Annotated in this window: 51 protein-coding genes, 1 tRNA gene and 1 other RNA gene (1 of these 53 running past the window's edge); 31 read left to right on the forward strand and 22 right to left on the reverse strand. The window is 72.6% G+C overall.

Annotation, left to right across the window (positions count from 1 at the left end; all coding sequences use genetic code 11):
• The first annotated feature begins 304 nt into the window (after positions 1-304).
• The 8 genes from ONA70_RS04070 (at position 305) to efeB (ending at position 9,568) form a co-directional block, all read left to right on the forward strand.
• Positions 305-517, forward strand: a complete 213-nt coding sequence (locus tag ONA70_RS04070) for a Trm112 family protein (RefSeq protein WP_265004965.1) — start codon at positions 305-307, stop codon at positions 515-517.
• A complete protein-coding gene (locus ONA70_RS04075) occupies positions 514-1,710 on the forward strand; it encodes an SIS domain-containing protein (RefSeq protein ID WP_265004966.1) in 1,197 nt (398 codons plus the stop codon). Before ONA70_RS04070 ends, ONA70_RS04075 begins: the two co-directional genes overlap by 4 nt.
• 76 nt (positions 1,711-1,786) lie before the next feature.
• Positions 1,787-2,812, forward strand: coding sequence for a cation diffusion facilitator family transporter (locus ONA70_RS04080; RefSeq protein ID WP_265004967.1), 1,026 nt, complete (start codon positions 1,787-1,789; stop codon positions 2,810-2,812).
• A gap of 2 nt (positions 2,813-2,814) precedes the next feature.
• The gene (gene manA / locus ONA70_RS04085; RefSeq protein WP_265004968.1) at positions 2,815-4,020 is read left to right on the forward strand and encodes a mannose-6-phosphate isomerase, class I; all 1,206 of its coding nucleotides are present in this window, start codon (positions 2,815-2,817) and stop codon (positions 4,018-4,020) included.
• 298 nt (positions 4,021-4,318) lie between these two features.
• Positions 4,319-5,818, forward strand: coding sequence for an adenosylhomocysteinase (ahcY, locus tag ONA70_RS04090; protein WP_265004969.1), 1,500 nt, complete (start codon positions 4,319-4,321; stop codon positions 5,816-5,818).
• 295 nt (positions 5,819-6,113) lie between these two features.
• Positions 6,114-7,082, forward strand: a complete 969-nt coding sequence (gene efeU / locus ONA70_RS04095; protein WP_265004970.1) for an iron uptake transporter permease EfeU — start codon at positions 6,114-6,116, stop codon at positions 7,080-7,082.
• 30 nt (positions 7,083-7,112) lie between these two features.
• Positions 7,113-8,246 (forward strand): iron uptake system protein EfeO, encoded by a 1,134-nt coding sequence (gene efeO, locus ONA70_RS04100; protein WP_265004971.1) that lies wholly within the window; start codon positions 7,113-7,115, stop codon positions 8,244-8,246.
• The gene (gene efeB, locus ONA70_RS04105; RefSeq protein ID WP_265004972.1) at positions 8,243-9,568 is read left to right on the forward strand and encodes an iron uptake transporter deferrochelatase/peroxidase subunit; all 1,326 of its coding nucleotides are present in this window, start codon (positions 8,243-8,245) and stop codon (positions 9,566-9,568) included. Before efeO ends, efeB begins: the two co-directional genes overlap by 4 nt.
• A gap of 3 nt (positions 9,569-9,571) precedes the next feature.
• On the opposite strand, the gene ONA70_RS04110 is transcribed toward efeB, so the two are convergent.
• On the reverse strand, positions 9,572-10,540 hold the full coding sequence (locus tag ONA70_RS04110; protein ID WP_265004973.1) for an RDD family protein: 969 nt from the start codon (positions 10,538-10,540) through the stop codon (positions 9,572-9,574).
• Positions 10,541-10,582: 42 nt separating this feature from the next.
• Here ONA70_RS04110 and ONA70_RS04115 point away from each other — a divergent pair, with 42 nt between their 5' ends.
• On the forward strand, positions 10,583-11,587 hold the full coding sequence (locus tag ONA70_RS04115; RefSeq protein ID WP_265004974.1) for a stage II sporulation protein M: 1,005 nt from the start codon (positions 10,583-10,585) through the stop codon (positions 11,585-11,587).
• Here the strand turns inward: ONA70_RS04115 and ONA70_RS04120 are convergent.
• The 5 genes from ONA70_RS04120 to ONA70_RS04140 are packed head-to-tail and all read right to left on the reverse strand — an operon-like array spanning position 11,565 to position 16,606.
• Positions 11,565-12,875, reverse strand: coding sequence for a DUF58 domain-containing protein (locus ONA70_RS04120; protein WP_265004975.1), 1,311 nt, complete (start codon positions 12,873-12,875; stop codon positions 11,565-11,567). The genes ONA70_RS04115 and ONA70_RS04120 overlap by 23 nt on opposite strands.
• Positions 12,872-13,855, reverse strand: a complete 984-nt coding sequence (locus ONA70_RS04125) for an AAA family ATPase (RefSeq protein WP_265004976.1) — start codon at positions 13,853-13,855, stop codon at positions 12,872-12,874. Before ONA70_RS04125 ends, ONA70_RS04120 begins: the two co-directional genes overlap by 4 nt.
• Positions 13,852-15,162 (reverse strand): DUF4350 domain-containing protein, encoded by a 1,311-nt coding sequence (locus ONA70_RS04130; protein ID WP_265004977.1) that lies wholly within the window; start codon positions 15,160-15,162, stop codon positions 13,852-13,854. Before ONA70_RS04130 ends, ONA70_RS04125 begins: the two co-directional genes overlap by 4 nt.
• Positions 15,159-15,767 carry a DUF4129 domain-containing protein gene (locus ONA70_RS04135; RefSeq protein WP_265004978.1) on the reverse strand — a complete coding sequence of 203 codons (609 nt, stop codon included), beginning with the start codon at positions 15,765-15,767 and terminating at the stop codon, positions 15,159-15,161. Before ONA70_RS04135 ends, ONA70_RS04130 begins: the two co-directional genes overlap by 4 nt.
• Positions 15,764-16,606, reverse strand: coding sequence for a hypothetical protein (locus tag ONA70_RS04140; RefSeq protein ID WP_265004979.1), 843 nt, complete (start codon positions 16,604-16,606; stop codon positions 15,764-15,766). Before ONA70_RS04140 ends, ONA70_RS04135 begins: the two co-directional genes overlap by 4 nt.
• Positions 16,607-16,827: 221 nt before the next feature.
• On the opposite strand from ONA70_RS04140, the gene mtrA reads away from it, so the two are divergent.
• The 5 genes from mtrA (at position 16,828) to hpf (ending at position 22,699) form a co-directional block, all read left to right on the forward strand.
• Positions 16,828-17,517, forward strand: a complete 690-nt coding sequence (mtrA, locus tag ONA70_RS04145) for an MtrAB system response regulator MtrA (RefSeq protein ID WP_265004980.1) — start codon at positions 16,828-16,830, stop codon at positions 17,515-17,517.
• 58 nt (positions 17,518-17,575) lie between these two features.
• Positions 17,576-19,285, forward strand: a complete 1,710-nt coding sequence (gene mtrB / locus ONA70_RS04150) for an MtrAB system histidine kinase MtrB (protein ID WP_265005019.1) — start codon at positions 17,576-17,578, stop codon at positions 19,283-19,285.
• Complete coding sequence (locus ONA70_RS04155; RefSeq protein WP_265004981.1) at positions 19,282-21,090, forward strand: LpqB family beta-propeller domain-containing protein; 1,809 nt, start codon at positions 19,282-19,284, stop codon at positions 21,088-21,090. Before mtrB ends, ONA70_RS04155 begins: the two co-directional genes overlap by 4 nt.
• Positions 21,091-21,097: 7 nt before the next feature.
• Positions 21,098-21,799, forward strand: coding sequence for a ComF family protein (locus tag ONA70_RS04160; RefSeq protein ID WP_265004982.1), 702 nt, complete (start codon positions 21,098-21,100; stop codon positions 21,797-21,799).
• Positions 21,800-22,051: 252 nt separating this feature from the next.
• On the forward strand, positions 22,052-22,699 hold the full coding sequence (hpf, locus tag ONA70_RS04165) for a ribosome hibernation-promoting factor, HPF/YfiA family (RefSeq protein WP_265004983.1): 648 nt from the start codon (positions 22,052-22,054) through the stop codon (positions 22,697-22,699).
• A gap of 66 nt (positions 22,700-22,765) precedes the next feature.
• Here hpf and ONA70_RS04170 read toward each other — a convergent pair whose 3' ends face one another.
• Together ONA70_RS04170 and ONA70_RS04175 are read right to left on the reverse strand one after the other, a co-directional pair.
• The gene (locus ONA70_RS04170; protein WP_265004984.1) at positions 22,766-23,875 is read right to left on the reverse strand and encodes a GNAT family N-acetyltransferase; all 1,110 of its coding nucleotides are present in this window, start codon (positions 23,873-23,875) and stop codon (positions 22,766-22,768) included.
• Positions 23,872-25,029 (reverse strand): GNAT family N-acetyltransferase, encoded by a 1,158-nt coding sequence (locus tag ONA70_RS04175; RefSeq protein WP_265004985.1) that lies wholly within the window; start codon positions 25,027-25,029, stop codon positions 23,872-23,874. The genes ONA70_RS04170 and ONA70_RS04175 overlap by 4 nt, the downstream gene beginning before the upstream one ends.
• Positions 25,030-25,197: 168 nt before the next feature.
• Between ONA70_RS04175 and secA the strand changes: the two genes are divergently transcribed.
• Positions 25,198-28,095, forward strand: coding sequence for a preprotein translocase subunit SecA (secA, locus tag ONA70_RS04180; RefSeq protein WP_265004986.1), 2,898 nt, complete (start codon positions 25,198-25,200; stop codon positions 28,093-28,095).
• 328 nt (positions 28,096-28,423) lie between these two features.
• On the opposite strand, the gene ONA70_RS04185 is transcribed toward secA, so the two are convergent.
• Positions 28,424-29,011, reverse strand: a complete 588-nt coding sequence (locus ONA70_RS04185) for an Rv3235 family protein (RefSeq protein ID WP_265004987.1) — start codon at positions 29,009-29,011, stop codon at positions 28,424-28,426.
• 102 nt (positions 29,012-29,113) lie between these two features.
• A complete protein-coding gene (locus ONA70_RS04190; protein WP_007074927.1) occupies positions 29,114-29,341 on the reverse strand; it encodes a helix-turn-helix domain-containing protein in 228 nt (75 codons plus the stop codon).
• Positions 29,342-29,546: 205 nt separating this feature from the next.
• On the opposite strand from ONA70_RS04190, the gene ONA70_RS04195 reads away from it, so the two are divergent.
• Positions 29,547-30,056, forward strand: coding sequence for a DUF6912 family protein (locus tag ONA70_RS04195; protein ID WP_265004988.1), 510 nt, complete (start codon positions 29,547-29,549; stop codon positions 30,054-30,056).
• Positions 30,057-30,077: 21 nt separating this feature from the next.
• On the opposite strand, the gene ONA70_RS04200 is transcribed toward ONA70_RS04195, so the two are convergent.
• Entirely contained in the window at positions 30,078-31,211 is a 1,134-nt protein-coding gene (locus ONA70_RS04200) for a hypothetical protein (protein ID WP_265004989.1), read from the reverse strand.
• A 449-nt stretch (positions 31,212-31,660) separates the two neighbouring features.
• On the opposite strand from ONA70_RS04200, the gene pruA reads away from it, so the two are divergent.
• The 10 genes from pruA (at position 31,661) to ONA70_RS04250 (ending at position 40,345) form a co-directional block, all read left to right on the forward strand.
• Positions 31,661-33,289: an L-glutamate gamma-semialdehyde dehydrogenase gene (gene pruA, locus ONA70_RS04205; protein WP_265004990.1), complete on the forward strand. Its 1,629-nt coding sequence runs from the start codon at positions 31,661-31,663 to the stop codon at positions 33,287-33,289.
• A gap of 189 nt (positions 33,290-33,478) precedes the next feature.
• Positions 33,479-33,994, forward strand: a complete 516-nt coding sequence (locus ONA70_RS04210) for a PadR family transcriptional regulator (protein WP_265004991.1) — start codon at positions 33,479-33,481, stop codon at positions 33,992-33,994.
• Positions 33,995-34,039: 45 nt separating this feature from the next.
• Positions 34,040-35,161 (forward strand): peptide chain release factor 2, encoded by a 1,122-nt coding sequence (gene prfB / locus ONA70_RS04215; RefSeq protein ID WP_265004992.1) that lies wholly within the window; start codon positions 34,040-34,042, stop codon positions 35,159-35,161.
• A gap of 118 nt (positions 35,162-35,279) precedes the next feature.
• Complete coding sequence (ftsE, locus tag ONA70_RS04220) at positions 35,280-35,960, forward strand: cell division ATP-binding protein FtsE (protein ID WP_265004993.1); 681 nt, start codon at positions 35,280-35,282, stop codon at positions 35,958-35,960.
• 71 nt (positions 35,961-36,031) lie between these two features.
• Positions 36,032-36,907: a permease-like cell division protein FtsX gene (ftsX, locus tag ONA70_RS04225; protein WP_265004994.1), complete on the forward strand. Its 876-nt coding sequence runs from the start codon at positions 36,032-36,034 to the stop codon at positions 36,905-36,907.
• A gap of 130 nt (positions 36,908-37,037) precedes the next feature.
• Positions 37,038-37,517, forward strand: a complete 480-nt coding sequence (gene smpB, locus ONA70_RS04230; protein ID WP_265004995.1) for an SsrA-binding protein SmpB — start codon at positions 37,038-37,040, stop codon at positions 37,515-37,517.
• Between the two features lie 104 nt (positions 37,518-37,621).
• Positions 37,622-37,997, forward strand: a transfer-messenger RNA (tmRNA) gene (ssrA, locus tag ONA70_RS04235).
• Positions 37,998-38,083: 86 nt separating this feature from the next.
• Positions 38,084-38,743, forward strand: a complete 660-nt coding sequence (locus tag ONA70_RS04240) for a hypothetical protein (protein WP_265004996.1) — start codon at positions 38,084-38,086, stop codon at positions 38,741-38,743.
• 118 nt (positions 38,744-38,861) lie between these two features.
• Positions 38,862-39,332, forward strand: coding sequence for a hypothetical protein (locus ONA70_RS04245; RefSeq protein ID WP_265004997.1), 471 nt, complete (start codon positions 38,862-38,864; stop codon positions 39,330-39,332).
• A 38-nt stretch (positions 39,333-39,370) separates the two neighbouring features.
• Positions 39,371-40,345, forward strand: coding sequence for a hypothetical protein (locus ONA70_RS04250; protein ID WP_265004998.1), 975 nt, complete (start codon positions 39,371-39,373; stop codon positions 40,343-40,345).
• 26 nt (positions 40,346-40,371) lie between these two features.
• Here ONA70_RS04250 and mdlC read toward each other — a convergent pair whose 3' ends face one another.
• The gene (gene mdlC / locus ONA70_RS04255) at positions 40,372-41,967 is read right to left on the reverse strand and encodes a benzoylformate decarboxylase (RefSeq protein ID WP_265004999.1); all 1,596 of its coding nucleotides are present in this window, start codon (positions 41,965-41,967) and stop codon (positions 40,372-40,374) included.
• Between the two features lie 108 nt (positions 41,968-42,075).
• Positions 42,076-42,879, reverse strand: coding sequence for an S-methyl-5'-thioadenosine phosphorylase (locus ONA70_RS04260; protein ID WP_265005000.1), 804 nt, complete (start codon positions 42,877-42,879; stop codon positions 42,076-42,078).
• A 153-nt stretch (positions 42,880-43,032) separates the two neighbouring features.
• Between ONA70_RS04260 and ONA70_RS04265 the strand changes: the two genes are divergently transcribed.
• Together ONA70_RS04265 and ONA70_RS04270 are read left to right on the forward strand one after the other, a co-directional pair.
• Positions 43,033-43,623 carry a YqgE/AlgH family protein gene (locus ONA70_RS04265; protein ID WP_265005001.1) on the forward strand — a complete coding sequence of 197 codons (591 nt, stop codon included), beginning with the start codon at positions 43,033-43,035 and terminating at the stop codon, positions 43,621-43,623.
• A gap of 89 nt (positions 43,624-43,712) precedes the next feature.
• Positions 43,713-43,785, forward strand: a tRNA-Ala gene (locus ONA70_RS04270).
• 364 nt (positions 43,786-44,149) lie between these two features.
• On the opposite strand, the gene ONA70_RS04275 is transcribed toward ONA70_RS04270, so the two are convergent.
• The 7 genes from ONA70_RS04275 to ONA70_RS04305 all read right to left on the reverse strand — a co-directional run bounded on the left by ONA70_RS04275 (position 44,150) and on the right by ONA70_RS04305 (position 51,855).
• Positions 44,150-44,377 carry a hypothetical protein gene (locus tag ONA70_RS04275; protein WP_265005002.1) on the reverse strand — a complete coding sequence of 76 codons (228 nt, stop codon included), beginning with the start codon at positions 44,375-44,377 and terminating at the stop codon, positions 44,150-44,152.
• A 508-nt stretch (positions 44,378-44,885) separates the two neighbouring features.
• Entirely contained in the window at positions 44,886-45,800 is a 915-nt protein-coding gene (locus tag ONA70_RS04280) for a DNA-processing protein DprA (RefSeq protein WP_265005003.1), read from the reverse strand.
• Between the two features lie 667 nt (positions 45,801-46,467).
• Positions 46,468-47,046, reverse strand: coding sequence for a TetR/AcrR family transcriptional regulator (locus tag ONA70_RS04285; protein ID WP_265005004.1), 579 nt, complete (start codon positions 47,044-47,046; stop codon positions 46,468-46,470).
• A 53-nt stretch (positions 47,047-47,099) separates the two neighbouring features.
• The gene (locus tag ONA70_RS04290) at positions 47,100-47,756 is read right to left on the reverse strand and encodes a hypothetical protein (protein WP_265005005.1); all 657 of its coding nucleotides are present in this window, start codon (positions 47,754-47,756) and stop codon (positions 47,100-47,102) included.
• A 37-nt stretch (positions 47,757-47,793) separates the two neighbouring features.
• Positions 47,794-50,196 (reverse strand): PEP/pyruvate-binding domain-containing protein, encoded by a 2,403-nt coding sequence (locus ONA70_RS04295; RefSeq protein ID WP_265005006.1) that lies wholly within the window; start codon positions 50,194-50,196, stop codon positions 47,794-47,796.
• 77 nt (positions 50,197-50,273) lie between these two features.
• Positions 50,274-50,483, reverse strand: coding sequence for a hypothetical protein (locus ONA70_RS04300; RefSeq protein WP_265005007.1), 210 nt, complete (start codon positions 50,481-50,483; stop codon positions 50,274-50,276).
• 304 nt (positions 50,484-50,787) lie between these two features.
• Positions 50,788-51,855: a glycerophosphodiester phosphodiesterase family protein gene (locus ONA70_RS04305; RefSeq protein ID WP_265005008.1), complete on the reverse strand. Its 1,068-nt coding sequence runs from the start codon at positions 51,853-51,855 to the stop codon at positions 50,788-50,790.
• 191 nt (positions 51,856-52,046) lie between these two features.
• Here ONA70_RS04305 and ONA70_RS04310 point away from each other — a divergent pair, with 191 nt between their 5' ends.
• Complete coding sequence (locus ONA70_RS04310) at positions 52,047-52,664, forward strand: GNAT family N-acetyltransferase (protein ID WP_265005009.1); 618 nt, start codon at positions 52,047-52,049, stop codon at positions 52,662-52,664.
• A 63-nt stretch (positions 52,665-52,727) separates the two neighbouring features.
• Here ONA70_RS04310 and ONA70_RS04315 read toward each other — a convergent pair whose 3' ends face one another.
• Complete coding sequence (locus ONA70_RS04315; RefSeq protein WP_265005010.1) at positions 52,728-54,929, reverse strand: DUF4153 domain-containing protein; 2,202 nt, start codon at positions 54,927-54,929, stop codon at positions 52,728-52,730.
• Positions 54,930-55,219: 290 nt separating this feature from the next.
• On the reverse strand, positions 55,220-56,209 hold the full coding sequence (gene mgrA, locus ONA70_RS04320) for an L-glyceraldehyde 3-phosphate reductase (protein WP_265005011.1): 990 nt from the start codon (positions 56,207-56,209) through the stop codon (positions 55,220-55,222).
• Positions 56,210-56,315: 106 nt separating this feature from the next.
• On the opposite strand from mgrA, the gene ONA70_RS04325 reads away from it, so the two are divergent.
• Together ONA70_RS04325 and ONA70_RS04330 are read left to right on the forward strand one after the other, a co-directional pair.
• Positions 56,316-57,284 (forward strand): aldo/keto reductase, encoded by a 969-nt coding sequence (locus ONA70_RS04325; protein WP_265005012.1) that lies wholly within the window; start codon positions 56,316-56,318, stop codon positions 57,282-57,284.
• Positions 57,285-57,289: 5 nt separating this feature from the next.
• Positions 57,290-57,671 carry the 5' portion of a hemerythrin domain-containing protein gene (locus ONA70_RS04330; protein WP_265005013.1) on the forward strand. Its footprint extends 116 nt past the window's final position, so 382 of the gene's 498 nt are visible here — the first part of the coding sequence; it begins with the start codon at positions 57,290-57,292; its stop codon lies off the right edge, out of view.

The raw sequence follows: 57,671 nt of genomic DNA on the forward strand, positions 1-57,671 counted from the left end.
ACCGGCAACGTGTACGGGGCGCCCCCCGCCGCGGGCGGCCGCCCGGGTGGCGAGCCGCCGGCCGCCGGCCCGGACGCGACCAGCGTGTTGCCCCGCCCGCCTCGCTGAGCCCGGGTCCGGCCGCCCGCCGGGCGTTACGGTGACGGTGTGTGGCGGCGACCTGACCGGGTGACCACCACGCCGAGCGGCGGGTGCCGTTCGTGTCGAGACGTGGCACGGTGCCGGTGCCGGTTCGCCGATAAGATCGCGTGCGCCGGGCGGCACCGTCGACCGGTGAGACCGCCTTCGTGGAAGGAGCCGCGCCGTGGCCCTGGACCCGCAGTTGCTCGAGATCCTCGCCTGCCCGGACACACACCACGCCCCGCTCGACTACGACCCGCAGGCGCAGACGCTGACCTGCACCGAGTGTGGCCGGATCTTCGAGGTGCGTGACGACGTACCGGTGCTGCTGCTGGACGAGGCGCGCGGCGGGCCCGCGACGGACGACGCGCGCGGCGGCTCCGCGACGCAGCCGTGATGGAGGGTACGGCCGGGGTCAGCGGGCACCGGCACGCCGACGAGTCGCTGCTGGACGATCCCGATCGGCTGAACGAGCGGGATCCGGGCGGCATGCTGCGGTTCACCGCGTCCGCCGGCGCCCAGGTGCGCGAGTCGGCGGCGCTGGCCGCCGAGGCGAACCTGAGCGTGCTGGCCGACGAGGGTCGGCCCCGCGCGGTAGTCATCGCTGGCATCGGCACCGCCGGGCGTACCGGTGACGTGCTGGCCACGGTGGCCGGGCCGCGCTGCCCGGTGCCGGTGATCCCGCACCGCAGCGCGGGCGTGCCGGGCTGGGTGGGCGCGGCGGACGTGGTCATCGCGGTGAGCGCCTCCGGCCGCAGTCCTGAGGCACTGGGCGCCGCCGAGGCCGCGCACCGGCGGGGGGCCCGTCTGGTCGCGGTCGGCGCCCCGGACTCCCAGCTCCAGTCGGTGGCGGAGCGGGCCCGGGCGCCGTTCATCCCGGTGCCGCGGCGGGCTCCGGCCCGGGCCAGTCTCTGGGCGCTCACGGTGCCGGTCCTGCTGGCCGCCCGTACGCTCGGGCTGGTGAAGGTCAACGAGGCGGACCTGGCCGAGACGGCGGCCCGGCTGGACGCCGACGCCGACCGGTGCCGCCCGTCCGCCGAGTCCTTCGTCAACCCGGCGAAGTCCCTCGCGCTGGGCCTGGCTGGCTCGATCCCGATCGTCTGGGGCTCGTCCCCGCTGGCGACCGTGGCCGCCCGCCGGTTCGGTGACACGCTCTCCGCCAACGCCCGCTACCCGGTGGTCGCCGGGGCGCTGGGCGAGGCCGGCCGGGGCCGGGTCGGCCTGCTCGACGGCGTCTTCGGCGGCCTCGCCGAGGGGGAGCGGGACATCTTCGCCGACCCCGGCGAGGACGGTGACGACGGCACCCGGCTGCGGCTGGTGCTGCTGCGCGACGGCGGGCTCAACGCGGAGGACGACACCGACGAGCCGCTCGCGGTGGAGGAGCGCCGGGCCGACGCCGTGCAGACCCTCGCCGAGCGGCGCGGGGTGCGCTGCGACGTGGTGACCGCCGAGGGCGGTTCCGCGCTGGAGCGGCTCGCCTCGCTGGTGGCGGTCCCCGACTTCGCCTCGATCTATCTCGCCCTGGCACACGGGCTGGACCCGATGGCCGTTCCGGCCGTCACGGAGATGAAGGAGCTGGCGAACCAGTGAGCGAGCGGAGCGAGCGAGCCATTTGGCTCAGCAGCGCGGCGCCTCGCGCCGCCGCCGAGCGAAGCGAGGCGGTGGCGTGAGCGCCAACGGTGGGACGAGGGCGATCATCGCTGCCCTGGCGGCGAACATCGGCATCGCCGTCACCAAGTTCGTCGCGTTCCTGCTGACCGGCTCCTCGTCGATGCTGGCCGAGGCGATCCACTCGGTCGCCGACTCCGGCAACCAGGGTCTGCTGCTGCTCGGCGGCCGCCGGGCCAAGCGGGAGGCCACCCCGGAGCATCCCTTCGGGTACGGCCGAGAGCGCTACATCTACGCGTTCATCGTGTCGATCGTGCTGTTCAGCCTCGGTGGCCTGTTCGCGCTCTACGAGGCGTACCACAAGGCGAAGCACCCGGTGGCGATCACCAGCTGGCAGTGGGTGCCGGTGGGTGTCCTGGTGGTCGCGATCGGCATGGAGGGCTACTCGTTCCGTACCGCGATCAAGGAGTCGAACCTGATCCGGGGCAGCCAGTCCTGGGTGCGGTTCATCCGGCGGGCCAAGGCGCCCGAGCTGCCGGTGGTGCTGCTGGAGGACTTCGCCGCGCTGATCGGTCTGGTCTTCGCGCTGTTCGGCGTGGGGATGACGCTGGCCACCGGGAACGGCATGTGGGACGCCCTCGGCACCGCGATGATCGGTGTGCTGCTGGTGGTCATCGCGCTGACCCTGGCGATCGAGACCAAGAGCCTGCTGCTCGGCGAGGGCGCCGACCCGAAGGATCTGGCCGCGATCCAGCGGGCCGTCGCGGAGGGCCCCGAGGTGGAGCGGATCATCCACATGAAGACGCTCTACCTGGGCCCGGACGAGCTGATGGTGGCCGCGAAGATCGCCGTGCCGGCCTGCGAGACCGCCGAGGAACTGGCCCGGGACATCAACGCCGTCGAGGCGCGGATCCGCAGCGCGGTGCCGATCGCCCGGGTCATCTACCTGGAGCCGGACATCTACAGCGCGGCGGCGGAACGGGCCGGCACCGGACAGGCGTCGCACACCGCGGTGCCGCAGCCTGAGGCCACGTCCGACAAGCCGGCGGACGCCGACGAGGTGGCCGATCGACCCGGGAGCTGACCGTGGAGTTGCTGCAGGGACAGATCCGGGACTACGCCTGGGGCTCGCGTACCGCGATCGCCGAGTTGCAGGGGCGGCCGGTGCCGAGCGACGGGCCGGAGGCGGAGCTGTGGTTGGGTGCCCACCCGGGCGCGCCGGCCACGGTGGACCGGGAGGGCAGCCCGGTGAGCCTGACCGACCTGCTGCTCGCCGAGCCGGCGCACTGGCTGGGTGAGCGGCTGGTCGGCCGGTTCGGCACCCGGCTGCCGTTCCTGCTCAAGGTGCTGGCCGCGGACGCCCCGCTGAGCCTGCAGGCCCACCCGGACGCCGACCAGGCCCGGGCCGGGCACGCGGCCGACCCGGACCGGGTCAACTACGTCGACCCGTACCACAAGCCGGAGCTGCTGGTCGCGCTGAGCGAGTTCGAGGCGCTCTGCGGGTTCCGCGACCCGGCGGAGTCGGCGGCGGCGATCGCGGCGTTCGGCGTACCCGCGCTGGACCCGGTGGTGGCGGCGCTGCGCACCGGGCCGGCGGGGCTGCGGGAGGCCGTACGCCTGTTGCTGAGCTGGCCCGAGGCGGAGCGCGCCGGGCTGGTGGCGAGCGTGCTGACGGCGGAGGTCGCCAGCCCGGACGACGGCTCCGGGTCGCGGCGCGGCTCCAGACGCGCCGAGCCGGAGTCGTCGGACGCGGTGCTGGCCCGGGCTCTGGCGGTCGACTACCCGGCCGACCCGGGGGTGCTGGTGGCGCTGCTGCTGCACCACCTGCGGCTGGCGCCGGGCGAGGCGATCTGGATGCCGGCCGGCAACCTGCACGCCTACCTGCGCGGCACCGGCGTGGAGATCATGGCGGCCAGCGACAACGTGCTGCGTGGCGGGCTCACGCCGAAGCGGGTCGATGTGGACGAGCTGCTGCGGGTGCTGCGGTTCGAGGTGCTCGACGAGCCGGTGGTGCGCCCGGTGCCGGTGGCGCCGGGCGTGGTGACCTGGCCGGTGCCGGTGGAGGACTTCGCGCTGCACCGGGTCGAGGTGACGGCCGGCGAGGCGGGGGTGCGGCTGGCGCTGCCCGGCCCGCGCGTGGTGCTCTGCCGGGCCGGCAAGCTCGCGGTGGACGACGGGGTAGGCACGGTGGCCCTGGGGCCGGGGCAGGCGGCGGTGGGCACCGCGGCCGGCGGCCCGCTGGTCATCGGCGGCGAGGGTGAGGCGTACGTCGCCACCTGCGGTCTGCGCTGATCCCGGGAACCCGGAGGCGGCCCAGCGCTACGCCGACGGAACAAGTCCGACTTTCCCGAAATAGCTTGACGCACCCCTGCTGCGGTGTGACCCTATGGGTACGCAGCGTTGTCGCGACGAAGGTCCGGTGACGCGCGGGGAACCAAACCGGGGGGATGCACGGGGCGGCCGGGCCGTGGGCGGAGAGTTCCGTTCACCACCGACCGCCCCGTGCGCTGTCCCCCGTCCGGGCGCTGCCGCGGAAGCCCCCGCGCGTAAGGTGGAAGGCTGCGCACCACATCGTTCGACAGGAGCTTCCATGACCAGCACCCTCCCGGCGGCCCCCAGCGGCGCGTCGTCCGAGGCCCGGCCGAGCACCCTCGCCGAGGGCGACTACAAGGTGGCGGATCTGTCGCTCGCCGCGTTCGGGCGCAAGGAGATCCAGCTCGCCGAGCATGAGATGCCCGGCCTCATGGCGATCCGGCGTGAGTTCGCCGACGCGCAGCCGCTCGCCGGTGCCCGCATCACCGGCTCGCTGCACATGACCATCCAGACCGCCGTCCTGATCGAGACCCTGGTCGCGCTCGGCGCGCAGGTCCGCTGGGCGTCGTGCAACATCTTCTCCACCCAGGACCACGCCGCCGCCGCGATCGTCGTCGGCCCGAGCGGCACCCCCGAGGCCCCGGCCGGCGTCCCGGTCTACGCCTGGAAGGGCGAGAGCCTGGAGGAGTACTGGTGGTGCACCGAGCAGGTGCTCACCTGGCCGGACGGGCAGGCTCCGAACATGATCCTGGACGACGGCGGTGACGCCACCCTGCTCGTCCACAAGGGTGCCGAGTTCGAGAAGGCCGGGGTCGTCCCGCCGGTCGAGTCCGCCGACTCCGAGGAGTACGCGGTCATCCTCAAGCTCCTGCACCGCTCGCTCGCCGAGGACGGCCAGCGCTGGACCCGGATCGCCGCCGGCATCAAGGGCGTGACCGAGGAGACCACCACCGGCGTGCACCGGCTCTACGAGATGCACCGCAACGGCACCCTGCTCTTCCCGGCCATCAACGTCAACGACTCGGTGACCAAGAGCAAGTTCGACAACAAGTACGGCTGCCGCCACTCGCTCATCGACGGCATCAACCGGGCCACCGACGTGCTGATCGGCGGCAAGATGGCCGTCGTGCTCGGCTACGGCGACGTGGGCAAGGGCTGCGCCGAGTCGCTGCGCGGCCAGGGCGCCCGGGTCGTGGTGACCGAGGTCGACCCGATCTGCGCGCTCCAGGCGGCGATGGACGGCTACCAGGTCGCCACCCTGGACGACGTGGTCGAGCAGGCGGACATCTTCATCACCGCCACCGGCTGCTTCGACGTCATCACCAACGAGCACATGGCCCGGATGAAGCACCAGGCCATCGTCGGCAACATCGGCCACTTCGACAACGAGATCGACATGGCCGGCCTGGCGAAGCGCCCGGACGTCACCCGGGAGAACGTCAAGCCGCAGGTCGACGTGTGGCGCTTCGCCGACGGCCACGCCATCATCGTGCTCTCCGAGGGGCGCCTGCTGAACCTGGGCAACGCCACCGGTCACCCGAGCTTCGTGATGTCGAACTCGTTCGCCAACCAGACCATCGCGCAGATCGAGCTCTTCACCAAGACCGACGAGTACCCGATCGGCGTGTACGTGCTTCCCAAGCACCTGGACGAGAAGGTCGCCCGGCTGCACCTGGACGCGCTCGGCGCCAAGCTGACCACCCTGAGCAAGGAGCAGGCCGCGTACCTCGGCGTGCCGCAGGAGGGCCCGTTCAAGCCGGAGCACTACCGGTACTGAGTCCCGTCTGGAAGGGACCGGGGTCGGCCGCCGCGCGGCCGTCCCGGTCCCTTTTCGCGTACGCGGACACTCCGTCGGCCCCGGCGCGTCGCGCCGGCTCCCGGTGGCCAGGTGGGGCCGGATGGCCCTGGTGACCCTCGCCACCGGCGCGGAAAGTTGAGCTGACCAGCGCGTGTCCGGTTGCCGTCGGTCCGGGTGACGTTCTCCAGAACGACTTGACGGCGGCTCGGATCAGGAGCAAGGTATGGCTGCCCTAACTTAACTGAGGCGTGCCTAACCAACGACGGAGTGCTCGATGTTCGCCACGTACCTGATCGGCCTGCGGGAGGGCCTGGAGGCGGCCCTCGTGGTCAGCATCCTGGTCGCGTTCCTGGTCAAGTCGAACCGACGCAACCGGCTGCCGCACGTGTGGCTCGGCGTCGGCGCGGCCGTGGCCCTGTCGGTGCTCTTCGGTTGGCTGATCGAGTACACCTCGACCACGCTGCTGCGGACCTCGGAGTCGCGCGAACTCTTCGACGCGGTCACCTCCGTGGCCGCCGTGGTCTTCGTCACCTGGATGATCTTCTGGATGCGCAAGGCCGCCCGGAGCATCGCCGGTGAGCTGCGCGGCAAGCTGTCCGACGCGCTGGCCGTCGGCGCGGTCGCGGTGACGGGCATGGCCTTCCTCGCGGTCATCCGGGAGGGCCTGGAGACCGCGCTGATCTTCTACTCCGCCGCCGAGAGCGCGGCCGGCGGCGCCGGCCGGGGCCCGCTGCTCGCGCTGATCGGGGGCATCGCGACCGCCGTGGTGATCGGTTTCCTGCTCTACCGCAGCGCCCTGAAGCTCAACCTGAGCAAGTTCTTCACCTGGACCGGCGCGCTGCTGATCCTGGTCGCCGCCGGCATCTTCAAGTACGGCGTGCACGACTTCCAGGAGGCCGGCGTCCTGCCCGGGCTGAACAACCACGCCTTCGACATCTCCTCGGTGCTCGACCCGAGCACCTGGTACGCGGCCCTGCTGAGCGGCATGTTCAACATCACCGCCGCGCCGAGCGTGCTCGAGGTGGTCGCCTGGGTGGCGTACGGGGTGCCGGTGCTGGTGCTCTTCCTGCGCAAGCCGGGCAAGCCCGCTGCCCCCGCCAAGCCGGCCACCGCCCCGGCCGGGCCCGCCGCCGAGGCCGCGCCGACCGCCGAGGCCGCGCCCACCGACACTCCGGCCGACGCCGCGAAGGCCGCCGAGCCGGTCGCGACCGACGCCCCCGCCAGCCCGGCGCAGCGCGCCTGACCGCCCGTTTCCCGAGGAGACATCGCACCGATGCGTACCACTCGATTCGTCGTGCCCGCTGCCGCCGGGATGCTCGCCGTGGCCGGCCTGGCCGGGTGCGGGGGCGGCGACGACAAGCAGGAGGCGACGGCCGGCGGGCCGGTCGTGGTCAAGGCCACCGACAGCGCCTGCGAGGTCGGCAGGACCGAGGTCCAGGCCGGCCAGGTGAGCTTCAAGATCACCAACTCCGGCTCCAAGGTCAACGAGTTCTACGTCTACGCGGCCGGCGACCGGGTGATGGGCGAGGTGGAGAACATCGCCCCCGGCCTGAGCCGCGAGCTGCACGTCGAGCTGCCCGCCGGGACGTACGAGACGGCCTGCAAGCCGGGCATGAGCGGCCGGGGCATCCGGGGCGCGCTGAAGGTCAGCGGCACCGCCGCGAGCGTGGCGCCGGACGCCGCGCTCACCGAGGCCACCACCAGCTATCAGCGGTACGTGCAGAGCCAGACCGCCGCCCTGCTGACCAAGACCGAGGAGTTCGTCGCCGCGGTCAAGGCCAACGACGTGGCCAAGGCCAAGGCGCTCTACCCGGTGACCCGGACCTACTGGGAGCGGATCGAGCCGGTCGCGGAAAGCTTCGGCGACCTCGACCCGAAGATCGACGGCCGCGAGGAGGTCGTCGAGGAGGGCATGCAGTTCACCGGATTCCACCGGATCGAGAAGGACCTGTGGACCACCGGTGACGTCAGCAAGGACGGCGCCATCGCCGACCAGCTGCTCACCGACGTGAAGGCGATCGTCGCCAAGGCGAACGCCGAGAAGCTCACCCCGCTCCAGCTCGCCAACGGCGCGAAGGCCCTCCTCGACGAGGTCGCCAGCGGCAAGATCACCGGCGAGGAGGAGCGCTACTCGCACACCGACCTCTGGGACTTCAGCGCCAACCTGGAGGGCTCGAAGGCGGCCATCGCCGCGCTCCGCCCGGCCCTGGAGCAGCGGGCGCCCGAGCTGGTCAAGCAGCTCGACACCGAGTTCGCCAACGTCGAGGCCACCCTCGGCAAGCACCGCGCCGGCGACGGCTGGAAGCTGCACACCCAGCTCGGCAAGGCCGAGCTCAAGGAGCTGTCGGACAGCATCAACGCGCTCGCCGAGCCGATCAGCAAGGTCGCCGTGGTCGTCGCGCGATGACCACCGGAGCCGCTGGTGACGCGATGAGCGAGCCGAGCACCGCGACCCCAGCCACGACCGGGATGTCCCGGCGGCGGGCCATCACCCTGGCCGGGGTCGGCGTCGCCGGCGCGGCCGGGGTGGCGGCCGGCGTCACCGCGCTGGTCCGCGGCGGCGACCACGCCGCGGCGCACGAGGTGGCCGCCGGGTCGGTGCCGTTCCACGGCGAGCACCAGGCCGGCATCACCACCCCGGCCCAGGACCGGCTGCACTTCGTCGCGTTCGACGTGATCACCAAGGACCGGGCGAAGCTGGTCGCGCTGCTCCAGGAGTGGACCGCCGCCGCAGCCCGGATGACCGCCGGGAAGGACGCCGGCCTGATCGGCGCCGTCAACGGCGTGCCGGAGGCGCCGCCGGACGACACCGGCGAGGCGCTGGGCCTGCCGCCGTCTCAGCTCACCCTCACCGTCGGCTTCGGCCCGACGCTGTTCCGGGACGCCCAGGGCAATGACCGGTTCGGCATCGCCGGCAAGCGGCCGGCCGCCCTGGCCGACCTGCCGCACTTCGCCGGGGACGCACTCCAGCCGGAGATCTCCGGCGGCGACCTCTGCGTCCAGGCCTGCGCCAACGACCCGCAGGTGGCGGTGCACGCCATCCGCAACCTGGCCCGGATCGGCATGGGCGTGGTCAGCGTCCGCTGGTCGCAGCTCGGGTTCGGGCGTACCTCGTCGACCTCGCGGGACCAGGCCACCCCGCGCAACCTGTTCGGCTTCAAGGACGGCACCGCCAACCTCAAGGCCGAGGACGCCAACCTGCTCCGCGAGCAGCTCTGGGCGCAGCAGGGCGACGGGCCGGACTGGATGACCGGCGGGTCGTACCTGGTCACCCGCAAGATCCGGATGCAGATCGAGACCTGGGACCGCAGCTCCCTGGCCGAGCAGGAGCAGATCATCGGCCGGACCAAGGGCAGCGGCGCCCCGCTGGGCCGGCGCGACGAGTTCGACGAGCCGGACTTCGCCGCCAAGGGCGACGACGGCCAGCCCGTGATCGCCGAGACCTCGCACGTCCGGCTCGCCCATCCGAGCCAGAACAGCGGCGCGCACCTGCTGCGCCGCGGCTACAACTTCGTGGACGGCTCGGACGGGCTGGGCCGGCTCGACGCCGGGCTGTTCTTCATCGCGTACCAGCGGGACCCGCGCAAGCAGTTCGTGCCGATCCAGACCCGGCTCTCCCGGCACGACGCGATGAACGAGTACCTGCGGCACGTCTCCAGCGGGTTGTTCGCCTGCCCGCCCGGCGTCCGCGACGCCGCCGACTGGTGGGGGCGCGCGCTCTTCTCCTGACCGTCAGCGCTCCGCGTCGAGCGGGCTGGACTGTCCGCGTACCGGATGGGGCTGGGTGGGCACGGCGGGCCGCAACGCCATCGCGGGCGGTGCGGCGACCGGTGCCGGGACCGCGACCGGCGCGGGCGCCAGCTCCGGCCAGAGCGTGGCGGTCACCGCCCGGGTACGCCCCAGCCGGTGCGCCGCCCGGCGGTACCGCTCGGCCAGCACGGCGGCCAGGTAGGCCGGCTCGGGCGCGGCCCACGGGGGCGGCGGCGAGACGCGCGCGGCCAGCTCGGCCCACAGCTCGCGCCCCAGCAGGCCGCGCTCCGGCTCCGCCAACTGGTGCACCCGGCCCAGGTACTGCCGGACGGCCAGCGCCAATCCGTCGTCCAGCCGGGTCAGGTCCAGGGTGTGCGCCCAGGCCAGCAGCGGTGGCACCGCAGGTGGCAGCGGACGCCACACCCCGGCGCCCCGGGTGTGCACCACGAGCGTGCCGGCGACCAGGTCGCCCAACCGGCGACCGCGCGGGTCAGTCAGCATCACCGTCACGCTCGCCGCCCAGCTCAGCAGCGGCAGCACCAGCCCGGGCCACTCCACCGCGACGCCCACCAGGGCCCGGGTCAGCGACTGGCCCACGCCGACCGGTCCGCCGTCGGCGCGGACCACCCGCAGCCCCACCGCGAGCTTGCCCAGCGTCCGCCCGCCGACGAACCGCTCCATCAGCACCGGGTAACCGACCAGCACGAGGATGAGCAGCACGGTCTGCAACGCCCCCGCGAGAGCGCCGTCCACCACGTCCTGGAGCAGGAGCAGGACCACCGCCAGCACGGCCGACAGCAGCAGCGCGACCACCAGCTGGGCGAGCAGGTCGATCAGCAGGGCGAGCACCCGGGAGCCGAGCCGGGCCGCCCGGACGTCCAGCTCGACCGCCTCGCCGCTGACCAGACCGGCGTCGGCCCACCGGGCCGGTGGGGGAGGTTGCGCGCGCACCCCGACAGTGAACACTATTGGCGCCGAACGGGGGTGGCACGAGTGGATCTCGATGCGTACGTGGCGGAACACGGCGCCGAGTGGCGGCGGCTGGAGCAGCTGACCGGCCGGCGCAAGCTGGACGCGGCCGAGGTCGACGAGCTGGTCGCGCTCTACCAGCGCACCGCCACGCACCTCTCCGCGCTGCGCAGCCGCTCACCCGACCCGGCGCTGGTCAACCGGCTGTCGCACCTGGTGCTGGCGGCCCGGGCCCGGATCACCGGCCGGCCACGGCCGTCCTGGGCGGGGGTACGCCGGTTCCTCCTGGCCGACCTGCCGGCCGCCCTCTACCGCGCCTGGCCCTGGTGGTGCGCGGTGGCCACCGGGTTCAGCGCGCTCAGCGGCTTCCTGATCTGGTTCGTCGCCGGCCACCCGGACAGCGCCGCCGCGTTCATCGGCGAGGACGCCGCCGCGGATCTCGTCGACTCCGGCTTCGCCGGCTACTACACCGAGTTCGCCGCGCCGACCTTCGCGTTCCACCTGTGGACGCACAACGCCTGGCTCGCCGCGCAGTGCCTCGCCTCCGGGGTGCTGGTGGTGCCGGTGTTCTACCTGCTGTGGCAGAACGCGCTGAACATCGGCGTGGTCGGCGGCGTGATGATCTCGTACGGCCGGGCCGACGTCTTCTTCGGACTGATCACCCCGCACGGGCTGCTGGAGCTCACCGGCATCTTCGTGGCGGCCGGGGTGGGGCTGCGGACCGCGTGGGCGTGGATCGCGCCCCCGGCGCAGCTGAGCCGGGGCCGGGCGGTCGCCGAGGCGGGCCGCTCGGCGATCGTGGTGGCCGCCGGCCTGGTCGGACTCTTCGCGGTCTCCGCGCTGCTGGAGGCGTTCGTGACCCCGGCGCCGCTGCCGGTCGCCGTCCGGGTGGCCGCCGGGGCCACGGTCTGGCTCGCCTTCCTCGCGTACGCCCTGGTGCTCGGCCGCCGCGCCGCCACCCGGCCCGCGCCCTCGCCCGCAGGTGCGCTGAAGCTCTGCGCAACGGTCAGAGTTGGCCCAGGGACTTGAGGCGGAGGTAGGTGTCGGCGACCGTCGGGGCGAGACGGTCAGCGGGGGCGTCCACCACGGTCACCCCGTGCCGGGACAGGGCGGCTCGGACCCGGTCCCGTTCCGCCAGGGCGCGCCAGGCCGCCGCGGCGGCGTACGCGTCGTCCGGGCCGGTCGGCGGCGCGGCGGTGAGCCCGGTCAGCACCGGGTCGTGGGTCGCGGCGATCACCACCCGGTGCCGGGCGGCCAACCGGGGCAGCACCGGCAGCAGCCCCTCGCCGAGCGCGCCCGCCTCCAGCGCGGTGAAGAGCACCACCAGGCTGCGCTGCCGCTCCCGGCGTAACACCTCCCCGGCGATCAGCTCGAAGTCGGTCTCGACCAGGGCGGGCTGGAGCGGGGCGACCGCGTCCACCAGCCGGGCGAGCAGGGCCGGTCGGCCGCTGCCGGTCACCGTGGCCCGCAGCGTGGCGTCGGCGGCGAACAGGTCGACCCGGTCGCCGGCGCGGGCGGCCAGCGCGGTGAGCAGCAACGCCGCGTCGATCGCGGTGTCCAGCCGGGGTTCGTCGCCGACGCGTACCGCCGAGGTGCGCCCGGTGTCCAGGACGCAGACCAGCCGTCGGTCCCGTTCCGGCCGCCAGGTACGCACCAGCACGTCCGCGCGGCGCGCGCTGGCCCGCCAGTCGATCGAGCGCACGTCGTCGCCGACCACGTACTCGCGCAGGGTGTCGAACTCGGTGCCCTGGCCGCGCCCCCGGGTGACCTGCACGCCGTCGATGATCCGCAGCCGGGCCAGCTTCTCGGGCAGGTGCCGGCGGGAGTCGAAGCGGGGGAGCACCCGCAGGGTCCACGGTGGGGTGGCCGGCCGCCCGGCGCGCTGCCGGAAGGCCAGCCGCAGCGGGCCGAGCGAGCGTACGGCCAGCACTCCCGCCGGCCGGTCGCCGCGTCGGGTCGGGGTGAGCCGGACGGGCAGCGTGGCGGCCGCCCCCGGCTCGACGGTGAGCACCCGTCCGGGCGGTACGTCGGGCCGGGCGCCGGCCGAGGGCACCCACGCGTCGCGCACCTGGGCGCGCAGCGTACGGCCGGAGGCGTTGGCCAGGTGCAGGGTGACCGTGGCGGTGCCGCCGAGCCGGACCGTCCGGTCGCCGGTACGGGTGGCGGTGAGCGCGTGCAGCGGTGCCGCGAGGGCCCAGTCGAGGGCGACGAGCAGCAGCACCAGCCCGGCCATCACGGCGACGCCGAGGAACGGCGCCGGCCAGACCGGCAGGGTGGCCGCACCGGCGCCGAGCAGCAGCGCCGCCCGCCAGGTCATCGCGGGGTCGGCACGGTGGCCAGCACCGCGTCCAGCACCGCGTCGACGGTCACCCCTTCCAGCTCCACCTCTGGACGCAGGCGCAGCCGGTGCCGCAGGGTGGGCCGGGCGACCGCCTTCACGTCGTCCGGGGTGACGTGGTCGCGTCCGGCCAGCCAGGACCACGCCTTGGCGGTGGCGAGCAGCGCGGTGGCGCCTCGGGGCGAGGCGCCCAGCTCCAGCGCGGGGGCGACCCGGGTGGCCCGGCACAGGTCCACGATGTAGCCGAGGACCGGCTCGGCCACGTGCACCCCGCGGACCGCTTCCCGGGCGGCGGCCAGGTCGGCCGCGGTGGCCACCGGGCGTACGCCGACCGCCCGCAGGTCGCGCGGGTCGAAGCCGGCGTGGTGCGCGCGCAGCACGCCCAACTCCTCGTCCCGGCTGGGCAGCGGCACGGTCAGCTTGAGCAGGAACCGGTCGAGTTGCGCCTCGGGCAGCGGGTAGGTGCCCTCGTACTCGATCGGGTTCTGGGTGGCGGCGACGATGAACGGCTCGGGCAGCGGGCGGCGCTCGCCCTCGACGGACACCTGTCGCTCCTCCATCACCTCCAGCAACGCCGACTGGGTCTTCGGCGGGGTCCGGTTGATCTCGTCGGCGAGGAGCAGGTTGGTGAAGACCGGCCCCTCCCGGAAGGTGAACGCGGCGGTGTGCGGGTCGAAGATCAGCGAGCCGGTGACGTCGCCGGGCATCAGGTCCGGGGTGAACTGCACCCGCTTGGACTCCAGGTCCAGCGCGGTGGCCACGGTCCGGATGAGCAGGGTCTTGGCCACCCCGGGTACACCCTCCAGCAGCACGTGCCCCCGGCAGAGCAGGGCGAGCACGAGGCCGGTGACCACGGCGTCCTGCCCGACGACGGCCTTGGCCACCTCGGCCCGCAGCCGGTGCAGGGCGGCACGGGCGTCGGGCTGCGCGACGGCCGGCGCGATGACGGGTCCGGTCACCGGGGGTCTCCTTCGATCGGGTGGACGACGGTACGGGTCAGGGCGTCCAGGTCGCGAGCCAGCGCCAGCAGCTCCTGGTCGGTGGTCGGCTCGGCGCCGTGCAGCAGCTCCGCGACCTGCTCCGGATCGCGGCCGGTCTGGCCGGCGACCCGGGCCGCCACCTCGGCGGGCGGGGTGTCGGGCGGCAGGTTGAGCCGGGGCAGCAGGCGGGCCAGCGCGGCGGCGCGCAGGGTCTCGGCGACCGGCCCCCGGGCGCCGGCGCGCCGGTAGAGCCGGGCCCGGCCGAGCACCGTCTCGGCGGAGCGGACGGTCACCGGCAACGGCTCCGGTACGGGCGGGCCGAACCGGCGCGCCCGCCAGAGCACCACCAGCAGGCCGGCGAGCGCGAGTTGGACCAGCAGCGCCCAGAACCAGGCCGGGAAGGCGTCCCAGAGCGGGTTGTCCCACGGCGAATCGCCGCTCGCCCCGTCGTCGGAGCGCTCCTCATCGCCGGATCCCTCACCGAAGCCGTCGCCGGTGCCGTGGCCCCCGCCCGGAACCGGTGACCAGCTGGGACCCGTGGGCGCCGGGGCCGGGCCGGGCAGGTCGAGCCAGACCAGCGGGCGGGAACCGCCGAGCAGGCCGGTGGCGAGGGCCAGGTTGCCCCACTCGTCGATCCGGTCGTTGCGGAACGGGTCGCTGGCCCCGATCACCACCACCTCGGTGCTCCACGGCACCCGGACCAGGCCGCCGGCGTAGCAGGTGGGGGCGGTCCAGCCGCTCCGCCCGAGGTAGCGCTGGTGGTCGGCGGCGGCGCGGCCGGCGTGGGCGGCCTCGGCCAGCGGACAGGGGCGGCCGTCGGCGTCCGGGGAGGTGACCCGGGTGGCCCAGCGGCGCTCGCCGGGCACCACCGGCAGGCCCATGCCGGCCAGCACCCGGCGGGACGGGTCGACCAGCACCAGCCTGCTGCCGGGCGGCAGCGCGGTCAGGGCTTCGAGGGTGTCCGGGTGCACCAGCTCCGGCGCCGGTACGAAGAGCGTCGCCGGGCCGGGCTCGGTGGCCAGCAGCGCGCGCAGGGTGTCCGTCTCCCGGCGTACCGCCACGCCCTGCCCGCGCAGCGCCTCGGCCAGCCGGCTGCCCCCGTCGTCCCCGGTGGCGACCGGGGACAGGAAGCCCCGGTCGGCCGGGTCGGGCTGGTCCACGGCGTGGAACACCAGGGTGGCCACGATCAGCAGGACGGCCAGCCCGAGCGGGATCAGCAGCCGGTGCCGGCGGCGTCGGGGCCGTGCCGGCGCCTCCGGGCGGGTCGGGGCGAGGGTGGCGGTCACCGGTGCTCACCCTCCCCGGCGAGTTCGCGGTGCAGGTCGGCGGCGTGCTCGCGCATCCGGCGGTCGTGCTCGGGCGTGGCCGGGCGCTGCGCGTACCAGAGGTCGGAGAAGATCCTTCCGGCGGCGCGCAGGGCCGGCCGTGTCCCGGGCCGGACGTGCGCCGCCGCAGCGGTCAGTTCGGTGACGGTCATCCCGGCGCGCGGCTCGATCACCTGCCGTTCCACCAGCTCGCGGACCATCTCGCGGAGCCGTTCCCGGACGGCCTCGGCGTACCGGCCCTCGGCGGCGAGCCGGTCGGCGAGGCTGGCCTGGCCGGGGGCCACCGGCTTCGGAGCCCGGGGCTCGGGCACCAGGGGCGACTCGTCCGCCGGGCGCGCCTTCGGCCGGCGGCGCCGGCGGGGCAGCCTCGGGCGCCGCAACCGGGGGAGCCGCCAGCGGGGCAGCCGCAGCCGGGGCGGCCGGGGGAACCGGCGGGGCACCCAGGCCGGGAAGAAGTACCAGGCCAGCGCGGCCAGCAGCGCGGCGAGCAGCAGGAGCAGGGCGGCCAGCGGCAGCGGTACGGCGTCCCCGAGCGCGGCGACCGCCTCGGTCCACCACCGGCTCACCGCCGGACCGCCAGCAGGACGGGCTCCGGGGTGCCGGCCGGGGCGCGGGAGAGCCGGATGTCCAGCCCTTCGGTGCGCATCCGGGTCTCCAGGTGCAGCACCGCGTCGAGGCAGGCCAGCGCGGGGTAGGCGAGCGCGTTCACGCCGGCCCAGGCGACCGTGGCGATCGGCAGCGCCCACGCCTCGAGGTCGAAGAGGCCGAGCAGCCGGAGGCCGTACCAGAGGCCGAGGCCGATCCCGAGCCGGATCAACCACCAGCCCAGGTAGCCGAGGAGCCGGATGCCGGCGGCCCGTGCGCCGGCCCGGAACGCTAGCCGCAGCGCCCGCCCCGGCACGCGGTACGCCGGCACCTGGTCCACCGCCAGCACCGGCGCGATCGCGCCGAGCAGCCCGTACGCGACGAACCAGGCCGGCCCGGCCAGCCCGGCCAGGAACACGGTGAGCCCGACCGCCACCGCGAGCAGCAGGGTGGCTCCCCAGCGGGCGTGGCGGACCAGCTCACGCACCCCGGCCCCGCGACCCAGCAGGGCCGCCCCGGCACCCCGCGCGGCCGGGTTGCCCAGCACCGCGATGATCGCCGCCTCGGTCCCGGCCCCGACCGCGAGCAGCAGCCAGAGCCACCCGAGCCGGTCGTCGTCGGCGGGGAGCCACGCCGGCGGCCGCGCGCCGGCCGCCTCCCGCAGCGGGTGGAGCAGCAACTGCTCGCCGAGGGCCAGCAGCACGCCGAGCGGGACCAGCAGCCGGGCCTGGCCGCGCAGCAGCAGGACGGCCGAGTCCAGCAGCTCGCCCACCGTCAGCGGGCGGCGCGGGAGCACCGCGGTCGGGCCGACGTCGGGCACGCGTACTCCTGGCGGGCTTCTGCTTCTGTGGTGGCGGGCGAGGGCGCCCACGAGGGATCATGGTTGCACGGCCGGTCCGCTTCCGGCTGACCCGCACGCCCGCGGCGCGCCACGCCGGATGTCCGGGTCGTTCGGCTGTGGTGCGGGACCGCCCACCGCAGTACCGTGCCGTGATAACGCCGAACCCCTCCGAACCGAACGGGGATGGAACGATAAACCCCATGAGAGCCCGGGTACTGGTGGTCGACGACGACCCCGCGCTCGCCGAGATGCTCGGCATCGTCCTGCGCAGCGAGGGCTTCGTGCCCTCCTTCGTCGCGGACGGGGAACGGGCACTGGCCGCGTTCCGTGACAGTCGGCCCGACATCGTCCTGCTCGACCTGATGCTGCCCGGGATGAGCGGTATCGACGTGGCCCGGGCGATCCGGACCGAATCCGGCGTACCGATCGTCATGCTGACCGCCAAGAGCGACACGGTCGACGTGGTGCTGGGGTTGGAGTCCGGGGCCGACGACTACGTGGTCAAGCCGTTCAAGCCCAAGGAGCTGGTGGCCCGGATGCGGGCCCGGCTGCGCCGGGGCGAGGACGTGGCGCCCGAGCTGCTCACCATCGGGCCGCCCGGAAACCAGATCACCATCGACGTGCCGGCGCACACGGTCAGCCGGGACGGCGAGGAGGTGAAGCTGACCCCGCTGGAGTTCGACCTGCTGGTGGCGCTCGCCCGCAAGCCGCGTCAGGTCTTCACCCGTGAGGTGCTGCTGGAGCAGGTCTGGGGCTACCGGCACGCCGCCGACACCCGCCTGGTCAACGTGCACGTCCAGCGGCTGCGCGCCAAGATCGAGCCGGATCCGGAGCGACCGGAAATCATCCTCACCGTGCGGGGCGTGGGCTACAAGGCGGGTACCGGATAGCCTTGGTCACACTGTGGTGACCTCCCCGCCCCCCGACTCGCCGACCACCGCCCGCCGGCTGCGCGCCGCGCGGGCGCTGTGGCGCGCCCTCGCCGGCGGGACCGCCCGGCTCGCCTCCGGCGTGCACCAGACCTGGCGGCGCTCCCTCCAGCTCCGTGTGGTGACCATCACCCTGGTCGCGTCCAGCCTGCTGGTGGGCGGTTTCGCGTACCTGATCGCGGACAAGATCACCAACATCCTGGTGGAGAACGCCCAGACCGACGTCCTGCTGCGGCTGCAGAACGGCCGTGAATACGCCAGGAAGCAGTTCAACCCCTACAGTCAGGCGCAGGAGGCCCAGTTCCAGGACACCATCGACGGCACGGTGAACTACCTGGCCGGCGGTGATCCGGCGCAGACCAGCGGCGTGGTGGTGGCGATCACCGGGGACACCTTCACCCCCGGGACCATCGCGCCGCACGCCTCGCCGGACGTCCAGGTGCGCCCGCTGATCGGCCAGGAACTGCGGGCCTCCGTCGCGGCCGGCAACGTCGCCCACCAGATCCGCACCGGCACGCTCGGCGCAGAGCGCACCAAGTACCTCGTGTACGGCTCACCGGTGCCGACCCGGTTCGGGCAGGTGGAGCTCTACTACATCGTGCCGCTGGCCCGGCAGGACGCCACCGCCGCCGACGCCCGGGCCACCGTGGTGGCCACCGGCGCCGCCCTGGTGCTCCTGCTCGGTCTGCTCGCCGCCCTGGTCACCCGGCTGGTGGTGACGCCGGTCCGGGTGGCCGCCCGCACCGCCCAGCGGCTCTCCGCCGGCCTGCTCGACCAGCGGATGGTGGTCAACGGCGAGGACGATCTGGCCCTGCTGGCCGCCTCGTTCAACCAGATGGCGACCAACCTGCAACGGCAGATCCTCCGGCTGGAGGAGATGTCCCGGTTGCAGCGCCGGTTCACCTCGGACGTCTCGCACGAGCTGCGTACGCCGCTGACCACGGTCCGGATGGCGGCCGACCTGATCTTCGCCGAGCGGGACGAGTTCGACCCGGCCGTGGCCCGCAGCGCCGAGCTGCTCCAGGCCGAGCTGGACCGGTTCGAGGAACTGCTCACCGACCTGCTGGAGATCAGCCGCTTCGACGCCGGCTTCGCGGTGCTCGACTCCGAGCCGACCGACCTGGTGCCGGTGGTGCACCGGGTGGCCGAGCGGCTGGCGGGGCTGGCCGAGCGGGCCGGGGTGACCATCGAGCTGGACGTGCCGGACACTCCGGTGATCGCCGAGGTGGACCCCCGCCGGGTCGAGCGGGTGCTGCGCAACCTGGTCGGCAACGCGGTCGAGCACGGCGAGGCCAAGCCCGTGCTGATCACCCTCGGGATGGACCAGAGCGCGGTGGCGATCACCGTGCGGGACCACGGCGTCGGGCTCAAGCCGGGCGAGGAGAAGCTGGTCTTCAACCGGTTCTGGCGGGCCGACCCGTCCCGGGCCCGGCAGACCGGCGGCACCGGCCTGGGCCTGTCGATCAGCCTGGAGGACGCCCGGCTGCACGGCGGGTGGCTGGAGGCTTGGGGCGCACCCGGCCAGGGCGCCCAGTTCCGGTTGACCCTGCCGGCGCGGGCCGGCGACCGGCTGACCACCTCACCGCTGCGGCTGGTGCCGGCCGACGCCGCGCTGCCGTTCGGCGGCCCGCGCGACGGCGGCCTGCTCGCCATCGGGCCGGGTAGCGGGGCCGGGGCGCTGGCCATCGGACCGCCGGGGGAGAGCGACCGGGCCGAGGTGACCTCGTGAGACGACGGCTGCTGGGCGCGCTGCTGGCCGGCCTGCTGGTTTCGGCCGGGCTGACCGGTTGCGGCATCCCCGACCAGAGCGCGGTCCAGGTCGACGGCCGGCTGGGCCCGGCGGCCGGGTCCGGCTCGTCCAACGGCGGGGGCGCCCGGCCGCCCACCCCGAAGGACAGCGACGACCCCGTGCAGTTCATCCAGAACTACCTGCGGGCCGCCGCCGCCGGGGAGCGCGAGCAGGCGTACGCCCGGGCGAAGGAGTTCATCGCCCCGGAAGTGAAGAACACGTTGCGGGAGAAGCAGCAGAGCAGCGAGATCGAGCTGACCGTGGTCCGGCTTCGGGAGAAGCCGGAAAAGACGCCACCGAACGAGTACACCAGCACGGTCACGCTCAAGGTGCAGCAGGTCGGGGTGCTGCGCGCGGACGGAACTCTGGCGCCGCCGGCGGCGAGCGAGACCTCGTACACGTTTCAGCTCCGCCGGGTCGACCAGGCCAGCCCGTCTTTGGTGATCAACAAACTGCCGCCTGTGCTGCTGACCACTGACGAGGCCTTACGGGACTACTACCGGTCGCAGACCATCTATTTCTGGAACTCGGACCAGAGCCGGCTGGTGCCGGACCAGCGGTACCTGTCCACGACGCTGCCCGCCGAGCGGCGGGTCACCGAGGTGGCGAGGTGGCTGGCCGGCGGGCCGCCGGACTGGCTGGCCCCGAGCGTGACCCGGGTGCCGGACGGCACCACGCCGATCAACAACGCCACCGGCGCGGATGGACACTGGGAACTCAACCTGAGCATGAACGGCGCCAACGACGCCAAGCTCGCGAAGCTCGCCACCCAGCTCGCCTGGTCGTTGCCGACGGAGCTGAGCGGCCAGCTCGATCTGAAGATCCAGAACCAGAAGCGGCTGACCATCGACCTGAAGCAGGAGCGGGAAGCCAACCCCGCGTATCCGCCCGGCGAGCGGCCCCTCCGGTTCGCCATCTACGACGGAGGGATCCACCCACTCTCCTTGGCCGGCGAGCCGACCAGGAGGGTGCCGGTGGCGGCCGCCAAGAACCGGAACGTGGTGTCGGCGGCGCTCAGCCACTCCGGCGATCAGGTGCTGGCCGCGTTGGTGGTCACCCGGTCGGACCAGGAGCAGCGGCTCAGGGTCGGCTCCGGCCCGGACCCGGTCACCGTGTTCAACGACAGTCGGATCTCGTACCGCTCCATCGGGCGCCCGACCTGGATCCGTTCCCTCGACCCGGAGCATCCCGCCGGCCTGGTGGCGGCCGACGGCGGGCTCTACCGCTTCGACGGAGCGGCCGGGATGAGCCTGGTGCCGCTGGCCGTCTCCGGAAAGGTCACCGCGGTCGCCGGGTCGCCCGAAGGCCACCGGGTGGCCCTCGTCATCGGCGGTGGCCTCTACGTCGCGGCCGTGAGCATCGACGGTGGCACGGTCAGCGTCGGGCAGCCGCGCCGGCTGACCACCCAGCTCACCGGCGTCACCGCGGTCGACTGGATCGCGCCCAACGAACTGCTCTACGCCGGCAACCACGACGGCCGGCCGGCGATCTACCAGACCACGGTCGACGGCGCCCAGGAGACCCCGCTCGAGACGGACATCGGCGCCCAGGTGACCCAGCTGGCGGCGTACCCGGGTGGGGTCGTCGGCGCCCTGGCCGCCTTCTCCTACATGTACGAGGCGAACAAGGCGGCCTACAAGAACAATCCCTTCGGCATCATCAAGCGGGAACAGGTGCTGGACCTGCCCAGCCCTGCGCCGGGCGCCAAGCCCTCGAACCCGACGGCCCCCTTCTTCTCCTTCTGAGACGCCCGTGCGGGACCTGGGCGGGCTCTGGTCGGACCTGACCGATCTGGTGCTGCCGTCCGGGTGCGCCGGCTGCGCGGAGCGCACGCCGGGCCTGCGGCAGGGCTTCTGCCCATGCTGCGTCGGTGAGCTGGCGGCGCTGATCCCCGCGCCGACCCGCCCGGACCCGAGCCCGCCCGGCCTGCCGCCCTGCGTCGCCCTCGGCCCGTACGCGGGGGCGCTGCGCGCGGGGCTGCTGGCGTACAAGGAGCGCGGGCGGCACGGGTTGGCCCGGCCGCTGGGCGCGCTGCTCGCCGAGGTGGTCGCGGCGGCGGTGGGTACGGCCGGCCCGGTGACCCTGGTGCCGGTGCCGGACACCGCGCGGGCGGCCCGGGCCCGGTACGGCGACCACCTGGACCGGCTGACCCGGCACGCGGCGGCCCGGCTGCGCGCCGCCGGCTGGCCGGTACGCGTGCTGCACCCGCTGCGGGCGCTGCCCCGGCCGGACTCGGTCGCGCTGGACAGTGCCGGGCGGGCCGCCGCGGCCGACGCGGCGTTCCGGCTGCGCCGGCCAGGCCGGGCAGGAGTGGCGGGGTCGCTGGTGCTGCTCGACGACATCGTCACCACCGGCGCGACGCTTGCGGCGGTGAGCCGGGTCTTGCACGCGGCGGGAATGACGCCAAAGGCCGCGGCGGTGCTCGCCGCAACGCAAAAGCGGCGCCATCAGTGACGCTTCGTGTTTCCGTTTCACCCCATGGTGTATGAGCTGTTAAATTTCGCGGCCTCGTTCGGCAACCAGGGGTGACTGGTGCCCGAACACGCGTTAGCGTTTTCGTGTCGGGGGTAGGAGGTCTTCCTCAGCCTTCCCGACACTGGAAGGAGGCGTAGCCGTACCAACCGGTCGACGCCGAGCGAGGGCACTCCCAGGGCGCGTCGACCGGAGAAATCCGGACCGAACGACCGTCCGAACAAGGGAGGTCACGTGGACATCGTGGTCAAGGGCCGTAACGTCGAAGTGCCGGACCATTACCGGGTGCACGTAGCCGAAAAGCTCGCGAAGATCGAACGCTACGACCACAAGCTCATTCGCGTGGACGTCGAGTTGTTCCACGAGCGCAATCCGCGCCAGGCCGATCACTGCCAGCGGGTGGAAATCACCTGCGTGACGCGCGGTCCGGTGATCCGGGCCGAGGCCTGCACGAGTGATTTCTACAGCGCGCTGGACGCGGCCATCGCCAAGCTGGACACCCGGTTCCGCCGAGCGGCCGACCGGCGTCGGGTCCACCGGGGACGACACGCGCCGCTCTCCGTCGCCGCCGCCACCGCCGACCTGCCGGTGGCCGACCTCGACGGGCCGGGGCTGGCGGTGCTGAACGGTTCCCGTACGGCCACCGCGGTCGCCGACCGACCCGACGACGAGCACCTCACCGAGGAGCCCGCCGACCAGCCGTGGCACATCGCGCGGGAGAAGGTGCACCCCGCCGAGCCGATGACCGTCGACGACGCGCTGTTCCAGATGGAACTGGTCGGCCACGACTTCTACCTGTTCCAGGACAAGGAGTCCGGCCGCCCGAGCGTCGTCTACCGTCGGCACGCCTACGACTACGGGATCATCTCGCTCGACAGCTGACCCCTGATCACCCCTGCACGGAAACCGGCCGGGAGCCGTGGTGGACCACCACCACGGCTCCCGCCGTCAACCGGTACGGTCGCCCGCCAGCAGCCCGAAGATCAGCGAGTCGGTGCGGGTGCCGTCCGGGCCGGGGAGGCGGCCGCGCAGCAGTCCCTCCCGGCGGAAGCCCACCTTCTCCAGCACCCGCTGCGAGGCGACGTTCTCCGGTCGGGTGCCCGCCCAGAGCCGGGCCAACCCGACCTCGAACGCCCAGCCGGCCAGCAGTTGCACCGCCCGGGTGGCCAGTCCCCGGCCGCGTGCCTCGGGCAACAGGCTGTAGCCGAGCATGGCCTGACCGGTGGCGGGTTCGTCGTACATCAGCGCGCAGCCGCCGGCCACCGCGCCGGTGGCCGTGTCGACGACGGCGAGGTCGGCGGAGCGGCCGGCCAGCCAGTTGCTCTCCGCGCGGCGGCAGCGCAGCGCGATCGACTCCCGGGTGGGCGGGACCGGCGGCACCCGACTCGCCACCACCTCGGGCAGGGTGTGCAACCGGTGCAGCGGGTCGGCGTCGGCCGGACTCACCCGGCGCAGGGTGACCACGCCGTCGGTGAGCCGGCCCCCGGGCAGGTCCGGCAGCAGCCGGGAGGCCGGCCCGGGCGGGTCGTCGGCCAGCCGGGCCCAGGCGACAAGGTCGTACCGGCCGCCGTCCCGGGCGGTGCCGGCCGACCGGCGTACCCCCTCGTGGCGGAAGCCGGCGGCCAGCGCGACCCGCTGGCTGGCGGTGTTCTCCTCGTCGGTGAGCAGTTCCAGCCGGGCGGCTCCGGCGGCGAAGGCCCGCTCGGTCAGCGCGCGGGTGGCGGCGGTCGCGACGCCCCGGCCGCGGGCCCAGGGCGCCACCCAGTAGCCGATCTCCAGCTGCCGGCGTTCCGGCATCGGATGGCTGAGGCCGACCGCGCCGAGCAGCCGGTCGGTGGCAAGATCGGCGATCGCGTACGACGCGCCGCCGGCGGCCCAGGCCGCGGGCGAGCCTTCGGTGATCCACCACCGGGCGCTCTCCTCGGTGTACGGCTCCGGCAGGCCGGGCATGAACCGCTGGGTGAGCGGATCGGCGCAGGCCGCCGCCGTGTCCGCCACGTCGGCCAGGCGGGACAGTCGCAGCCGCACCCCGTACGCCTCGACGGTCTCGGGCGTCACGCCAGGTCCTGCGGGAGCAGCCCGGCCACCCAGACGTCCACCCGCTCGCCCCGGTGCTGGACGCCGCTGCGGGCGGTGCCCTCGAAGACGAAACCGGCCTTCTCGGCGGCCCGCTGGGAGGCGGTGTTGCCCACGTTGGCCCGCCACTCGATCCGGGCCAGGCCGAGCGTGGTGAACCCCCAGGCGCTCAGCGCGCCCAGCGCGGCCGGCATCCAGCCGCGCCCCCGGGCGTGCGGGGCGGTCATGAAGCCCACGTCGGCGACGAGCGGGGAGGCCGGGGAGATCCGCAGGTCGACGGAGCCGGCGTACCGGTCGTCGGCGTCGGCGATGGCAAAGGTGGCACCGGTGCCCCGGGCCCAGGCGGCCCGGGCGACGTCCCGCAGGAAGCCCTCGGCGTGCTCCGGCCGGTACGGGTCGGGAACGGTGGTCCAGCGCACGGTCTCCTCGTCCCGGCAGGTCTCGATCACCGCGTCGAGGTCGCGCTCCTCCAGCGGGCGCAGCCGCAGTTCGGTGCCCGCCGCGGTGGCGAACAGGACGGGTTGCGGCCGGCCGAACACCGCGGCCCGGCGGGCGAGCAGGGTGTCCGGGCCGTACGGGACAGGTTCGCCCGGCGCGGCCAGCTCGTGCGGGAAGAGGGAGCCGAGCCAGCCCTCCGGGCGGCCCTCGACGGCCGGCTGGGCCAGCCGCAGCTCACCCTCGATCCGGAAACCGGCTCGCAGCGCCACCAGCCGGGACGCCTGGTTGCCGATCTCGGCCTGCCAGATCAGCCGGCGCAGCTTGAGCGCGTCGAAGGCCCAGCGGGCGACCGCCCGGGTGGCGCGTACCGCGACGCCCCGGCCGCGGGCCCAGGGTGCCGTCCAGTAACCCACCTCGGCGGAGCCCAGGCCCTGGTCGAGCGTGACCAGGCCGCACGAGGCCAGCAGCTCGCCGGTGGCGGCGTCGCAGACCGCGAAGGGCGCTCCCGTGCCCTGCGCCCAGGCCCTCCCGCTGACCTCGGTGACGAAGCGGAGGGCGTGTTCGGGCAGATACGGGCGAGGTACGGTGGTCCAGCGCTGGATGTCCGGATCCTGGCAGGCGCGGTACACCGCGTCGGCGTCCTCCGCCCGCCAGGGTCGCAGCAGCAGGCCGTCCTCGACGATCTCCACGGGCTCCATCCGGCCATCGTGCCGGATCGTTCGCGCTGGGCGTAACCGGATAAGGGCCGCTCAGCGACCACCCGGGGCGTTATGTCGGGTTCCCTGCCCCGGACCGCCGCCACCAGTGACCATCGACGCGATGGAGCGCCTACGATGGTTCGAGACTGTCTAGGGGAGCGTTGATCCGTGTCGATTCTGGAAAAGGTCCTTAGCGCCGGCGAGGGCCGCATGCTGCGTCGGCTGAAGGCGATCGCGGCCGCCGTCAACTCGATCGAGGACGACTACGTCAACCTCACCGACGACGAGCTGCGGGCCATGACCGACCAGTTCAAGGAGCGGATCGCCGACGGGGAGACCCTCGACGACCTGCTGCCCGAGGCGTTCGCGGTGTGCCGGGAGGCCGCCTCGCGGGTGCTCGGCCAGCGGCCCTACGACGTCCAGGTGATGGGTGGCGCGGCGCTGCACTTCGGCAACATCGCCGAGATGAAGACCGGTGAGGGCAAGACCCTGACCTCGGTCATGCCGGTCTACCTCAACGCGCTCGCCGGCAAGGGCGTGCACGTGGTCACGGTGAACGACTACCTGGCCGAGCGCGACGCCGCCTGGATGGGCCGGGTGCACGAGTTCCTCGGCCTCACCGTCGGCGTGGTGCTGCCCAACCGGCCGGCCAGCGAGCACCGCGCCGCGTACGAGTGCGACATCACCTACGGCACCAACAACGAGTTCGGCTTCGACTACCTGCGCGACAACATGGCCTGGTCGCGGGACGAACTGGTGCAGCGCGGCCACTTCTTCGCGGTGGTCGACGAGGTCGACTCGATCCTCATCGACGAGGCCCGGACCCCGCTGATCATCTCCGGCCCGGCCGAGCACTCCGCCCGCTGGTACCAGGAGTTCGCCGCCGTGGTGGCCCGCCTCCAGCCGGGCACCGACGGTGAGGGCGACTACGAGGTCGACCACGCGAAGCGGACCATCGCCATCACCGAGCGCGGTGTCGCCAAGGTCGAGGACCGGCTCGGTATCGACAACCTCTACGAGTCGGTCAACACCCCGCTGGTCGGCTACCTGAACAACGCGATCAAGGCCAAGGAGCTCTACAAGCGCGACAAGGACTACATCGTCAGCGAAGGCGAGGTCCTGATCGTCGACGAGTTCACCGGCCGGATCCTGCACGGCCGCCGCTACAACGAGGGCATGCACCAGGCGATCGAGGCCAAGGAGGGGGTGGAGATCAAGCAGGAGAACCAGACCCTGGCCACCGTCACCCTCCAGAACTACTTCCGCCTCTACGAGAAGCTCTCCGGCATGACCGGTACCGCCCAGACCGAGGCGAGCGAGTTCAACAAGGTCTACAAGGTCGGCGTCGTGACCATCCCGACGCACCGGCCGATGGTCCGCCTCGACCGGGCGGACGTCATCTACAAGACCGAGAAGGCCAAGTTCAACGCCGTGGTCGAGGACATCGCCGAGCGGCACGAGCAGGGCCAGCCGGTGCTGGTCGGCACGGTCTCGGTGGAGAACTCCGAGATCCTGTCCCAGTTGCTGCGCCGCCGGGGCATCCCGCACTCCGTGCTGAACGCCAAGTTCCACGCCAAGGAGGCGGAGATCGTCGCCCAGGCCGGGCGCAAGGGCGCGGTCACCGTCGCCACCAACATGGCTGGCCGTGGTACGGACATCCTGCTCGGCGGCAATCCCGAGTTCCTCGCCGCCAACGAACTCCGCCAGCGCGGCCTCGATCCGGTCGAGCAGCCGGAGGAGTACGCCAAGGCGATGGAGGAGGTCCTGCCCACGTGGAAGCAGGCCTGCGACGTCGAGGCGGAGGAGGTCGCCGCCGCCGGTGGCCTCTACGTGCTGGGCACCGAGCGGCACGAGTCGCGCCGGATCGACAACCAGCTGCGCGGTCGCGCCGGCCGGCAGGGTGACCCGGGCGAGTCCCGGTTCTACCTCTCGCTGCAGGACGACCTGATGAAGCGCTTCCGGGCCGGCGCGGTCGAGGCGGTGATGGAGCGCTTCAACATCCCGGAGGACGTGCCCATCGAGTCGAAGATGGTCACCCGCCAGATCAAGAGCGCGCAGGCCCAGATCGAGGGCCAGAACGCCGAGATCCGGAAGAACGTCCTCAAGTACGACGAGGTGATGAACAAGCAGCGCCAGGTCGTCTACGCCGAGCGCCTCCGGGTGCTCAACGGCGAGGACCTCTCCGAGCAGGTCCGCAACATGATCGACGATGTGGTCGGCGCGTACGTGGTGGGTGCCACCAGCGAGGGCTACGCCGAGGACTGGGACCTTGAGCAGCTCTGGTCCAACCTCAAGCAGCTCTACCCGGTGGGCGTCACCATCGAGGAGTTGGAGGAGGAGGTCGGCTCCCGGGCCGGTCTCGACCAGGACTTCCTGGTCGCCCGCCTCAAGGAGGACGCGCACGCCGCGTACGACCGGCGTGAGGAGCAGCTCGGCGAGGACGCGGTACGCCAGCTCGAGCGGATGGTCCTGCTCCAGGTGATCGACCGCAAGTGGCGCGAGCACCTCTACGAGATGGACTACCTGCAGGAGGGCATCAGCCTGCGGGCGTACGCCCAGCGCGACCCGGTCATCGAGTACCAGCGCGAGGGCTTCGACATGTTCGCCACCATGATGGACGGCATCAGGGAGGAGACGGTCGGCTTCCTCTACAACCTGGAGGTGCAGGTCCAGGAGCCCGAGCCGGAGGCCGAGGAGGTGCAGCTGCTGGAGAAGCCGGTGGAGATCCGGGCCAAGGGCCTCAACCGTGCCCCGCAGCAGCAGGGCCTGCAGTACTCCGCTCCCGCCGTGGACGGCGAGGCCGGCCGGGGTGCCCCGGTAATCGAGCGCACCGAGCAGCAGGCGCCGGCCCTCGGCATCGGCGAGGAGCCGGAGCGCCCCGCCACCTCGGGGCCGCGCCGCGCCCCGGCCGGGATGAGCGGCCAGGCCGTCGCGGCCAGCACCGCCCGCCGGGCCGCCCCCGGGCAGGTGGACGGCGGGGAGGGTCCGTCCCGCAACGCGCCCTGCCCGTGCGGCTCGGGCCGGAAGTACAAGCGCTGCCACGGCGCCCCCAACGGCGGCAACTGACCCGCCTGACCCCAGCGACGACGGGCCCCGGCCACCAGGCCGGGGCTCGTCCGCGTCTCCGGCTCGTCCGGACGCCGTGGGCGCACCGTCCGGACGGCGTAGGCGCGCCGCTGGGCGCGGCTTGCGGCATGTCGTCGTTTCCCGTCATCCGGTTGCCCCGCCTTGCCGCATCCAGAGTCGATCATGCCGGCTCCGGGGCCAGCGACTGTGCCGACGTCGCGCCGCTCTGGGACGTGGATGCTCCAAGATCGCGCTCGATCCTGGATCGAGTGGTATCGGCCTCACTTCCATGCCACTACTTCCTGGATCGAGCGCGCGAGGGCGCGAGTCAGAGGACGTCGAGGACGGTGCAGAGCCAGGTGCCGCGGCGGTGCTCCAGGCGGAGGGCGACGGCCCAGCTCGCCCCGCCGGCCGCCGCGAACACGGCGGCCGCCTCGACCGCCCCCGTGCGGGGTTCGCAGACCCGTAGCCGGCGTAGCTGGAGGGCCGGTCGGGTGGTGCGACGGCGTACCGGGCCGAGTCGGCGGGACGCCCGGGCCAGCTCGTTGGCCACCCCGGTGGCGGCCTCGGGCAGGCAGAGCGGCCGGAGCTGGCCGGGCGGCCGGTAGCCGTTGACGATCTCCAGGAAGGTGCGGACGAACCGGTGCGCCGCTCGGGTGGCCTCCGGGGTGGCGGTGGCCAGGGCCGCGGCCGGGGGAGCGGTGGAGCGCCCCGGGCCGGTGGGCACCGGTCGTACCTCGATCGCGCGGCCCGCGGGTCGGCCCGGATCCCGCCGGCGCGGGTCGAACAGGTCGAGGGTGAGCTGGTCGGCGTCGGCCCAGGGGAAACCCTCGTCCATCAGCGGCGGGTCGATCGGTGGGGCCGGACGGAGGCGGACCGGGGGACGCGGTGCCAGCGGGCGGCGGGTGTCGACCATCCTGAACCCCTGTTCCTTACGTTTGCCTACGTTTGCCTCCGACAGGCTTTCATTTTCGGATACGGCGAGACCGGGCGTCAATGCCGGTGCGGAATCGCGCGATCACTCCGGGTCGCGGTCGGTGAGTGGGTTGCCGCGTACCCACTCGGCGGTCTCGGCGTACTTGCGCTGGATGTATTCCTCCAGGCGGGCCCGCTCGACCCGCCACTGGCCGCGGCCGCCGATCTTGATGGCGGGCAGCTCACCACTGCGCACCATGTGGTAGACCTGCGAGTCCGACACGTTCAGCTCGGCGGCCACGTCGGACAGCAGCAGGAACCTCGGTTCCACGGACCACTCCTGGGGTTGGTTTCGTTTGCCTCAGTTTGCCATTAGGAGGCGGCTGGTCCCAGTGCCCGGCGCGCCGAAGGATGGGGGACACACCGGCGCGGAACTTCTCCTCGACGGGTACGAGGTGTATGACGGTCACGGCGTACGGCATGATCGGCGCCCGGAGCCGGCACCCGCCGGCCTGGCCTGAGCTTGGGAGAGACCGGTGACCGACGAACTTGTCCGGGTGTACGTGCCGGCGACCGTTCCCATGCTGGCGCGGCTGCGCGATGAGGGCCTCGTCGCCGAGGAGGCGCACGCGGTCACCCCGGAGCTGCGTGAGTGGTACGCCGAGGGCGACGAGGAGGAGCTGGAGTACGTGGCCTTCACCCGGGCCGCCCAGGACGCGCTGCTGCTGCTCCGGGCCGACCCGACCGCGCCCCGGCGTCGGGTGGTGGTCTCGGTGGACCTGCCGGCTCGCGCGGTCGGCCGGGTCGGCGGCGAGCTGGGCTCCAGCGTGGTCCGGCCGGCCGGGCCGGTGCCGGTCAAGGTGGTCGCCGCGATCCACGTGGACGGCGCGGAGGCGGCGGACGACGTGGCGGCCGCCGCCGAGGTGGTCGTCGAGGCCCAGGCGGGTGACCCGGACGCCCAGTTCACCGTCGACGGCGCCGAGGACCACGAGCTGGAGTGGTACGACCCGACCGAACTGGACCTGCTGCTCCGCGAGGTCGGCTGAGGCCGGTGGCCGGGACGGCGGTCAGGCCTCCGCCGGCTCGTCCTCGTCGTCGACCGTCTGGCGCGGGCCGAGGGTGCGGCCGAACGCGATGAGCGCGGTGAGCGCCCCCACGAAGAGCACCCAGATGCCGTTGTCGACCCGCGAGGTGCCGAGGGCGGTCTGCGCCACCCGGTCCGCGTCGCTGAGGTCGGCGGCCAGTTCGAGCAGGCCGTGCCCGCCGACCCGGATGATCACTTCGGTGAGCAGCAGGAGCAGGCCCGCCCCGGCCCCGGCGAGCAGGTACGCCGGCCAGCGCAGCTGCGACAACTCAGGCTCGGCTGGCGGCCATAATTCGGCCTCCGCGCCGCTAGGCGGCGCTCCGGGCCGAATGAAGGCCGGTCTGACGCCGCGCCCCGACCTGGAGCCGTCGGGCGCGACCCCGTCCCGGCGGCCGGCCCGGCGGCGCGTCCAGCTGAGGTAGCCGAAGGCCACCAGGCCGGCGATCAGCCCGGCGAGCAGGGACTCGGTCCGGGACACCCACTTCGCCGCGTCGAGCACCGACTGCTGGGTGTCCCCTGCCCCGAACAGGTCCGAGAGCGGGTCCCGGGCACGGCTGAACAGCACCACGAAGACCTGGGCGGCCAGCGTCGCGGTGACCAGCGCGCCGATCACCCGGGCGTTGCGGGCGCCGGCCATCGCGCCGCCGATGATCGCCGCCGCAGCGGTGGTGCCGGCGATGGTGTTCGTGGTCGCGTTGTCGGCGTACGTCAGGTTGATCGCCACCGCGGCGGCGATCCCGACCAGCAGGCCGGTGCCGACGGCGGCGAGGAAGCGCACGGTGGCCCGGCCGATCGGGTTGGTCACCGCCAGCGCGACGGCGGCGCCGGCCACCAGCGCGGCGGTGATCACGCCGGGCAGCGCGTACGCGGAGAGGCTGATCGCGGTGACGCCGGCCGCCGCGGAGGTGATCGCGGCCCGGGTGGACCAGAGCATCGCGGCCAGCCAGGCGACCGCCACCAGGGCCGGCACCAGCGCCCTCGGGGCGTACGCCCGCCGGTCGGTCGCCGGGCCCGTCTCGCCGGCCGGAGCGGCCTCGGGCTGGTCCGCCACCTCGGCCGGGGCGACCTCGGGCTGGTCCGGTTCCGCGGCCGTGGAGCTGCCGGGCTGCTTGCTCATCGTCTCCCTTTCGACGGACGCCGGGTCGGCCGCGCCGGGCCGGGCAGGTCACCGGCCATCCAGGGTACGCGTCGCCCGGGGTCGGTCCCGCGCCCCTCGCCCGGCCCGGCCCACCATGGCCGCGGCGCGCCCGGGGTCGCCGCCGAGGCCGCCCGCCCCGATGAGGGTCGATCGGGTGGGCCGATGGATCGCAGGCATCAGGCGGGTTCGGCTGACGGTTGTTCGGGTGCGGGTGAGCTGTCGCCTACGGTCCGCTGCGTGAGGGTGCGACCCGAGTTCCTGTTGAGGACCCGCACCGGTGGGGGTGTCCCGGGGCGGCGCGTGAAAGAATTGGCCGAGGTCCCGCCGCCGCGACCGGTCCGCCGCGTGGTGCCCGGCAACCCGGCCGCCCGGTCGATGCCCGCGGGTCCGATTTCGCCACCGCCGTCGAGATCGCACAGGAGCCTGTGATGGACGCCGTGTTCTCCGTACCCGAGCCGCGCAACGAGCCGGTCCACAACTACGAGCCCGGCAGCGCCGACCGGGAGCGGCTCCAGCGGCGGCTGGCCGAGCTGGCCGCCGAGCGGATCGAGCTGCCCATGACCATCGCCGGCGAGCAGCGGATGGCCGGCGGCGAGTCGATCGACGTGGTCCAGCCGCACAAGCACGCGCACGTGCTCGGCGTCACCGGCCACGCCACCCACGACGACGCCCGCGCCGCGGTGAAGGCCGCCAAGGACGCCGCCTCGATGTGGCGGGCGCTGCCGTTCGAGGAGCGCGCCGCGATCTTCCTGCGTGCCGCCGACCTGCTCTCCGGCCCCTGGCGGGACACCCTCAACGCGGCCACCATGCTCGGCCAGTCGAAGACCGCCGTCCAGGCCGAGATCGACTCGGCCTGCGAGTTCATCGACTTCCTCCGGTTCAACGTGTCCTTCGCCCGCAGGCTGCTGGCCGAGCAGCCGATGTCCTCGCCCGGGGTGTGGAACCGGTTCGACCACCGCCCGCTGGAGGGCTTCGTCTACGCGGTCACCCCGTTCAACTTCACCGCGATCGCCGGCAACCTGCCCTCGGCGCCGGCCCTGCTGGGCAACACGGTGGTCTGGAAGCCGGGCCCGACGCAGCAGTTCGCGGCGCACTTCACCATGCGCCTCTTCGAGGCCGCCGGCCTGCCGCCCGGCGTGATCAACATGGTCACCGGGCGCGGCGAGGAGGTCTCCGACGTGGTGCTCGCCGACCCGGACCTGGCCGGCATCCACTTCACCGGCTCGACCAAGGTGTTCCAGCACCTGTGGCGGACGGTCGGCGAGAACATCGCCCGCTACCGGGGCTACCCGCGGCTGGTCGGCGAGACCGGCGGCAAGGACTTCGTGGTCGCGCACACCAGCGCCGACGTGGACGCCCTGCACACCGCGCTGATCCGTGGCGCGTACGAGTACCAGGGGCAGAAGTGCTCGGCGGCGTCCCGGGCGTACATCCCCCGGTCGATCTGGGAGGGTGGCCTGCGCGACCGGCTGGCCGCCACCGCCGACTCGCTGATCTACGGTGACGTGACCGACTTCAGCAACTTCGGCGGCGCGGTCATCGACGACAAGGCGTTCGGCCGGCACACCGCCGCGCTGGAGCTGATCAAGGGCGACGACAGCTGCAAGATCCTGGCCGGCGGCACCGCCGACGACTCGGTCGGCTACTTCGTCCGGCCGACCCTGTTCGAGTGCTCCGACGCCGCGCACGAGACCTTCACCACCGAGTACTTCGGTCCGATCCTCGGCGTGCACGTCTTCGACGACGCCCGCTTCGACGAGGTGGTCCACCAGGCGGAGTCGATCGCCCCGTACGCGCTGACCGGGTCGATCTTCGCGACCGACCGCCGGGTGGTCGACCAGGTGGCCGAGAAGATGCGGTACGCCGCCGGCAACTTCTACATCAACGACAAGCCGACCGGCGCGGTGGTCGGGCAGCAGCCGTTCGGCGGTGCCCGGGCCAGCGGCACCAATGACAAGGCGGGCTCCTGGCACAACCTGGTCCGCTGGATGTCGCCGCGGACGATCAAGGAGACCTTCGTCCCGCCGACCGACCACACCTACCCGCACATGGGCTGAGCGGTAAGGAGGGGCCCCCTTTTAACAGGCGCCTGTTAAAAGGGGGCCCCTCCTTACCGCCGATCGGTGGGCCGGGTCGGTGTCCCCGGCGGACAGTCGTCGGCCGACAGTGCACATCGGACGACCCGACAGGTGGCGAAAACAGCAAATCCTGGACGCCAGGTCCGACAAAGTGGCAGCTTAGAGGGCATGGCGGAATCCGGAGTCAATCCGACGGCGGCGGCCCTGCTGGGCCTGCTGCACGACGGCCCGATGACAGGCGGCCAACTGATGGCCGCCGCCGAGCGCCGGTTGGCGCCGTACTGGTCGATGACCCGCAGTCAGGTCTACCGGGAGCTCCCGGTGCTGGCCGAGAAGGGTCTGGTGCGGCTCGGTAAGCCCGGGCCGCGGATGAGCCAGCCGTACGCGATCACGGCGGCCGGGAAACGGACATTCTCCCGCTGGCTGGCGGAGAATCCGGGCAAGGACACCATCCGTAACCCGATCGCGCTACGGATCGCCTTCGGCAACCTGCACTCGGCGAGTCAGCTCAAGAACCTGTACTCCTCGGCGAACGAGTACCACACCGAGGCCCTGGCGGCGGTGCGCGAGCAGGTCAAGAACGCCAAGAAGGAAGGCGATGACTACGACGCCAGCGCGCTGGAGTTCGCCGTCGCCTACCACAAGGCGGCCCTGTCCTGGCTCAAGTCCGCTCCCGTCGGCTGACCACCTGCCACAGGTGGGGCGACGCAGGCAGTACGCTTGTCTGTCGTGACCGCTGCCGATTACGCCGAACAGCTCAAGGAACTCGACGCCACCCTGCGCAACATCGAGGCCGTGCTCGACCTCGACAAGCTGCGCGAGCAGAAGGCCCGCCTGGAGCAGGAGGCCTCCGCGCCCGACCTGTGGGACGACCAGGCCAAGGCGCAGCAGGTGACGTCGCAGCTGTCGTACGTCAACGGCGAGATCACCAAGCTCGGCAGCCTGCGCTCCCGGCTCGACGACGCGGGGGTGCTGCTGGAGCTCGCCCAGGACGAGTCCGACCCGGGCGCCCTCGCCGAGGTCGAGTCGGAGATCACCGGGCTGACCAAGGCCATCCAGGAGATGGAGGTCCGCACCCTGCTCTCCGGCGAGTACGACTCGCGGGAGGCGCTGGTCGCCATCCGGGCCGGCGCCGGTGGCGTGGACGCGGCGGACTTCGCCGAGATGCTGCTACGGATGTACCTGCGCTGGGCCGAGCGGCACGGCTACCCGACCGAGGTCTACGAGACCTCGTACGCCGAGGAGGCGGGCCTGAAGTCGGCCACCTTCACGGTCAAGGTCCCCTACGCGTACGGCACGCTCAGCGTGGAGTCCGGCACCCACCGGCTGGTCCGGATCAGCCCGTTCGACAACCAGGGCCGCCGGCAGACCAGCTTCGCCGGCGTCGAGGTGCTGCCGGTCGTCGAGCAGACCGACCACATCGAGATCCCCGAGAACGAGATGCGGATCGACGTCTACCGGTCCTCGGGCCCGGGTGGGCAGAGCGTGAACACCACCGACTCGGCCGTCCGGATCACCCACATTCCGACCGGCATCGTGGTGACCTGCCAGAACGAGAAGTCGCAGCTGCAGAACAAGGCCTCCGCGCTGCGGGTGCTCCAGGCCCGGCTGCTGGAGCGCAAGCGCCAGGAGGAGCAGGCCAAGCTCCAGGGCCTGAAGACCGAGGCCGCCGGCTCGTGGGGCGACCAGATGCGCTCGTACGTCCTGCACCCGTATCAGATGGTGAAGGATCTGCGTACCGAGCAGGAGACGGGCAATCCGTCCGCGGTCTTCGACGGTGAGCTGGACGGCTTCATCGAGGCCGGTATCCGCTGGCGGAAGCAGCAGCAGCTCACCGCTGACAGCGCGTGATCGGGGTCGGACGGAGCGCGTCGTCGATCTCTGCCTGACCGGCTGAATCGATGACGCGACTCGCAACGATGGGGCGGGGGGCTTGGCTCCTCGGTTACACCGCGTAGACTCTCGACCCGTGATTCAGCTTGAGCAAGTGACGAAGACGTACCCGAAGGCGTCCCGGCCTTCGCTCGACAGCGTGTCCGTCTCGATCGAGAAGGGCGAGTTCGTCTTCTTCATCGGTCCATCCGGCTCCGGCAAGTCCACGATCATCAAGATGCTGCTGCACGAGGTCACCCCCAACAAGGGGCGGATCATCGTGAACGGCAAGGACGTCACGTCGATGCGCTCCTGGAAGCGACCCGCCTTCCGGCGTTCCATCGGCTGCGTCTTCCAGGACTTCCGCCTCCTGCCGAACCGCACGGCGTACGAGAACGTGGCGTTCGCCCTGGAGGTGATCGGCAAGACCAAGGCGGTCGCCCGCCGGGTCGTGCCCGAAGTGCTGGAGCTGGTCGGCCTCGGTGGGAAGGAGCACCGCTACCCCCACGAGCTCTCCGGTGGTGAGCAGCAGCGGGTCGCGGTGGCGCGGGCGTTCGTGAACCGGCCGCTGATCCTGCTCGCCGACGAGCCCACCGGAAACCTGGACCCGGACACGTCGATCGAGATCATGCGCCTGCTGGACCGGATCAACCGCACCGGCACGACCGTCGTGATGGTCACGCACGACTCCAACATCGTGAACCAGATGCGCCGCCGCGTCGTTGAGATCGAGAGCGGCCGCATCGTGCGCGACCAGCACCGTGGCGTCTACGGCTGAGCCGTTCCGGCTGACGATCCGTAGACCTTGACGACGAACACCTCACGCCGGAGAGCCGGAGGAATTTCCCGATGCGGATGAAGTACGTCCTGTCCGAGGTACTGGTCGGACTGTGGCGCAACGTCACCATGACCATCGCGATGATCATCACGATGGCGGTGTCGCTGTTCATGCTGGGCGGCAGCGGCCTTCTCTTCCAGAAGGTCGGTGACATGAAGGATCTCTACTACGAGAACGTCCAGGTCTCGATCTTCCTCAAGACCGACGTCAGCGACCAGCAGCGCACCGACCTCGACACGAAGCTGAAGAGCGACCCGCTGGTCAAGGAAGTCACCTACGTCAACAAGGACGAGGCCTACAACCGCTTCAAGCAGATGTACGCCGATGCCCCCGACCTGGTGAACGCCGTCAAGCCGGACCAGCTGCCCGAGTCGTTCCGGCTCACCCTGAAGAACCCGGAGCAGTACAAGAGCATCTACGACCAGTACAAGGACAGCGAGGGGGTCGACGAGATCGTCGACCAGAGCAAGCTGCTCGACAAGGTCTTCGGCGTGCTCACCGGGATCCAGAACTTCGCGCTGGCCATCGCCATCGTGATGGCGGCCGCGGCCCTGCTGCTGGTTGCCAACACCATCCAGGTGGCCGCCTACAGCAAGCGGCGTGAGGTCGCGGTGATGAAGCTGGTCGGCGCCTCCAACTGGTTCATCCAGGCGCCGTTCGTGCTGGAGGCGGTGGTCGCCGGTCTGATCGGCTCGATCCTCGGCCTGATCGCGTTGATCGGCGTCAAGCTCGTCGCCGGCGGCGGCTCGCTGGCCGCCCTGGAGGGCCTGATCACCCCCATCTCCTGGTCGGACATCCTCCTGACGTTCCCGCTGATGGCCGCCGTCGGTGGTCTGGTCAGTGCCGTCACCGGCTGGGTCACGCTCCGCTTCTACCTGCGGGTCTAGTCTCGCGACGGCTCTCCGAGGGCCCTCCCGCGCCGGAATAAACGGCGCGGGAGGGCCCTTGTGCTTCGGGTAGCATGATCTCCGCTCCGCGGCCGGTGGCCGTGGACCGATCCGGAAGGAGGTGGCGCCGATGCCACGGGAAAAGGGCCGCAAGGTGGTCGCCTCCAACAAGAAGGCGCGCCACGACTACGCCATCCTCGACACGTACGAGGCGGGCATGGCGCTGACCGGCACCGAGGTCAAGTCGCTGCGGGCCGGGCGGGCGTCGCTGGTCGACGCGTTCGCCCAGGAGCGCAACGGCGAGCTCTATCTGCACGGCATGCACATCCCGGAGTACACCCAGGGCACCTGGACCAACCACGAGCCCCGGCGTACCCGGAAGCTGCTGCTCAAGCGACTGGAGATCGACCGGCTGATCGGCAAGACCAGGGAGAGCGGTCTCACCCTGGTGCCGCTGCAGGTCTACTTCTCGGACGGCTGGGCCAAGGTGGAGATCGGCCTGGCCAAGGGTAAGAAGACGTACGACAAGCGGCAGGACCTCGCCAAGCGGGACGCCGAGCGGGAGATTGCCCGCACGGCGGGCCGGCGCGGCAAGGGGATGGAAGACTGAAAAATCCGGTTTGTCCGGGTCGCCGGCCGGGGCCGGCCTCGGAATGAATCCGGTTGCGCCAGGCGTTAGGCTTGGTGGTGCTGCCGACAGGGGCAGCCCGTCGAGGGGGTGACTGGTTTCGACTTCGTACGTTGCGGCAGGGGAAGCGAGCCGAGGAAGCCGACGTCGTCTCGTGAATCGGTCGTCGGAAACCAATAAGCGCCAAGAACAATCGCGCTGACTTCGCTCTCGCCGCCTGAGGCGAGTAGCAAGTCTGTCGGCCTGGGAGCGCCTTCGACCCAGTTAGCCGGCATCAGCTAGAAGGCTGGCCAATCGGACCCGGTCGCGGGGTCCGTGCGGCGAGATCAATCAGCGACTGGGCCCGTCACACCGACTCGCTCGCGTGATCGGAGGGGCCGAGTAGAGGCACAGCGAGCTGCGCTCGGAGAAGCCCTGACAAGGCGGCGAAGGACCCGGGTTCGATTCCCGGCACCTCCACCACCTGACCTGTGCGCCCCGGTCCACCCGGACCGGGGCGCACAGTCGTCTTCCGGTCGCGTCGCCGGCGTGCTCTACGCTCCCCGACTGTGACGAACGAGAAGGTACGGCTCTCGGTGGGCGCGGCCGGCGGGCGCGTCTTCGCAGCGGTCGTGGGCGTCCTGTTCACCGCCTTCGGCGCCGTCTTCGTGCTGCTGCCGATCTTCGCCGACCGGCTGCTGGCCCGGCTCACCGGCGCCGGCGACCCCTTCCCGTCGTACGACGACGCACGGGACCTGCCGCCCGGCCTGCTCCCGCCGGAACTGAACGGCGGCGCCACCGACTCGCCGCTCGGGCCGGCGCGGTTCGTCGGGCTCTGCGGCCTGCCGGTCGTGCTGCTCGGGCTCTACCTGCTGCTGCGGGTGCTCCGCACCGCCGCCTGGCTGGACGGGACCCGTGCCTCGGTCCGCGGTGCCCTCGGCAGCCGTACGGTCGACCTGGCCACCGCCGAGGTGCAGGGTGGCGCGGTCGTCCACCGGGCCGGCGACGCGGGGGTGCGGGTGCCGAGCCTGGTTGCCCGGGACCGGGACAGCGGACGCCGGATCACCATCCCGTTGCAGGGGATGGGGCTCGCCACCCTGCCGCCGTACGAGCTGCGGGCCCTCGCCGACGCGATCACCGCCGGCCGACCGGCGGAGGGCCGGGACGCCGACGCGCACGCGCTCGCCCGGCAGCTACGCACCATGGCGGACAATCCGCTGGGACGGTAGGGACTTGTGGGGCTGGTGGGACCCATGGGGCAGATGAGGCGCCCCCCGGGCCTGGACAGGGCCGACCGTCGGGTCCACCATCGCTGTACGCGGTAGCACAGCAGCGCGGGAGGTGCCCATGGTCACCGGTCCGATCCAGCAGCCGTCCACCGTCGCCGGGGCGGCCCGACCGCCCGCCGCGCGCCAGCCCGGGCCCACCCTCCTCGGCGATGTGCCCGCCCTCACCCGGGCACTCGCCGTGCCGTTCGGGGAGCCGCGCTGGCGGGAGCGCCTGGTCCACCGCCTCGACCCGGTACGGCAGGGCTTCGCCGAGCATGTCCGGGTCACCGAGGGCCCCACCGGCCTCTACGCCGAGCTGCTCCTCCAGGCGCCCCGGCTCGACCGGGGCGTACGGCAGCTGACCCGGGAGCACGCCGTGATCGTGGCGGCGCTGGCCGCCCTCCAGCACGCCGCCGTGCTGCCCGAGGTGCCGGCCGAGGAGTTGCGCGGCCGGGTCGGTGAGCTGCTCCGGGCGCTGCACCGGCACCGGCAGCGCGGCGCCGACCTGCTCTGGGAGGCGTACCAAGCCGACCTGGGCGGGGAGGACTGACCGGGGAACCGGGACCCCGGGTGCGGCGTCCAACGGACATGCGTCGTTCGATGGCCCTGCTGGGATTGCCGCTCCTGCTCGTCGCCGGCTGCGCCTCGCCCGGCTCCGGCCCGGCCGCGCCGGCGGCCACCACCCCGGCCGACTCCCGCTGGCCGGCATTCGACCAGCGGGCCGCCGAGGTGGCCGACGCCTGGCAGCCCGGCGCGGCGTGGCGCAGCGGCTACGTGCCGCTCGAGGACGGCACCGTGCTGGCCGGCGACCCCGGCTTCACCGAGGACAGCAAGTGGGCGTTCGCCCAGGGCTGGTACCGCGACCAGGTCGACCTGCCGACCGCCGCGCCGGCCGACGGCACGGTCCGCTTCCCCGACGGCACGCTCCGGGTGCCGCTGGTCAGCGCCGCCGCGGCGTACGCCGAACTGGACAAGGGCGACCCGCCGCCGTGCGCGGGACGGCCGATGAAGCCCCCGGGCGGCTCCGGGCGGCCCGGCCCGGACGGCGGCCCGACCATCGAACCGGGGCCGGACGGCTGGGCGACCACCGCGGCGACCGAACCCTGCGTGCCGCTGACGGTCACCGGAGTGCGCCTGGGCAGCGCGACGGTACGGACCAGCCGCGGCCCGGCCGAGGTGCCGGCCTGGCTGTTCACCGTGGAAGGGCTGCGGGTGCCGGTGGCCCGGGTCGCGGTCGCGCCGAGCGCGGTCGGCGCCGTACCCGAGGGGAACGCCCCCACCGGGCCGCTCCCCGGCGTGGTGACCGTGCAGAGCCTCGACGCGGTGGACGGCGCGCGCGTCGACTACAAGGTCGGGACGGGCGCCTGCGACAGTGAACCCACCCCGCTGGTGCTGGAACGCGAGGACGTGGTGGTGATCGGCGCCGGGGTGACCTCGTCGAGCGGGCCCTGCACCATGCAACTGGTGCTGAAGCCGGTGACGGTCACCCTCAAGGCGCCGGTCGGCAGCCGGGCGGTGCTGGACGTGGGCAGCGGCCGCGCGCTCGTGGTCGGCCGGCGCTGACCGTCCGGCCTACGCGGCGGTGCGGGTCAGAGGATTCGCGGCACGTCGGTGCTGATCGGCACCGGCAGCACGGTCGGCCGGTCGGCGGCGAGTGCGGCGTCCAGCGCCGGACCGAGCGCGTCCAGCGACTCCAGCACCGTGGCCGCGCAGCCGTAGCCCCGCGCCACCGCGGTCACGTCCAGCCCGGGCAGGTCCAGCGCGGGCACGCCCGGGGTGTGCTTCAGCTCGGCGAACGCCTTGAGGATCGCGTACTGGTGGTTGACCGGGACCAGGACGGCGAGCGGCAGGCGCAGCTGCGCCGCCGTCCAGAGCGCCTGCACCGAGTAGTGGAGCGAGCCGTCCCCGATCACCGCCACCACCGGTCGGCCGCGCCCGGTGTCGCGCTCACCGAGCGCGATCCCCACCGCCGCCGGCAGGCCGAACCCCAGGCCGCCGCTGGCCATCGTGAAGTACGACCGGGGCCGGCTGATCCGGATCCGGCGGCGCAGCGCGGCCAGGTTGGACGGTGACTCCTGCACCAGCACCCCGTCCGCCGGCCAGTGCGCAGCCAGCGCCGCGAAGAGCGCGTCGGCGCTCGGCGGCTCGGTGACCTCGGGCGGGGCCGAGTCGGGGCGGGTGGCCGGTGGCGGCCGGTCCGCCGGCGGCACCAGCTCCAGCAGGCCGGCCAGGGCCAGCCCGGTGTCGCCGAGCAGGCTCTCCCCGACGGGGGCCCGTGCCGACTCGTCCGGGTCGTCCGTGACGTGCAGCAGCCGGGCGTCGGCCGGCAGGTACTCGCCTGGCACGTGCGGGTAGTAGCGGAACACCGGGGCGCCGACGACCAGCACCGTGTCGTGCCCGCGCAGCGCCTCGGCGAGCGGACCGATCGCGTACGGCAGGACGCCCCGGAAGTGCGGGTGGTCCTCGGGGAAGACAGCCCGCTCCGGCGCCGGGGCGGACCAGACCGGGGCGGCCAGCCGCTCGGCCAGCGCCACCGCCGCCGGCCAGGCGTCGGCCCGGTCCACCGCCGCCCCGAGCACCAGCGCGGGGGCACGGCTGCCCGCCAGCACCTCGGCGAAGCCGCGCAGCCGGTCCGGGTCCGGGGCGATCCGGGTGGCGACCGTCCGCACCTGTGGGGACGGGTCGGCGGGTCGGTCCCAGTCGTCCATCGGCAGGGAGAGGTAGACCGGCCCGGCCGGGGGCTGCACCGCGGTCGCGTACGCCCGCATGAAGGCCGCCGGGATGTCCTGTGCACGGGTCGGTTCGTGCGCCCACTTGACGTACGGCTGGGTCAGCTCCGCCGGCCGGCGACTGGCCAACCGCGGCTCGATCAGCAGCATCTCCCGGTTCTGCTGGCCGGCGGTGACGATCAGCGGCGTCTTGTTGTGCCAGGCGCTGACCAGGTTGCCCATGCCGTTGCCGGTGCCCGGGGCGGTGTGCAGGTTGACGTGCGCGGGACGGCCGGTGGCCTGGGCGTAGCCGTCCGCCATACCCACCGCGGACGCCTCGTGCAGCGCGTGCACGTAGGTGAAGTCGGCCGGGAAGCCCTGGAGGAAGGTCTCCTCCGTCGAGCCGGGGTTGCCGAAGACGGTGGTCAGTCCGAGGGCGCGGAGCAACTCGTACGTCGTGTCACGGACCGTTGCCATCGTCGGCTGCCTCTCGTCCCCCGCGTGGTGCCGGAGACGGCTCGCTGATCAGTCCCCCGACGAACCGAACTTATCCGTCCCGGGTTGACTTTTCGGGTGCTTCCCGGGTCAGGGCAGCGGGAAGGGCAGCGTGATCCCGTCGAGTGCGTGGGCGCACGGGCAGTCCCGCTCGGCCGGCAGCGTGGCGACGGCGTCCAGCAGCACCCCGCGCAGCCGGTCGGTGTTCTCGGCGAAGACCCGGAAGACTTCCTCCTGGGTCACCGTCTCGCCGGCCTCGACGCCCGCGTCCAGGTCGGTGACCAGCGCGATCGACGTGTAGCAGAGGGCCAGCTCGCGGGCGAGCACCGCCTCCGGGTGGCCGGTCATGTTGACCACAGTGCCGCCGAACGCGGCGAACCAGCGCGACTCGGCGCGGGTGGAGAAGCGCGGTCCCTCGACCACCACCACCGTCCCGCCGTCCACCGCCGGCACGTTCCGCCCGGCCGCCGCGTCCAGCAGCGTCCGCCGCCCGACGGGGCAGTACGGATCGGCGAACGGGACGTGCACCGCACCGCGGTCGTAATAGGTCTGCACCCGGCCGCGGGTGCGGTCGATGAGCTGATCCGGCACCACGAACGTGCCCGGGCCCAGCTCCGGCCGCAGCCCGCCGACCGCACACGGCGCGAGCACCTGACGTACGCCGAGGGAGCGCAGTGCCCACAGGTTCGCCCGGTAGGGGATCCGGTGCGGCGGGTAGCGGTGGTCACGCCCGTGGCGGGGCAGGAACGCCACCCGGCGCCCGCCCACCTCGGCGATCGTGATCGCGCCCGACGGCGGGCCGTACGGCGTGTCCACCTCGTGCTCGGTGGCGCCGTCGAGCAGGGCGTAGAGACCCGACCCGCCGATCACCGCCAGCTCGGCCGTTGGCCCCATGCGGCCCTCCCTCAATCCTGTCGCGATCACCCGCCCGACAGACCTTAACCAGCGGGCGAGGTGCAGGCTATGGTGCGTGACATGGCGTTGACAGGGTGGACGCCCGACGACGGCGGGTGCGCCACACCGGCGTACGGCTGACGGGTGTCGGACATGCAGAGTGAGGGACAGGCGATCGGTGGCCGGGCCATGGACTCGATGACCGGGCGGCTGCTGGTCGCGACTCCGACGCTCAAGGACCCCAACTTCGACCGTACGGTCGTGCTGCTGGTCGCCCACGAGCCCGGCGGCGCGCTCGGCGTGGTGCTGAACCGCGCCACCGAGGTCCCGGTGGCCGACGTCCTCGGCGACTGGAGCGACCTGGCCCGGCATCCCGCGGTGCTCTTCGAGGGCGGCCCGGTGCAGCCCGACTCGGCCATCTGCCTGGCCCGGATGCGGCACCCGATCAAGCCGGTGAAGGGCTTCCACCGGGTCTCCGGCGCGGTCGGCACCATCGACCTGTCGGTGGACCCGGAGCGGCTGCGGGACGCCATCGGCGGGATCCGGGTCTTCGCCGGCTACTCCGGCTGGGGAGCCGGCCAGCTCGAACGAGAGATCGAGGAGGGGTCCTGGTTCGTCCTCGACGCCCTGCCCGGGGACGCCTTCGTCGACCGGCCGGACGATCTCTGGCCGATGGTGCTGCGACGGCAGGGCGGCATGATGGCGGCGGTCGCCCACTTTCCCCCGGACGTGGCGCTGAACTGAGCCGCGCGGCGGGGTACCCCCGCGAGATGACCATGCCGACCGGCGTGTGTATAGTTCTCTCCGTGCCCGGGCGACCGGGACGACAGCAAGGGGCCGTGGCGCAGCTGGTAGCGCACCACACTGGCAGTGTGGGGGTCAGGGGTTCGAGTCCCCTCGGCTCCACTTGCGTTTTCGCAGGTAAACCGACATCAGTCATCGACTGATGTCGGTTTTTTGCGATCTTTGGTCACAATCGTGGTCACACGACCGCCCCACACTGGCCTCCTCAAAATGCCGAGAGAAGTGACGGCGAAAGCGGCCTCTACCTGCCGATTCGTGCCGTCAGCATCGTTTGGAGCGGCTTGAGGCGAAAATGTGGGGCGCATTTGGCGGTGTCGGGCGATGTCGCCGAGGCCACGGCTCGGGACAGGCTCTGGCCGGTTGAACAGGGTGGTTGGGTCGGCCAGGTGAGACGTGTATCGCCGTCAGAAGGTTGACTCGGGATCGGCGTGATAGCCGGCCAGCGGCGGAGGCCGTGTCGGTCCGGTCAGTGGTCCGCCGCGCAGCGTGCGATGTCGAAGACTGGGTCAGCGATGGCGTTGAGCAGTTGTCTGGCCGGCGGATAGTCCGGATCCACGTGGCGGCCGAGGGCGATCGCGGCCACGCTGCTGGCACCGGCGACCTTGAGCGCGTACGCCAGTGACTGCACGCGGGCGCCCGTCGTCCAGGTGTCCTCGATGATCAGTGCATGGACCGGCGTGCGCGATGAGGGCATGAACGGCGTGAACCAGTCGGCGTGGAAGTCGTGGTCGTCTGGGCCGTAGCTCGGGTTGACGGCGGTGGCGATCCAGGGTAGGCGGAGCCGGGTGCCGACAAGGTCGGCGAGTGGGTGTGTGCCGGGGCGGCTGCGGGTGCTGGCGACGGTGATGACGTGCGTTGGCTGCGCTCCGATGCGGGCCGTTATACAGGCGAGGTGGTCGTGCAGGAAGAGGAGCAGGAGGGCCAGCAGGCTCCATCGAGCCTGCTCGGACCGGGCTGTGCCCTTGTACGTCCGGAGGTTGTGGTGGTGCTGCCCGGTGCGTGGCGAGTAGGAGATCGGCAGGACGAGGTCCGCGAGGTTCCCGTCGGACCGGGTGAGATGGGACTGACAGCGGAAGCAGAGCGAGTAGCCCTCGCTGCGTACTCCACGGCACGTGGGACAGATTCAGGGGTACGCCGGTAGCGGGTTGCGTAGGTAGCCGCGCTGGACCTCGACGTACCTGCGGATGATGGTCCAGCGCTGGTCAGCGGAGGGCGAAGTCAGGGAAGTTCTCCAGGCCGGCTTCGGTGGGCTGGTAACTGAGAATCTCGTCGACGGCTTCCAGCAGCTGCGCGGTGCCGTGGACGACGTATACGCCGGGGTTCTCGGCGAACGCCTTGGCCCAGTCGCATTGCATGACCTGGCCTGTGAGAACAACCGGGCGGCCGTGCTGGAGGGCGAGTCGGGCCTGGACCCGCGCTCCGCTGGTTTCACCCGCCTCGACGACGACAGTCGCGACCGCGTACCCGCTCATGACGGCGTTGCGCATGGGGAAGCTCTGCCGGCTCGGCGGGGCATCTGGCCAGAACTGGGAAATCACGAGCCCGACCTCGGCGATGTGATCCTGCAGGCGCCGGTTGGCCGAGGGGTAGTACCGGCGGATCCCTGTGCCAATGACGGCAACCGTGCGCCCGCCCGCCTTGAGTGCGGCGGAGTGCGCAGCGGTGTCGATGCCGGCGGCGAGCCCGCTGACCACGGTAACCCCGCGGCCCGCCAGGGCAGTGGCGACGGCTCCGGCGATCCGTAACCCTTCGTCGCTTGCCTTGCGGCTGCCAACGACGGCCACCGCCCGGTCGTGAACCTGTAGATCACCTCGGCTGAACAGGAGCGGCGGCATCTCCCGGATGCCGAGCAGCTGGGCTGGGTAGGTGTCGTCGAAGAAGGCGTGGACGCCAACCCCCTCCGCCCGCCAGGCGGCGATCTCAGCGGCGGCAGCGCTGATCAGGCCGGCGGTTGAATCCGCATCGGGGAAGAGCGTGTCGGAATGGCCGACTGTGCGATCGAGGACCGCCTTGGCGCTGCCGGTCTCCTGGATGTCCAGGGCGGTCTCGGACCAGGGCGTGTGAGGCCGGCGAAGTAGCGCGACCAAGGCGGCCCGCTCGATCGTCGCCGTGTCCATGGGCACGATCGTAGGCCCCGGCCTGCCATCCTGGCGCAGCCATCCCCGCCGGTGTTGCTGCTGCGGACTCCGGGCGGACATCATTGTTCGAACATAGGTTCGATTGAGGCGGGAAGCAAACCGTCCCCACCGGCGGCAAGGACGTCGTCCGCCCCCACGCCGTCACCGGTGTGACCGTGGAAAAGCCCCGGCCAGTCACCGGTCACCACCGCCTACGCATACGACAACGCCGGCAACACCACCTGTCGGCCCGCCGGAACCACCACCAACACCTGCCCGCCCGACAGCAACTCGCAAAACCTGACCTGGGACTCCGAAAACCGCCTCACCACCATCTCCGGCGACGCGCCGACGGCCGGCAGCAACATCTACGACGCCGACGGCAACCGACTCGTCCGCCGCGACGCCACCGGCCGCACTCTCTACCTTCCCGGCACCGAAGTCCGCCGGAAAGGCGCCACCCGCACGGCCACCCGCTACTACACCTTCGCCGGCCGGCTCATTCGCCTCCCGCACCAGCACTGGCCTCACCTGGCTCTACACCGACGACCAAGGCACCCAACACACCCACCGTCAGTAACTCCCAAGCCGTCAAGCGCCGCTACCAAACCCCCTACGGCACCTCGCTATGAGACACGGCCTAGTAACGCAACCGGTCAACCGCTGGTCAGGCACCTGTCGATGAGCCGAAGAGCAGGTCGAGGTGGGCATCCAGCGCAGCCAACGCCTGCTCGGTGGTGTACTGCCCGCCGAGCAGATAGACGCCCAGCCCTTCCATCAGCGCCAGCAGGCCGGCCGCGGCGACGGCGTCTCGAGACGGGAGGACGCTGGCGATGAACCCGGTCAGCTGCACGGTGTCTTCGCGCAGGCTGGGCGCGGCCGCCGGACGCACCGCGATGTAGGCGAGGAACGCCAGCGCCACCCGCCCGTCGTCACGGGTCCGCTCGTCGAGCGGCAACAGCGCAGCGATCATCGTGCGCAGCAGCAGCCGAGGGGACGGGTTCTCGCCCAGTCGCGCCACCGCCTCGGTGACCCGGATCTGGCTGCGCTCGCGCACCACGGCCAACGCGAACGCCATCATCTCGTCCTTGGTGCGGAAGTAGTGCTGGACCATCCCGGCGGACACGCCGGCCTCGGCAGCCACGTGACGGAGGCTGACGGCCTCCAGGCCCTGCTCGGCGGCGACTCGCATCAACGCGTCCGTGATGAGGGTGCGTCGCTCCTGGTGATCGACCTTCTTGGGCATGACCTCGATCGTTTCACAGTGGGTGGCCCGGACACTCCGCCAGCGGCCGGCAGCTACCGGCTGACCTTTCCGGTCGCGGGGGTGCCCCGTGCGCTGCGCAGGAGGCCGTCGGGGTCGTCGGCGTACAGCCGCAACTCGTCCATCGGCTCGGACCGGCCCTTGGGCAGGTCGAAGGTCGTCGGCCGGCGCAGCAGGACGTCGATGCTCGTCTGGCTGCCGACCGAGATGTACAGCACCCGGCGTTCCCCCTCCTGCTCGACCTGCACCGATTTGCTGGAGGGCAGCGAGCGGTAACGCCTGCGCAGGGCCTCGATGTCCGTCCACGGGATCCAGATGTCGATGCCCGAACTCTGCCGGACCCGCAGGCCCGTGTCACCCACGACGTGGGGGTGGATCCGCATGCTCGCGTAGAGGCCGGCCATCCAGAGCAGACCCCAGATGCCGAGGACGAGCACGATCCAGCGGGCCGGCCCCCACGGCACCACGTTGGTGACGATCAGGTCGAAGATCGGAATCTCCACGATCGACAAGCCGATGAAGATGCCGAGGATCGGCTTGACCACGCCCAGGTAGCCGAACGGCTCATCGCCCGGCGCCAACGGCAGCGGCTTGCGCCGCGCCCACGCGTACAGGCTGCGCCACATCGCGGCCTCCATCGCGGCCACCCGGCCCAGCAGCGGGCCCACCTTCGCCCCGGTCGGGGCCTTCATGTCGGCCATGGTTGTCCTCGGGTTAGTGAGCTGGCGGTCAGTGGACGGTGACGGTCCCGGCGCCGCCGTCTACGGTGACGAGCTGACCGGTGGAGATCGTCCGCGTGGCATTGGGCACGCAAATGACGGCGGGGATGCCGTACTCCCGGGCCACGGTGGGGCCGTGCGCCATGATCGCGCCGGTCTCGGTGATCAGCGCCGAAGCGGTGAGGAACAGCGGGGTCCAGCCGGGATCGGTGGTCGCGGCGACCAAGATCTCGCCGGGCTCGATGTGGGCGGTGACCGGGTCGTGGATGACCCGGGCGGGGCCGGTCACCCGCCCCGCCGACGCACCCACGCCGGCGAGGGTGCCGTCGAGGGCGGGCGCCGCCGGCAGTACGGTCTCGACGTCGGTGCCGTCGGAGAGCAGCGCCACCGGCACAGCCCTGCGGCGCAGCTCCCTGCGGTGTACCGCCCTGCGGGTGGCGACCGTCGCCCGGTGATCGATGCTCCCGTGCACGGCGGCGTGCGCCTCGTCGAAGGTCAGGAACATGATGTCGTCGGGCTGCTCCAGCAGCCCAGCGCCGTGCAGGTCGGCGCCGATGAGCAGCAGTTGCCGGCGCTTCTCCCGCAGTGGGTACAGCCCGGCGAACTTGCCGGCCTCGCGCAGGCCGGCCAACGACCGGGCCCGGCGCAGCAGGAACCCGGCTATCGTGCCGCGTACCGGCCGTCGACGGCGGGCCCGCCTGACCAGCTCCTCGAGGGCGGCCTCGGCCGCGGCGGCGGCCCGTTGGAAGCGATGGTCGGGCCCCTGCTGCGGATCGGTGACCCGCAGGTAGTTGGCGATCGCCGCGAAGACCGGTGCCGGATCCTCCGCCCAGCGCGGTACGCCGAGGTCCACCTCGGCGACGCCGCGATGACCGTAAGCGTCCAGGAAGCCGTCCATCCCGACGTCGGGCAGCGTCCCGCGCAGATACCGCGCGGCCAACTCGTCCGGCCGGGTGTCGAGTAGGAGCTGACGGTGTTCGCCCGCGCCCTGAGCGAGCCGCCAGAGCGCCAGGTCCATCTCGATGGTGACGTTGTGCGGCATCCCGCCTAGCACGGCGTGGATCTCATCTGGGTTCGCGACGCCCTTGAGTAACGAAGCCGGCAACGCGGCGGCGAGCATCCCGGTGACGATCGGCCACATGATCGCGTCGGCGCTGTCCTTGGAGTCCAGCGCCTGCAGGAAGCGGAGCCGGTCGGCGGCGGTCCGCAGGTCGGCGGGGGCGGCCGACCCAACTCTCATCTCCTCGATCGCCTGGAACATTCGGATCCGCGCCGCGTCGGGACGGGCCAGCGCGCGCAGGATCCCCACCACCGCGCGGCCGGCCGTCCGCAGGGACGCGGCCCCCGGCGCCGCGCCGCGTTCGGTGCTGCCCTTGGTCGGCGCGAACCGCGGATCCGCCAGGACGTGCTGCATCACCGTCTGTGCCCGCGGGCCGAAGTCGACTGCCATCAGCTTCACCAGCCGCTTGCGGGACGACCTGCTCCGCGCCAGCTCGGTCAGGTCACCGTAGAGGCGACCGCCGATGTCGACGATCTCGACCCGGACGCCGAGCGAGGCGAGCATCGCCGCGACCTGGGACCGCAGGGTCGACATGCCCATCGGCGTGACCGGTTGCAGCATCCCCTGGACATGGCCGAACTCCAGGTAGACCCGGGGGAGGGGCTTTCCGGTTTCCGGAGGGAGGGGGAACAGGCTGGTGATCGGCCGCGATTGCAGCAACCAGAGCACGCCGTCTCCGTCGAACGCCCACTCCGCGTCCTGCGGGCAGCCGAAGTGACCCTGCAGCCGCTCACCCGTTGCCCGCAGCTCCGCCAGCTGCGCGGACGTCAGACATCCCGCGTCGGCTCGGGTCACACCGTCGAGGACGTAGTGATCTACCGCCGCCGCACCGTCGACCACCGTCGTGCCGAGACCCGGCGCGGCGTCGACCGCCATCTCGCCGCGGCGGCCGGTCAGCGGGTTCGCGGTGAACAACACCCCCGCCACCACAGGGGCGACCATGCGCTGCACGACGACGGCCATCCGCACCGCCTGATGATCGATCTCGCGGGCGTCTCGGTAGGCGGTCGCGCGGACGGTGTGCAGCGAGTCCCAGCACTTCCCGATCGCGGCGATCAGCTCGGCGGTGCCCGTGACGTTCAGAACGGTGTCCTGCTGCCCGGCGAAACTCGCTTCCGGCAGGTCCTCCGCGGTGGCACTGGAGCGCACCGCCACCGGGCCCGCACCGAGCCGCTCGTACGCGGCGACGATCTCCGCCTGCGGAATGACGCCGAGTCGGTGAGCCTCGGCGGTGACGCAGAACCCCTCGGGGACCCGCTCACCTCGCCGGATCAGCTCGCCCAGCCCGGCCGCCTTGCCGCCGACCAGGTCGACCATGTCGGCGGTTGCCTCGGACAGCGCGATCACGTGCATGTTGGCCTTCCCTCGATGCAATGCAGTTGCATTGCATCCCACGGTACCCCGTTGGCGATGCGACTGCAATGTCACCATCAGGGGGTGAGCCGGGGTGCCGGCGCCGCCCGGCGGTCGCCGGCACGGCTGCCCAGCACAGTGAACAGGCCGGTCAATGCCGCCAACGAGGCGGCTGCAATCGGCACCATCGTCGCGCCCACAACGCCGGATTGCGGTGCGCGTCCCGCCACGCCGCCCGGATGGCACCCGCCAGCTGCGCCCACCACCTGCTCGGCCGACGTCACCATCAGGTCTCGTCTCCATCGCCGTCGCACGGCGTGTTGATCTGTTGATTGTCCGGCCGAGCTTGACTGGACGGACTGGCCCTCGAATCGCCCTGGCCTGGGGTGGTCGTGACCTGCGGCCAGGCGGTCACTCTCCCCGCCAGTCCCCGTCAATCACCGTCCCCGCAGACGGTGTCGTGAGCCAGGCCGGCATCGGGGTTGGCTCGAATCGCGCCCGGCGGCCCAGACGGGGGTGCCGGGTACGCGTACCGGTGGGACGGCCGGAGCGGTCACCGGAGGGCGTCCGATGGACGCCCTCCGGTCGGGATCAGCGCGGCTCGTACGCCTTCGGCAGGCGCATGCCCCGCTCGGCCATGAGCTGCCGGACCCGGTTGGGATAGTTGGTGATGATCCCGTCCACGCCTAGGTCGATGAGCGCCGCCACGGTGGCCGGGTCGTCGCAGGTCCACGGGATGACCTTCAGGCCCCGGGCGTGCGCGTCGGCCATCATGGTGGCGTCCGGGTAGATGCGGAAGCCCGGGTCGGCGATCGTGCCGTTCTGCGGGAAGCCGTAGTTGGGGGAGAGGGCGGTCACGCCCGGGATGGCCGCGGCCGCCCGTACGAAGTCACCGCCGAAGTCGTCCGCGTCGAGGCCGCCGAGCCACGGCGAGGCGCCGGGCTTGCCGACCTGGAGGAAGTCGTAGTTGGTCAGCGCCACCAGCGGCCACCGGGGGGCGAGCCGGTGCATCACCCGCAGCGCGCCCCAGTCGAAGGACTGGATGGTGACCTGCTCCTCGATGCCCGAGGCGCGGATCTCCTCGAACACCCGGCGGACGAAGAGCTCGCGCGGCGCGGTCTGCTCGGGCGCCCCCGCCTCGACCTTGGTCTCGATGTTCAGCGTGACCTGGTTGGCGTGCCAGCTCCTCACCAGGTCCAGCACGTCCCGCAGTTCGGCCATCCGGGCACCGGCGATCTGCTCCTGCTCCGGGAAGCCCGGGAGCTGCTGGTAACCGCAGTCCATGGTCTTGATCTGGGCCAGGGTCAGGTCCTTGATGTACTTCCGCACGTACGGGTACATCGGGTCGCCCGGCGTCACCGGCGCGGTGTCCCGGCACTTCTGCGCGCTGACCTGCCGGTCGTGCGTGACCACGACCTTCTCGTCCTTGGTGACCTGGGTGTCCAGCTCCAGCGTGCTGACCCCGAGGCGCATCGCCTTGGCGAATCCCTCCAGAGTCTCCTCGGTGGTCAGGCCGATGCCGCCCCGGTGCGCCTGGAGGTCGAACTGGGTCTTCTGCGGCAGCACGCCGGGACCGGTGCCGGTGGCCGCGTGCGCGGCCGCCGGCGTGGCCAGCACCGCCCCGGCTGCCAGCACCGCCATGAGCTGACGGACGGACATGGATACCTCCCCTTGCTCGCGGATGACGCTGCCGAAGCTAGGGGCGGGGCCGGTGCCCGTCGTGGCGCGGACGTGAGAGGGCCGTGAACGTTCGCGGTCGAGGAGGGTACGCCGGACCGGGCCACACCGGTGCGGCCCGGCCGCGACAAATCGGATCGCACCGTCGGCGCTGTCATGCGATCGTGGCCCCCGTGCCCCAGCCGATCTTGCGTACCGACCGTCTGCTGCTGGTCCCCCTCGCCGACCGGCACCTCGAACTGGAGATCGAGCTCGACTCCGACCCGGAGGTGCTCCGCTATCTCTTCGGTCGGGCGCGGTCCAGGGACGAGGTGGTCGCCGCGCACGCACAGCGGATGGCGTTGGCGCGGAAGGTGGACGGCCTGGGCTACTGGATGGCGTTCGGGTCCGCCGGCGCGGCACCCGGCTCGACGTCACCGGCGCCTGCGAAGGAGGGGGAGTTCGTCGGGCTGCTGATGTTGCCCCCGGCGCACGGCCCCGACCAGCCGGATGACCCGACCGTCGCGGAGCTGGGTTATCGCCTCGTCCGGCGGTACTGGCGGAAGGGCCTGGCCAGCGAGGCGTCCCGGGCCCTGCTGCGGCATGCCTTCGACACCGTCGGGCAGCGTCGGGTGATCGCGCAGACGATGACCGTGAACACCGGCTCCCAGGGCGTGATGAAGGCCGTCGGCATGCGGTACGTGCGGACGTATCACCCGAGCTGGGACGACCCGCTGCCGGGCGCGGAGCTCGGCGAGGTCGAGTACGAGATGACCCGAGGGATGTGGGAGGAGCGCTGCGGCGCCCGCTGAGGGCGACCTGACCTCACGTCGGCCGGGGGGCCGCACGACGACCGGTCGTGCGGCCCGTCCGGATCACCTCCGGGTCTTGGGCAGATCGAACTGGTCGGCCTTCCGGCAGTCCTTCGGGCCGCCGATGGCGCCCGTGCCGAGCCGGTCGAGGGTCTGCCGGGCCCGGTACCGGCCCAGGTTCCAGGCGTACCAGGGGTCGGACTCATTCAGGTCCTTGGCGATCCAGCTCAGCGTGCAGCGGCGTACCGGATCGGGTAGCTCGCTCAGCGCCGGCGTGGCGTCGGCGGACAGGGCGCGCAGGTACCAGGCGTCGATCTTGCCGGTCTGCTCGTACCGGACGATGTTGCGCCGGGCCGCGTAGTCCTCGGGGTTGAGCACCGCGAGGCCGAGCAGCATCGCCACGGCGAGCGCCAGGGTGCTGCCCGGGATCCACCGCCCCTGCCACCGGACGCCGGCCGCCAGGATCATCAGGAAGACCGCCCCGAGCAGCAGCTCGAAGGCCATCACGAAGATCCGCTCACCGGTGAAGCTGTAGACCTTCTGGTAGGTCCACATCCGGGACAATGCCGATACGACGATCACCACGCTGAGCGCGCTGAGCAGACCCAGCAGGACGCGCAGCATCGTGCGCTCGGCCGCGCGCTCCCGGCTGGCCCAACGGCTCACCCCGGCCAGCACGGCCAGGGTCAGCAGGGTGACGAAGAGCAGCTGCCAGAAGCCGCTGCGGGCGTACTCGGAGTAGCTGAGTCCGGCGACCTTCTGGACGTGCCGCTGGCCGCCGAAGAGCACGGTGAACTGCACGAAGACGAAGCCGGCGAAGAGCAGCGTCAGCGCCCCGATGGCGGGGGCCCACTCCAACAGGCCGAAACGACGGTTGCTCGACCTGTCGAGCGTGGACAGGTCGGGCGGGGCGGCCAAGGTGTAGACCGCCGCGACCGCGGTCAGCCCACCGACGGCGGCCAGGAAGATCCCGCGGAACACCGCGCCGAAGTCGGTGGTCTCCGGACCGACCGCGCCGAGGATCTCGGAGAAGGCGGCGTCGGCCGAGGAGAGCAGCGTGCCGAACACCAGCAGCACCACCACGGTGGCGACCACCGAGCCGGCGATCCGGCGGACCATCCCGGCGTCCGGGGATGCGGTGATGTGTCGGCGTACCCAGGGCAGGCCACGGAACGCCGCGAAGGGCGTCGCGACCAGGCCGAACAGGATCGAGCGCACGAGTCGTCCGCCGACGATGGCCAGGGTCGCGCAGCCCAGCGCGCCGAGCACGCAGAAGGTCACCAGCCACCAGGCGTTGCGGAAGGCCAGCACGGCCAGCAGCGTCAGGGCCGCCGCCGCCCAGCCACCGCGGATCAGTCGCTCGGTGCGGGGCAGCTCGGCGGTCCGGCGTCGTACCGCCAGCACCACGCCGAGGGTCAGCGTGAGCCAGCCGAGGAACCAGCCGATGCCGACCCGGCCCAGCGGTACGAAGAACGCCGTGCCCAGCGCGCCGGCCAGTACCCCGAGCGGGACCGCCCGGCCGGCGGCCTGCTTCGGCCCGGGCCAGCGGGCGCCGAGGAACGACGTCCGGGGTACGGCCGGGCGGGGCGCCCAGGGCCTCTCGGGCTGCGGCGGGAAGGTCTGCCAGGGCGGCGGCGCGGGGTGCGGGTGGCCGGCGACCGGTGCGGTGCCGGGCGGCCGGGCGGCCGGGATCGGCGCGCCACCAGCAGGAACGCCCGTGGCGGCTGCCGCCGGCGCCGGCGGTTCGGCGGTCGTCCCGCGGGGACCGGCAGCGGAGGTGCCGGTGTGCTCCGGCTGACCGGCCGGCCCGCTTGCGGTGGCCGAGCCGGCGGATCCGGTGGCGGTCGGTCCGGCGCCGCCCGTGGCGGCGGGCAGGTGGGCCGCGGCGCCGGTGGCCGGCGCGGGGGTGCCGCCGGTCGAGGCCGGGCTGCCGGTGGCCGAAGCCGGACCGGTCGGCGCCGGTGCCCCGGTGGCCGGGGCCGGCGTGGTGCCGGCCGAGGTCGATGGCGGCCTGGTCGTCGGCGCGGTGGCTTCCACGGCCGGCGCGGCCGACTGGGCGGGAACGCCGGGCGGGGGCACCAGGACCCGGGGCGCGGTCGACGGCCCGGGGGCGGCGGCCGGCGCGGCCTCGTCCGCCGGCACCAGCGGCAGGAAGAGCGCGTAGCCGCGGGTGCCGGGCGGAACCGAGACCGGGATGGCCCAGGCGGGCTGGCCCTCCGGGCCGGGCCACACCAGGCCCGGCGGGGCACCGTCCACGGTGGGCATGACGAGCAGATACGGCGTGACGTCGGCGGGGACGTCAGCAGGCGCGGGACCGGCCGCCGGGGCGGTCCGCGGGGCGTCTGGGGCCGACGGCGGCTCGGACACAAGCACGCTCCTAGATCACAGGGTGCCCGTCACTGTAGGGGGCGACACCGGTCCGCCGCCGCCCCGACCGTCCGTTCGGCCAGCAGACCCGGGCGGCCCGGTGACCCGCCGGTGCCCCGGGCCGGCGGTGGCACCCGGACGTCCTGCCCGCCGTCGAACCCTTGCCGACCCGCGTATCCGCGACCGGCTCAGCCCAGGTGGCGGTCGATCTCGGCCAGTTCCTCGGCGGACAGGTCGAGGTTGGCCAGCGCGGCCACGTTCCCCTCCAGTTGGGCCACGCTGCTGGCCCCGATGATCAGGCTGGTCATCCGGGGGTCGCGCAGCGCCCAGACCAGGGCGAGCTGGGCCAGGCTCTGGCCGCGCCGATCGGCGATCTCGGCCAGCCCGCGGATGGTGGCCATCTTCTCCTCGGTCAGGTCGCTCTCGCTGAGGAAGACGCTGGTCCGCACCCGCGAGTCCGCCGGGATGCCGCCCAGGTAGCGGTCAGTGAGCAGGCCCTGCGCCAGCGGGCTGTAGGCGATGCAGCCCGCGCCGACCTCTTCGAGGGTGTCCAGCAGCCCGTCGGCCTCGGTCCAGCGGTTGAGCATCGAGTACGACGGCTGGTTGATCAGCAGCGGTGTGCCCAGGTCGCGCAGGATCGCGGCGGCCCGGGCGGTCTGCTCCGAGTTGTAGTTGGAGATGCCGACGTAGAGGGCCTTGCCGGAGCGGACGATGGCGTCCAGCGCGCCCATCGTCTCCTCCAGCGGGGTGTCCGGGTCGAACCGGTGCGAGTAGAAGATGTCCACGTAGTCCAGCCCCATCCGGCGCAGCGACTGGTCCAGCGAGGAGATCAGGTACTTGCGGGAGCCCCACTCCCCGTACGGTCCGGGCCACATGAGGTAGCCCGCCTTACTGGAGATGACCAGCTCGTCCCGGTACGGCTTCAGGTCGGTGGCGAGCATCCGGCCGAAGTTCTCCTCCGCCGCCCCGGGCGGCGGGCCGTAGTTGTTGGCCAGGTCGAAGTGGGTGATGCCGAGGTCGAAGGCGCGCCGGACGATGTCCCGCTGCCGCTCGTACGGCCGGTCCGGACCGAAGTTGTGCCAGAGGCCGAGCGAGATCGGGGGCAGGCGCAGCCCGCTGCGTCCGGTGCGCCGGTACGGCATCGAGTCGTAACGCTGATCAGCGGCGAGGTAGGTCACGCCCCGACCCTAGTCGGCCCCGAGATCACCGCGGACCCACCCGGCCAGTGTGCCTACGCACCCGGAACGGGCGTGCCGGACCCCCGTCTTGGGTAGCTTCGAGGCCATGCGCTTCGTCCAGCTCGACACCGCCAAGCCCATCTCCAAGATCGGCCTGGGCACCTGGCAGTTCGGGTCCCGGGAGTGGGGGTACGGCCGCGACTACGAGCGCAGCGCGGCGGACATCGTCCGGCGGGCGCTCGATCTCGGCGTCACCCTCTTCGACACCGCCGAGATCTACGGCTTCGGGCGCAGCGAGCGAATCCTCGGCGCGGCGCTCGGCGAGGACAAGGCCAAGGTGGTGGTGGCCAGCAAGATCTTCCCGGTGCTGCCGGTCGCCTCGGTGGTGCAGCAGCGGGCGGTCGCCTCCGCGGCCCGGCTCGGCGTCAGCAGCATCGACCTCTACCAGGTCCACCAGCCCAACCCGGTGGTTTCCGACACCACCACCATGCGCGGCATGCGCGCCCTGCAGGACGTCGGGCTGGTCGGCGAGGTCGGGGTCAGCAACTACAGCCTGCGCCGGTGGCGGTTCGCCGAGGCCGCCCTCGGTCGCCGGGTGCTGAGCAACCAGGTCCGCTACAGCATGATCGACCGGGGCCCCGAGGAGGACCTGATTCCGTACGCGGAGCAGGCCAGCCGGATCGTCATCGCGTACAGCCCGCTCGGGCAGGGCTTCCTCTCCGGCCGCTACGACGCGAACAATCTGCCGAGCGGGGCGATCCGCCGGGCCAACCCGTACTTCCTGCCGGAGAACCTGGCCCGCGCCACCGAGCTGATCGGCACCCTGCGCGAGGTGGCCGCCGCGCACGACGCCACGCCCAGCCAGATCGCCCTGGCGTACCTGCTGCGCCACCCCAACGTGGTGGCCATCCCCGGCGCGTCGAGCGTGGCGCAGCTGGAGCGCAACGCGGCCGCCGCCGAGATCGACCTGGCCGATGACGAGTACGCCACCCTGCGTACCGCGGCTCGCGGATTCCGCCCGGTCACCGGGCTGGCCGCCGTACCCAAGCTGATCCGTGCCCGAACCGGAAGGTGACCGCGATGGACGACATCACCGCACTGATCCTCGACGACCACGCCGCCTTCCGGCGTGGCTTCGCCCGGCTCGACGACGCCCGCGACCCGACCGAGCTGCTCGCCGTCTGGGAGGCGCTCGCCCTGCACCTGGACATCCACGCCGAGGCGGAGGAGGCGATCCTCTACCCGCACCTGGTCAAGCACGGCGACGACGGCGAAGACGAGACCGAGGACGCGATCGGCGACCACAACAAGATCCGGGACGCGATCGCCGAGTCGAAGGAGCACGAGGTCGGCTCGGATGCCTGGTGGGCGGCGGTGTGGCGGGCTCGCCGGGAGAACAGCGAGCACCTGGCCGAGGAGGAGGACGAGGCGCTGCCCGACTTCCGCCGGCACGCCAGCGTCG

The organism is Micromonospora yasonensis (assembly GCF_026013475.1).
Lineage (GTDB): Bacteria > Actinomycetota > Actinomycetes > Mycobacteriales > Micromonosporaceae > Micromonospora > Micromonospora yasonensis.

Bases quoted from the DNA above. Each gene is read 5' to 3' on its own strand.
- ahcY (WP_265004969.1), top strand. From the start codon at position 4,319: ATGACCAGCACCCTCCCGGCGGCCCCCAGCGGCGCGTCGTCCGAGGCC.
- efeU (WP_265004970.1), top strand. From the start codon at position 6,114: ATGTTCGCCACGTACCTGATCGGCCTGCGGGAGGGCCTGGAGGCGGCC.
- efeO (WP_265004971.1), top strand. From the start codon at position 7,113: ATGCGTACCACTCGATTCGTCGTGCCCGCTGCCGCCGGGATGCTCGCC.
- efeB (WP_265004972.1), top strand. From the start codon at position 8,243: ATGACCACCGGAGCCGCTGGTGACGCGATGAGCGAGCCGAGCACCGCG.
- ONA70_RS04120 (WP_265004975.1), bottom strand. From the start codon at position 12,875: ATGACCTGGCGGGCGGCGCTGCTGCTCGGCGCCGGTGCGGCCACCCTG.
- mtrA (WP_265004980.1), top strand. From the start codon at position 16,828: ATGAGAGCCCGGGTACTGGTGGTCGACGACGACCCCGCGCTCGCCGAG.
- ONA70_RS04175 (WP_265004985.1), bottom strand. From the start codon at position 25,029: ATGGAGCCCGTGGAGATCGTCGAGGACGGCCTGCTGCTGCGACCCTGG.
- ONA70_RS04185 (WP_265004987.1), bottom strand. From the start codon at position 29,011: ATGGTCGACACCCGCCGCCCGCTGGCACCGCGTCCCCCGGTCCGCCTC.
- ONA70_RS04200 (WP_265004989.1), bottom strand. From the start codon at position 31,211: ATGAGCAAGCAGCCCGGCAGCTCCACGGCCGCGGAACCGGACCAGCCC.
- pruA (WP_265004990.1), top strand. From the start codon at position 31,661: ATGGACGCCGTGTTCTCCGTACCCGAGCCGCGCAACGAGCCGGTCCAC.
- ONA70_RS04210 (WP_265004991.1), top strand. From the start codon at position 33,479: ATGGCGGAATCCGGAGTCAATCCGACGGCGGCGGCCCTGCTGGGCCTG.
- ftsX (WP_265004994.1), top strand. From the start codon at position 36,032: ATGCGGATGAAGTACGTCCTGTCCGAGGTACTGGTCGGACTGTGGCGC.
- smpB (WP_265004995.1), top strand. From the start codon at position 37,038: ATGCCACGGGAAAAGGGCCGCAAGGTGGTCGCCTCCAACAAGAAGGCG.
- ONA70_RS04245 (WP_265004997.1), top strand. From the start codon at position 38,862: ATGGTCACCGGTCCGATCCAGCAGCCGTCCACCGTCGCCGGGGCGGCC.
- ONA70_RS04250 (WP_265004998.1), top strand. From the start codon at position 39,371: ATGCGTCGTTCGATGGCCCTGCTGGGATTGCCGCTCCTGCTCGTCGCC.
- mdlC (WP_265004999.1), bottom strand. From the start codon at position 41,967: ATGGCAACGGTCCGTGACACGACGTACGAGTTGCTCCGCGCCCTCGGA.
- ONA70_RS04260 (WP_265005000.1), bottom strand. From the start codon at position 42,879: ATGGGGCCAACGGCCGAGCTGGCGGTGATCGGCGGGTCGGGTCTCTAC.
- ONA70_RS04265 (WP_265005001.1), top strand. From the start codon at position 43,033: ATGCAGAGTGAGGGACAGGCGATCGGTGGCCGGGCCATGGACTCGATG.
- ONA70_RS04275 (WP_265005002.1), bottom strand. From the start codon at position 44,377: ATGCCCTCATCGCGCACGCCGGTCCATGCACTGATCATCGAGGACACC.
- ONA70_RS04280 (WP_265005003.1), bottom strand. From the start codon at position 45,800: ATGGACACGGCGACGATCGAGCGGGCCGCCTTGGTCGCGCTACTTCGC.
- ONA70_RS04285 (WP_265005004.1), bottom strand. From the start codon at position 47,046: ATGCCCAAGAAGGTCGATCACCAGGAGCGACGCACCCTCATCACGGAC.
- ONA70_RS04290 (WP_265005005.1), bottom strand. From the start codon at position 47,756: ATGAAGGCCCCGACCGGGGCGAAGGTGGGCCCGCTGCTGGGCCGGGTG.
- ONA70_RS04295 (WP_265005006.1), bottom strand. From the start codon at position 50,196: ATGCACGTGATCGCGCTGTCCGAGGCAACCGCCGACATGGTCGACCTG.
- ONA70_RS04300 (WP_265005007.1), bottom strand. From the start codon at position 50,483: ATGGTGACGTCGGCCGAGCAGGTGGTGGGCGCAGCTGGCGGGTGCCAT.
- ONA70_RS04305 (WP_265005008.1), bottom strand. From the start codon at position 51,855: ATGTCCGTCCGTCAGCTCATGGCGGTGCTGGCAGCCGGGGCGGTGCTG.
- ONA70_RS04315 (WP_265005010.1), bottom strand. From the start codon at position 54,929: ATGCCCACCGTGGACGGTGCCCCGCCGGGCCTGGTGTGGCCCGGCCCG.
- ONA70_RS04325 (WP_265005012.1), top strand. From the start codon at position 56,316: ATGCGCTTCGTCCAGCTCGACACCGCCAAGCCCATCTCCAAGATCGGC.